This window comes from Paenibacillus sp. JNUCC 34 (assembly GCF_058269055.1).
The window spans coordinates 4,565,187-4,622,857 of sequence record NZ_CM177770.1 but is presented as its reverse complement, the minus strand read 5'-3'; the positions used below and the strand labels follow the sequence as shown (position 1 = coordinate 4,622,857).

Annotated in this window: 58 protein-coding genes (2 of these 58 cut by a window edge); 33 read left to right on the top strand and 25 right to left on the bottom strand. The window is 45.5% G+C overall.

What is annotated here, in order from left to right; translation table 11 throughout:
- Positions 1-705, bottom strand: the 5' portion of a protein-coding gene (locus tag AC2TF5_RS21715; RefSeq protein WP_491299200.1) for an ABC transporter permease. It extends 201 nt beyond the left edge of the window; the window shows 705 of its 906 coding nt (coding positions 1-705); the start codon lies at positions 703-705; its stop codon lies beyond the left edge, outside the window.
- Between the two features lie 78 nt (positions 706-783).
- Positions 784-2,460 carry an extracellular solute-binding protein gene (locus AC2TF5_RS21710; RefSeq protein ID WP_491299199.1) on the bottom strand — a complete coding sequence of 559 codons (1,677 nt, stop codon included), beginning with the start codon at positions 2,458-2,460 and terminating at the stop codon, positions 784-786.
- 442 nt (positions 2,461-2,902) lie between these two features.
- Here AC2TF5_RS21710 and AC2TF5_RS21705 point away from each other — a divergent pair, with 442 nt between their 5' ends.
- The 6 genes from AC2TF5_RS21705 to AC2TF5_RS21680 all read left to right on the top strand — a co-directional run bounded on the left by AC2TF5_RS21705 (position 2,903) and on the right by AC2TF5_RS21680 (position 9,810).
- Complete coding sequence (locus AC2TF5_RS21705) at positions 2,903-4,636, top strand: sensor histidine kinase (RefSeq protein ID WP_491299198.1); 1,734 nt, start codon at positions 2,903-2,905, stop codon at positions 4,634-4,636.
- A gap of 13 nt (positions 4,637-4,649) precedes the next feature.
- Positions 4,650-6,353, top strand: coding sequence for a response regulator transcription factor (locus AC2TF5_RS21700; RefSeq protein WP_491299197.1), 1,704 nt, complete (start codon positions 4,650-4,652; stop codon positions 6,351-6,353).
- Between the two features lie 69 nt (positions 6,354-6,422).
- Complete coding sequence (locus AC2TF5_RS21695; RefSeq protein ID WP_491299196.1) at positions 6,423-7,703, top strand: Gfo/Idh/MocA family protein; 1,281 nt, start codon at positions 6,423-6,425, stop codon at positions 7,701-7,703.
- 271 nt (positions 7,704-7,974) lie between these two features.
- Positions 7,975-8,475: an LURP-one-related family protein gene (locus AC2TF5_RS21690; RefSeq protein WP_491299195.1), complete on the top strand. Its 501-nt coding sequence runs from the start codon at positions 7,975-7,977 to the stop codon at positions 8,473-8,475.
- A gap of 21 nt (positions 8,476-8,496) precedes the next feature.
- A complete protein-coding gene (locus AC2TF5_RS21685) occupies positions 8,497-9,297 on the top strand; it encodes a nucleotidyltransferase domain-containing protein (protein ID WP_491299194.1) in 801 nt (266 codons plus the stop codon).
- 12 nt (positions 9,298-9,309) lie between these two features.
- Positions 9,310-9,810 (top strand): mismatch-specific DNA-glycosylase, encoded by a 501-nt coding sequence (locus AC2TF5_RS21680; RefSeq protein WP_491302962.1) that lies wholly within the window; start codon positions 9,310-9,312, stop codon positions 9,808-9,810.
- Between the two features lie 119 nt (positions 9,811-9,929).
- Here the strand turns inward: AC2TF5_RS21680 and AC2TF5_RS21675 are convergent, their stop codons facing one another.
- Both AC2TF5_RS21675 and AC2TF5_RS21670 read right to left on the bottom strand, forming a co-directional pair.
- Complete coding sequence (locus AC2TF5_RS21675) at positions 9,930-10,793, bottom strand: 1,4-dihydroxy-6-naphtoate synthase (protein ID WP_491299193.1); 864 nt, start codon at positions 10,791-10,793, stop codon at positions 9,930-9,932.
- Positions 10,790-11,446: a futalosine hydrolase gene (locus AC2TF5_RS21670; protein WP_491299192.1), complete on the bottom strand. Its 657-nt coding sequence runs from the start codon at positions 11,444-11,446 to the stop codon at positions 10,790-10,792. The genes AC2TF5_RS21675 and AC2TF5_RS21670 overlap by 4 nt, the downstream gene beginning before the upstream one ends.
- 193 nt (positions 11,447-11,639) lie before the next feature.
- Here AC2TF5_RS21670 and AC2TF5_RS21665 point away from each other — a divergent pair, with 193 nt between their 5' ends.
- From AC2TF5_RS21665 to mmsB, 8 genes are all read left to right on the top strand, one after another.
- Complete coding sequence (locus AC2TF5_RS21665) at positions 11,640-12,398, top strand: hypothetical protein (protein WP_491299191.1); 759 nt, start codon at positions 11,640-11,642, stop codon at positions 12,396-12,398.
- 115 nt (positions 12,399-12,513) lie between these two features.
- A complete protein-coding gene (locus AC2TF5_RS21660; protein ID WP_491299190.1) occupies positions 12,514-13,092 on the top strand; it encodes a TetR/AcrR family transcriptional regulator in 579 nt (192 codons plus the stop codon).
- Positions 13,093-13,285: 193 nt separating this feature from the next.
- Positions 13,286-14,293 (top strand): substrate-binding domain-containing protein, encoded by a 1,008-nt coding sequence (locus AC2TF5_RS21655; RefSeq protein ID WP_491299189.1) that lies wholly within the window; start codon positions 13,286-13,288, stop codon positions 14,291-14,293.
- Positions 14,283-16,199 (top strand): cache domain-containing sensor histidine kinase, encoded by a 1,917-nt coding sequence (locus tag AC2TF5_RS21650; protein ID WP_491299188.1) that lies wholly within the window; start codon positions 14,283-14,285, stop codon positions 16,197-16,199. The genes AC2TF5_RS21655 and AC2TF5_RS21650 overlap by 11 nt, the downstream gene beginning before the upstream one ends.
- Positions 16,196-17,422, top strand: coding sequence for a response regulator transcription factor (locus AC2TF5_RS21645; RefSeq protein WP_491299187.1), 1,227 nt, complete (start codon positions 16,196-16,198; stop codon positions 17,420-17,422). The genes AC2TF5_RS21650 and AC2TF5_RS21645 overlap by 4 nt, the downstream gene beginning before the upstream one ends.
- A gap of 237 nt (positions 17,423-17,659) precedes the next feature.
- A complete protein-coding gene (gene chvE, locus AC2TF5_RS21640; protein WP_491299186.1) occupies positions 17,660-18,745 on the top strand; it encodes a multiple monosaccharide ABC transporter substrate-binding protein in 1,086 nt (361 codons plus the stop codon).
- Positions 18,746-18,806: 61 nt separating this feature from the next.
- Positions 18,807-20,336, top strand: a complete 1,530-nt coding sequence (gene mmsA / locus AC2TF5_RS21635; RefSeq protein WP_491302961.1) for a multiple monosaccharide ABC transporter ATP-binding protein — start codon at positions 18,807-18,809, stop codon at positions 20,334-20,336.
- Positions 20,320-21,486 (top strand): multiple monosaccharide ABC transporter permease, encoded by a 1,167-nt coding sequence (gene mmsB / locus AC2TF5_RS21630; protein ID WP_491299185.1) that lies wholly within the window; start codon positions 20,320-20,322, stop codon positions 21,484-21,486. Before mmsA ends, mmsB begins: the two co-directional genes overlap by 17 nt.
- Positions 21,487-21,552: 66 nt before the next feature.
- On the opposite strand, the gene AC2TF5_RS21625 is transcribed toward mmsB, so the two are convergent.
- Positions 21,553-22,143, bottom strand: coding sequence for a M15 family metallopeptidase (locus AC2TF5_RS21625; protein ID WP_491299184.1), 591 nt, complete (start codon positions 22,141-22,143; stop codon positions 21,553-21,555).
- A gap of 553 nt (positions 22,144-22,696) precedes the next feature.
- Here AC2TF5_RS21625 and AC2TF5_RS21620 point away from each other — a divergent pair.
- The gene (locus AC2TF5_RS21620) at positions 22,697-23,221 is read left to right on the top strand and encodes a hypothetical protein (RefSeq protein ID WP_491299183.1); all 525 of its coding nucleotides are present in this window, start codon (positions 22,697-22,699) and stop codon (positions 23,219-23,221) included.
- A gap of 126 nt (positions 23,222-23,347) precedes the next feature.
- On the opposite strand, the gene AC2TF5_RS21615 is transcribed toward AC2TF5_RS21620, so the two are convergent.
- The 9 genes from AC2TF5_RS21615 to AC2TF5_RS21575 all read right to left on the bottom strand — a co-directional run bounded on the left by AC2TF5_RS21615 (position 23,348) and on the right by AC2TF5_RS21575 (position 31,988).
- Positions 23,348-24,535, bottom strand: a complete 1,188-nt coding sequence (locus tag AC2TF5_RS21615) for a MalY/PatB family protein (protein WP_491299182.1) — start codon at positions 24,533-24,535, stop codon at positions 23,348-23,350.
- Between the two features lie 23 nt (positions 24,536-24,558).
- Positions 24,559-25,482, bottom strand: a complete 924-nt coding sequence (locus tag AC2TF5_RS21610; RefSeq protein ID WP_491299181.1) for an AEC family transporter — start codon at positions 25,480-25,482, stop codon at positions 24,559-24,561.
- A gap of 154 nt (positions 25,483-25,636) precedes the next feature.
- Entirely contained in the window at positions 25,637-26,356 is a 720-nt protein-coding gene (locus AC2TF5_RS21605) for a 3-ketoacyl-ACP reductase (protein ID WP_491299180.1), read from the bottom strand.
- Positions 26,357-26,491: 135 nt separating this feature from the next.
- The gene (locus tag AC2TF5_RS21600; RefSeq protein ID WP_491299179.1) at positions 26,492-27,190 is read right to left on the bottom strand and encodes a peptidylprolyl isomerase; all 699 of its coding nucleotides are present in this window, start codon (positions 27,188-27,190) and stop codon (positions 26,492-26,494) included.
- A 166-nt stretch (positions 27,191-27,356) separates the two neighbouring features.
- Positions 27,357-27,749, bottom strand: coding sequence for a hypothetical protein (locus tag AC2TF5_RS21595; protein ID WP_491299178.1), 393 nt, complete (start codon positions 27,747-27,749; stop codon positions 27,357-27,359).
- A 314-nt stretch (positions 27,750-28,063) separates the two neighbouring features.
- Positions 28,064-28,402, bottom strand: coding sequence for a hypothetical protein (locus AC2TF5_RS21590; RefSeq protein ID WP_491299177.1), 339 nt, complete (start codon positions 28,400-28,402; stop codon positions 28,064-28,066).
- A 184-nt stretch (positions 28,403-28,586) separates the two neighbouring features.
- Complete coding sequence (locus tag AC2TF5_RS21585; protein WP_491299176.1) at positions 28,587-29,306, bottom strand: aspartate/glutamate racemase family protein; 720 nt, start codon at positions 29,304-29,306, stop codon at positions 28,587-28,589.
- Positions 29,296-30,780, bottom strand: a complete 1,485-nt coding sequence (locus tag AC2TF5_RS21580) for a UDP-N-acetylmuramoyl-L-alanyl-D-glutamate--2,6-diaminopimelate ligase (RefSeq protein ID WP_491299175.1) — start codon at positions 30,778-30,780, stop codon at positions 29,296-29,298. Before AC2TF5_RS21580 ends, AC2TF5_RS21585 begins: the two co-directional genes overlap by 11 nt.
- 23 nt (positions 30,781-30,803) lie before the next feature.
- Positions 30,804-31,988 carry a carboxylate--amine ligase gene (locus AC2TF5_RS21575; protein ID WP_491299174.1) on the bottom strand — a complete coding sequence of 395 codons (1,185 nt, stop codon included), beginning with the start codon at positions 31,986-31,988 and terminating at the stop codon, positions 30,804-30,806.
- 251 nt (positions 31,989-32,239) lie between these two features.
- Here AC2TF5_RS21575 and AC2TF5_RS21570 point away from each other — a divergent pair, with 251 nt between their 5' ends.
- A complete protein-coding gene (locus AC2TF5_RS21570; RefSeq protein WP_491299173.1) occupies positions 32,240-34,180 on the top strand; it encodes an ATP-binding protein in 1,941 nt (646 codons plus the stop codon).
- 183 nt (positions 34,181-34,363) lie between these two features.
- Complete coding sequence (locus tag AC2TF5_RS21565; RefSeq protein ID WP_491299172.1) at positions 34,364-36,253, top strand: ATP-binding protein; 1,890 nt, start codon at positions 34,364-34,366, stop codon at positions 36,251-36,253.
- 95 nt (positions 36,254-36,348) lie between these two features.
- On the opposite strand, the gene AC2TF5_RS21560 is transcribed toward AC2TF5_RS21565, so the two are convergent.
- From AC2TF5_RS21560 to AC2TF5_RS21545, 4 genes are all read right to left on the bottom strand, one after another.
- Positions 36,349-36,588 carry an NHLP leader peptide family RiPP precursor gene (locus AC2TF5_RS21560; protein ID WP_491299171.1) on the bottom strand — a complete coding sequence of 80 codons (240 nt, stop codon included), beginning with the start codon at positions 36,586-36,588 and terminating at the stop codon, positions 36,349-36,351.
- A gap of 68 nt (positions 36,589-36,656) precedes the next feature.
- Positions 36,657-37,610, bottom strand: a complete 954-nt coding sequence (locus tag AC2TF5_RS21555) for a hypothetical protein (RefSeq protein ID WP_491299170.1) — start codon at positions 37,608-37,610, stop codon at positions 36,657-36,659.
- Positions 37,611-37,759: 149 nt separating this feature from the next.
- A complete protein-coding gene (locus tag AC2TF5_RS21550; RefSeq protein WP_491299169.1) occupies positions 37,760-38,134 on the bottom strand; it encodes a PilZ domain-containing protein in 375 nt (124 codons plus the stop codon).
- 103 nt (positions 38,135-38,237) lie between these two features.
- Positions 38,238-39,386 (bottom strand): GNAT family N-acetyltransferase, encoded by a 1,149-nt coding sequence (locus AC2TF5_RS21545; RefSeq protein WP_491299168.1) that lies wholly within the window; start codon positions 39,384-39,386, stop codon positions 38,238-38,240.
- Positions 39,387-39,541: 155 nt separating this feature from the next.
- On the opposite strand from AC2TF5_RS21545, the gene AC2TF5_RS21540 reads away from it, so the two are divergent.
- Together AC2TF5_RS21540 and AC2TF5_RS21535 are read left to right on the top strand one after the other, a co-directional pair.
- Positions 39,542-41,011 (top strand): potassium/proton antiporter, encoded by a 1,470-nt coding sequence (locus tag AC2TF5_RS21540; protein ID WP_491299167.1) that lies wholly within the window; start codon positions 39,542-39,544, stop codon positions 41,009-41,011.
- Positions 41,012-41,211: 200 nt separating this feature from the next.
- Positions 41,212-41,679: a Dps family protein gene (locus AC2TF5_RS21535; RefSeq protein WP_491299166.1), complete on the top strand. Its 468-nt coding sequence runs from the start codon at positions 41,212-41,214 to the stop codon at positions 41,677-41,679.
- Between the two features lie 98 nt (positions 41,680-41,777).
- Here the strand turns inward: AC2TF5_RS21535 and queF are convergent, their stop codons facing one another.
- The 6 genes from queF to AC2TF5_RS21505 form a co-directional block, all read right to left on the bottom strand.
- Positions 41,778-42,275: a preQ(1) synthase gene (queF, locus tag AC2TF5_RS21530; protein WP_208915407.1), complete on the bottom strand. Its 498-nt coding sequence runs from the start codon at positions 42,273-42,275 to the stop codon at positions 41,778-41,780.
- A 46-nt stretch (positions 42,276-42,321) separates the two neighbouring features.
- On the bottom strand, positions 42,322-43,035 hold the full coding sequence (gene queE / locus AC2TF5_RS21525; protein ID WP_491302960.1) for a 7-carboxy-7-deazaguanine synthase QueE: 714 nt from the start codon (positions 43,033-43,035) through the stop codon (positions 42,322-42,324).
- A 79-nt stretch (positions 43,036-43,114) separates the two neighbouring features.
- Positions 43,115-43,606, bottom strand: coding sequence for a 6-carboxytetrahydropterin synthase QueD (gene queD, locus AC2TF5_RS21520; RefSeq protein WP_491299165.1), 492 nt, complete (start codon positions 43,604-43,606; stop codon positions 43,115-43,117).
- On the bottom strand, positions 43,606-44,283 hold the full coding sequence (gene queC, locus AC2TF5_RS21515) for a 7-cyano-7-deazaguanine synthase QueC (RefSeq protein WP_491299164.1): 678 nt from the start codon (positions 44,281-44,283) through the stop codon (positions 43,606-43,608). The genes queD and queC overlap by 1 nt, the downstream gene beginning before the upstream one ends.
- Positions 44,284-44,526: 243 nt before the next feature.
- A complete protein-coding gene (locus AC2TF5_RS21510; RefSeq protein WP_491299163.1) occupies positions 44,527-45,231 on the bottom strand; it encodes an AIM24 family protein in 705 nt (234 codons plus the stop codon).
- 39 nt (positions 45,232-45,270) lie between these two features.
- A complete protein-coding gene (locus tag AC2TF5_RS21505; protein ID WP_491299162.1) occupies positions 45,271-45,699 on the bottom strand; it encodes a hypothetical protein in 429 nt (142 codons plus the stop codon).
- Positions 45,700-45,979: 280 nt separating this feature from the next.
- Between AC2TF5_RS21505 and AC2TF5_RS21500 the strand changes: the two genes are divergently transcribed.
- Both AC2TF5_RS21500 and AC2TF5_RS21495 read left to right on the top strand, forming a co-directional pair.
- A complete protein-coding gene (locus tag AC2TF5_RS21500) occupies positions 45,980-46,660 on the top strand; it encodes a hypothetical protein (protein ID WP_491299161.1) in 681 nt (226 codons plus the stop codon).
- A gap of 186 nt (positions 46,661-46,846) precedes the next feature.
- The gene (locus AC2TF5_RS21495; RefSeq protein WP_491299160.1) at positions 46,847-47,242 is read left to right on the top strand and encodes a helix-turn-helix transcriptional regulator; all 396 of its coding nucleotides are present in this window, start codon (positions 46,847-46,849) and stop codon (positions 47,240-47,242) included.
- Positions 47,243-47,344: 102 nt separating this feature from the next.
- On the opposite strand, the gene AC2TF5_RS21490 is transcribed toward AC2TF5_RS21495, so the two are convergent.
- Positions 47,345-48,448 carry a YheC/YheD family endospore coat-associated protein gene (locus tag AC2TF5_RS21490; protein ID WP_491299159.1) on the bottom strand — a complete coding sequence of 368 codons (1,104 nt, stop codon included), beginning with the start codon at positions 48,446-48,448 and terminating at the stop codon, positions 47,345-47,347.
- Positions 48,449-48,635: 187 nt separating this feature from the next.
- Here AC2TF5_RS21490 and AC2TF5_RS21485 point away from each other — a divergent pair, with 187 nt between their 5' ends.
- The 12 genes from AC2TF5_RS21485 to AC2TF5_RS21430 form a co-directional block, all read left to right on the top strand.
- Entirely contained in the window at positions 48,636-49,781 is a 1,146-nt protein-coding gene (locus AC2TF5_RS21485; protein WP_491299158.1) for a glycosyltransferase family 4 protein, read from the top strand.
- A 69-nt stretch (positions 49,782-49,850) separates the two neighbouring features.
- On the top strand, positions 49,851-50,432 hold the full coding sequence (locus AC2TF5_RS21480) for a WIAG-tail domain (RefSeq protein ID WP_491299157.1): 582 nt from the start codon (positions 49,851-49,853) through the stop codon (positions 50,430-50,432).
- Between the two features lie 180 nt (positions 50,433-50,612).
- Positions 50,613-51,287 (top strand): glycosyltransferase family 2 protein, encoded by a 675-nt coding sequence (locus AC2TF5_RS21475; RefSeq protein ID WP_491299156.1) that lies wholly within the window; start codon positions 50,613-50,615, stop codon positions 51,285-51,287.
- Positions 51,288-51,390: 103 nt separating this feature from the next.
- Positions 51,391-51,726 (top strand): nucleoside-diphosphate sugar epimerase, encoded by a 336-nt coding sequence (locus tag AC2TF5_RS21470; RefSeq protein ID WP_491299155.1) that lies wholly within the window; start codon positions 51,391-51,393, stop codon positions 51,724-51,726.
- A 35-nt stretch (positions 51,727-51,761) separates the two neighbouring features.
- Entirely contained in the window at positions 51,762-52,076 is a 315-nt protein-coding gene (locus tag AC2TF5_RS21465; protein WP_491299154.1) for an alpha-helical endospore appendage domain-containing protein, read from the top strand.
- Complete coding sequence (locus AC2TF5_RS21460) at positions 52,076-52,402, top strand: hypothetical protein (protein WP_491299153.1); 327 nt, start codon at positions 52,076-52,078, stop codon at positions 52,400-52,402. Before AC2TF5_RS21465 ends, AC2TF5_RS21460 begins: the two co-directional genes overlap by 1 nt.
- Positions 52,399-52,740 carry a hypothetical protein gene (locus AC2TF5_RS21455; RefSeq protein WP_491299152.1) on the top strand — a complete coding sequence of 114 codons (342 nt, stop codon included), beginning with the start codon at positions 52,399-52,401 and terminating at the stop codon, positions 52,738-52,740. The genes AC2TF5_RS21460 and AC2TF5_RS21455 overlap by 4 nt, the downstream gene beginning before the upstream one ends.
- A 138-nt stretch (positions 52,741-52,878) precedes the next feature.
- The gene (locus AC2TF5_RS21450) at positions 52,879-53,967 is read left to right on the top strand and encodes an aminoglycoside phosphotransferase family protein (protein WP_491299151.1); all 1,089 of its coding nucleotides are present in this window, start codon (positions 52,879-52,881) and stop codon (positions 53,965-53,967) included.
- 165 nt (positions 53,968-54,132) lie between these two features.
- A complete protein-coding gene (locus tag AC2TF5_RS21445; protein ID WP_491299150.1) occupies positions 54,133-55,314 on the top strand; it encodes a phosphotransferase in 1,182 nt (393 codons plus the stop codon).
- A 34-nt stretch (positions 55,315-55,348) separates the two neighbouring features.
- Complete coding sequence (locus AC2TF5_RS21440) at positions 55,349-57,058, top strand: HAD-IIIC family phosphatase (RefSeq protein WP_491299149.1); 1,710 nt, start codon at positions 55,349-55,351, stop codon at positions 57,056-57,058.
- Positions 57,058-57,291, top strand: a complete 234-nt coding sequence (locus AC2TF5_RS21435) for an acyl carrier protein (RefSeq protein ID WP_491299148.1) — start codon at positions 57,058-57,060, stop codon at positions 57,289-57,291. The genes AC2TF5_RS21440 and AC2TF5_RS21435 overlap by 1 nt, the downstream gene beginning before the upstream one ends.
- A protein-coding gene (locus AC2TF5_RS21430; protein WP_491299147.1) for a GNAT family N-acetyltransferase crosses the window boundary here: on the top strand, positions 57,288-57,671 show its 5' portion. 201 nt of this gene lie beyond the right edge of the window; only the first 384 of its 585 coding nucleotides appear in the window; its start codon is at positions 57,288-57,290; the stop codon falls past the right edge of the window. Before AC2TF5_RS21435 ends, AC2TF5_RS21430 begins: the two co-directional genes overlap by 4 nt.

Sequence of the window (57,671 nt, the reverse complement as noted above, 5' to 3'; positions counted from 1 at the left end):
AAACCCGGCATTGAGTACATTCCCAATATTCAGGGTCAGCATCAGAATGATAATCGGCAGCATGCCTGGAAGCGTAATATGAAAAGTCTGCTTGACGCGTCCTGCGCCATCGATATCCGCTGCCTCATAGAGCGACGGGTTAATATTCGTGAGTGCCGCCAGATAGACAATCGTACCGAAGCCGAATTCCTTCCATACGTCCGAGATAACCATCACATATGGGAACCAGCTGTTGCTGCCCAAGAAAAAGATTGGCTCAATCCCGAACAACCCTAGGACTTGATTTAAAATCCCGGAGGATGGTGACAAAATATCAATCAAAATACCGCTTAACAAAACCCAAGATAGAAAGTGAGGCAAATATACAAGCGTCTGAAAGGTTCTCTTAACCCATTCCTTACGCAGTTCATTCAATAGAATCGCGATCGTAATCGGAACGATCAGCCCTGCAATGATTTTCATGACTGCAATGAATATCGTATTAAAAAAAATACGGCCAATATCCGGATACTCCATCAACAATTGGAAGTTCTTAAAACCGATAAAAGGTGAACCAAACAACCCTTTATTCGGTATATATTTCTGAAATGCCATCATGATTCCTGCCATAGGGATGTAGCTGAAGATAAGAACAAGAATAATACCTGGCAGCAGCATTATATGAAGCGGCCATTCCTTTTTAAACATTCGCGTTAATCCACTCATGCCCTTCACCTCGCTGTGTTTCTCTGTATAGAAAGAGGGACTGACTTCGATCAATCCCTCCATCGGTCTTTCTAAACATTATTTACTCGCTGCGTACCATTCGTTAACTTCTTTCGTAATTTCGTCGCCACCAAGTTTTTTCCACTCGCCAACGAATTTGTCGAACTCATCAACAGACACTTGGTTCATGATGATTTTGAAGTACACTTCGTCACGCTTCTTCGTCAAGATTTCTTGACGCTCTGCCATTGTTTGCGTAGGAGCCCCGTAGAATTTGTTTTGCAGGTATTCTTCATTTTGCTGGATTTTAGGAACATTAGAAAAAGCGCCGTTCGGACCCGAAATCAGGTATTCCCACCACATGTTGATGTCACTGCCGTCAACATATTTCATTGCACGCTCATAACGCGTTTTTTGGTCTTTTGTTTCCAGAATGCTAGTATCTTTCGTTTCGATCGCTTTCGGCAAGATATCGCCGTTGTTATCGATTTGTTTGCCTACGCGAAGCGGGTTAAGCAACCAGTAGTTGCTGCCTTTTTCTTTCAGATCTTTACCGTATTCGTAAACTTTTTGTTCTTCAGTCGGATGAGTCTGCGTCACGATGTATTGGTTCAGCAATTTGATAACGCCTTCAGGATGCGCAGCATTTTTGTTAATCACATAGTACTCGTCAACACCTAAGCCGATTTGGTTGAGCGTTGGGTTGCTGTCCACGGAAGGAATCGGGTACACCCCCCATTCTTGAACAACTTTACCGTCTACAACTGCGCCTTTAGCCAGCTGTGCCGGTGTCCAGGAAGCGCCGAATACAAGACCTATATTGTTGTTGTAAAGAAGCTCAGCTTCTTTATCGGCATCTTTAACCGAGAACTCAGGATCAATCAGACCCTTTTTGAACATATCTTGAAGCGCTTTAAGTGCATCTTTCACTTGCGGTTGAATGTCACTGTTCATAAGTCCGCCGTTTCCATCTTCTATCCAGTGGTTTTCATAAGCATGGTAACCGTTAAGGAATGCACGTAATCCGGTTACCCCTGTGTCCACACTGAATGGGTTTTTACTTACCGCAATACCGTAAGCTTTACCTGAGCCGCCTGGATCTTTCGTCTTGAAAGTTTCAGCGATCGTCATCAGGTCAGCCATTGTCTTCGGTTCTGGCAGATTCAACTCTTTTAGCCAGTCTGTTCGTACGAACAAGTATTGATATTGGTAAGGATTATAAGAGCTCGGAATCCCCATTAATTTGCCGTCGAACGTGGCCGTTTTCATCTGCATGCCACCGTCCATCGTCAAAAATTTCTTCGTTTCATCCGTCGCGTATTGGTCATACACATCCGTGATGTCCATGATCATGTCCGCTTCCGTTAGTTCTTTCAATTGTGTTGCATTCACACGCGCGAAGTCCGGCAGGTCGTTGGATGCAATCGTCATTTTTAATTTTTCTTTGAACTGATTGTCATCTGCCGCAATCCATTTGTTCGTAATCTTTACGCCGATATCTTTCTCATAAGCGTCATACACGGCATTCTTATCGAAAGTTTCGCCCTCGTCGAATTTAAGATACGGGTCGCTTGGTGAAACCGTCGAAACTTCAACGACTTGATTCTCATCTTCTTTCTGTTCCTGCTGTTGCGTCGCCTCAGGCTGTTTCTCTGCCTCTTTCGTGCCTTCATTATTGTTGTTGGAGTTACCACATGCGGTCAGTGCCAAGCACAGAATCAGGGTAACGATCAACAAGATTTTATTGCTTTTCATACAAACCCTCCCCATTGTTCTCAATGTGTGCGCTGCAGTTGATTTCTCTTTATGATCCTTCCTGTTTTAAGTATAGAAAAGAGCCCATCTCCATTCTATATACTAGTCTTTACTTTCGTATACACCTCTTGATATTGAAATTGCCAAGAGCATCGATCCATTCCTGCAGCGATTTTTCATTAAGAGGTTGTTCAAAAAGTCCGCTTTTGATCACGAAGTGAATCAGGAAGTGGGCTCGTCATCGAATCTTGAATTCAGCCGGTCCTTCCGGTGCTCACGTACCCAAAACGTACGCTCCGCTCCTCAGTCCCTAGCTTCATCCAACCTTCTCGGTGCTGAAAACCGACCTTTTTGAACACGCACATTAAAGGAATTGTGATGGGGAGTGTCAAAGAATAATCATTCAGGATTCTTTACCAATACTTTTGCGGGAGAGTATACAATGAGGATTATGAAGAGACTGAAGGACTCCTCCATTTCCAAAAAAATTATGGCTGCCTTTATGGCAGCGCTGCTTCCACTGATGGCTATCACTTGGCTCATTAACGATAAGGGCGCTGACAGCATCAAAACGGAACGCTCACAGGCGATTCTGGGTACGGCCAAGTATTACTTAGACTCCCTGAATAAAGAAGCGGACCGGATTATTCAATATCTACCCAATTACATCACGGATCGTGACTTAATGGAGATTGCTGCGATAGGTGATGAGATGTCTTACTATGAAAGGGCTCAGAAGATAATCGAAATTCAGAAACGTCTTAACTTGATGAAAGATTCGAGCCCTTTTATAAAAGAAGCGAAAGCGTATGTGCCATTACTGGACAGAACACTACTCAGTGGCAATTATGAAACGTCTATCGACCGCCAGGAATATGAAGCGATTCAGCCAAACAACCGAGGCTATAATGAGCCTTTTATCTATTGGCAGGATCGGATTTTCCTCAGCATGCAATACCCAGCCAATTTGCTGCAGGAACCGATATTTGTTATCGGTGTGGAGCTTTCTCCCCACAAAATCAAAGAGTCTATGTCTCAAGTCAGTAACTCGTTTGGCGGGAACAATATGCTGCTTAATATCGATCGAGGTTGGCATATTCAGAGTCAGGAAGACCCGGATCTGGTGGAAACCGTCACAAATTTTATTACGGAAAAAAAAGAAGCAGGGGAAAAGGAAGGTTATGATACCATTCGTAGCGGGGATGAACGTTATCTGGCTGTCTATAACTACTCGGAGCTGTGGAATTCATATTCAGTAAGCTGCATTCCGGAAGAAAGCTTACTCGGACCGATCCAGAAATATCGGGTATGGTTTTGGTGGGCGTGCGTGCTTGCCATTTTTGTTGTCATCTTCTTCTCCTATTTTCTGTTCCGGTTGATTTATCGCCCACTCCTGAAACTCGTTAGTTCGTTTCGGCGAGTGCAGCAGAACCGGTTCGAACCGATAACGATTGACCGGGGACAGGATGAGTTCGGGTACTTGTATTTGGCTTTTAACAACACGATCCAATATTTGAAGACGTTGATCGAGGAAAATTATGAGCAGCAAATCCGCAATCAGCGCTCGGAACTTAAACGGCTGCAATCGCAAATCAATCCTCATTTTTTGTACAACTGTTTTTTTGTATTATGCAGGCTAATCAAATCTGAGGATAAGGATAAAGCGTATCAATTTTGTCTTTACATCGGTGAATATTTTCATTTTATAACCCGTAATGATGAAGATGAGATCCCGCTTTCGCTTGAGGTTAAACATTCCCGTACTTATGTTGATATGCAAACAGTATGTTATGGGGATCGCATCCGTGTCACATTTAAAGATGAAGCACCAGAAATTATGGTTCCAAGGCTTGTTCTTCAGCCGATTATTGAGAACGCCTACAAGCATGTATTTGGAAATATGCTGACGAACGGAGAACTTCTGATATACTGTGAACAGAACGAGGAGGAAGTTGTATTCTATGTGGAGGACAACGGCCAGGGTATTACGGATGAAGTCATTGATAACCTGAACATGAGGTTAAAGCGATCTGCGGATGATCGTATGGAAGAGACAACAGGTCTTGTCAACGTACATCGCAGAATTCAGCTTCGTTATGGCTCTCATTACGGGATCACGATTGAACGATCAGTGCTGGGAGGATTAAAAGTAGGGATTCATATGAATAGCACCTAGAGGAGGGATTGGAATGTACCGACTGCTCATTGTAGATGATCTCCCCATTATTGTGGATGGTCTGTTTGAGCTGTTCGAGCAGACAGAACATCTGAAGTTGGATATACTGAAAGCGTATTCAGGTGAGGGCGCACTTGAAGTGCTGGAAAAACATCAGATTGATATTGTCATTTCCGATATAAAAATGCCGGGACTTGAAGGTATTGGTCTTCTGCAGAGCATTAAAGCCCGCTGGCCGAAGTGCAAGGTCATATTTCTTACAGGTTATAACGATTTTCATTATGTACAGAGCGCGATCAAATATGGTGGGTTCGAATATATATTGAAGATTGAAAGCGACGATAAAATTATAGCTTCAGTAGAAAGAGCTATAGAGGAGCTGAACGAAGAGAACGAGCAAAGGGAGATGATTGAAAGGGCTAATGAACGCATGCGTCGGGCTATGCCATCACTTCAAAGGGAGTATATCGGGGCCATACTTCAGGGCAAGCAGGTGACAGACGCCCAATTAATTCGGCATTTCCAGGACATCAGCATATCGATGCAGGCTCATTTACCCGTCATGCTGCTTCTTGGCAGAGTGGATACATGGAAGGATGTGTTAACGCCACTGGATAAAGCCTTGTTCATTTACGCGTTGCAAAACATTGCCGATGAATTATTGGTTGACCATGTTCGCGTGTACTCTTATGTGTATGATCAGGGCAAAATCGTCTGGTTCATCCAGCCTGGGACAGACAGTCTGACACACACACCGCCAAACTCTCACGACTGGAGAAAAACCTATGTAGAAGTAAGCGGTAGACTGGAGAGAATTCAGCTAGCTTGCAGGAGGCTGCTTCATTTGTCTGTATCTTTCGTTCTCAGCAGCGAACCGGTAGCCTGGAACGACGTTTCGGACCGTTATCATATGCTGAAATATAATTTCATCCATGGTTTAGGTTTAACAAGCGAGGTGATATTGACAGATTCAGATTTCCGGAACAGTGAGACAGCTTGTAACCAACAGAATGACTATTTCTATCTAAACCGGATGCAGCTTCTTGGAAAATGTCTTGAAAACAATCACCGTGACGAATTTTTTAACATATACCACGATTTAACGAAATTGTGGAACGACGAGAGTTTTCCTAATGAAAGGAAAAAGGAACTGTACCACTCTCTATCGGCTGTATTTTTGGCTTATATTAATAAAAGCGCTGAACTGAAGGAATATTTGAATACCGAGCACGATTTGTCGCCGTTGTTTCAATATGGAGAACCAGATTCTTGGGTTATCTTGAAGGAATACTTTTGCGAAATCGCAGTTTCCCTGTTTGATTGGATCGCTGAGCAAGGGGAGCTTCTGCCAGCCGAACTCGTACAGAAGGCGCATCGTTATATTGAAACGCATATTTCCACAGACATATCACTTAACGCGATTGCGGATCATGTCGGCCTGAATCCGTCATATTTTTCAAGATTGTATAAACAAATGACGGGAACCGGGATATCCGATTATATCAATGACTACAGAAATCTAAAAGCGAAGGAGTTACTGCTGGGCAGCAGCATGAAGGTGAATGAGATTGCGCTGTCGCTTGGTTACAATTCCGCGCTTGCGTTTATCCGTTTTTTTAAAAAGCAGAACGAAACGACACCCCAGGAGTACCGAAGCAGGGGCAGGTCGGAAAAATCGAAAGCCCCAAAGTCAATAAATGTATACGAAAGTAAGTAATAATCTCTTTAAGCTCCTTGTCCGCCCAAGTACAATCAGGTCATAAGCTGGACATTAGGAGGGGTAACATTGAAGACTATAACAGCTGTTTTGTTAGGAGCCGGCAGTAGAGGACGTTACATATACGGGCCTTACGCCGAAAAATATCCCAATGAACTTAAAATCGTAGCTGTTGCAGAGCCTGATGATGGGCGCAGAAACCATTTTGCAGCAATTCATGGAATTTCGGAAGAATATGCATACGATTCGTGGGAGCAGGCTTTCGATCAAGGACGAATCGCCGATGTCATGATCATCAGTACACTTGACCGTTTGCATTACATCCCGGCATTAAAGGCGTTAAAGCTTGGATACCATGTTCTACTCGAAAAGCCGATGTCTCCCGACAGAGAAGAGTGTATTTCTCTTGTGAAAGCAGCAGAAGAGCATGGCAGACTGTTGATTGTAAGTCATGTATTGCGGTATTCGTTATTTTGGGACCGGATCAAAAACTGTATTGAAGCAGGTGAAGTCGGCAAAATCGCATCCATTCAGCTGTCAGAGAACGTCGGATACCGGCATATGACACATAGTTATGTGCGCGGCAATTGGCGGGATTCGAACGAGACCAGTCCGATGATTTTGGCGAAATCATGCCATGATCTTGATATCATCTCCTGGCTCATGGGAGAGAGATGCATGAGGGTAAGCTCTTTTGGATCACTGCTTCATTTTAAGGAAGAGAACGCGCCGGAGGGCTCAGCAGATCGCTGTATCAACGGTTGCGAGGTGGAGAAAACCTGTCCTTTCTCTGCACTAAAATTGTACATTCAGCCACCGGAACATCCGTGGGCTCGCTATATGACAGAGGATCTATCACACGAGGGAATACTAAGAGCGCTTAGAGAAGGACCGTTTGGGCGATGTGTGTACCGTTGCGATAATAATGTGGTTGACCATCAAGTTGTAAATATGGAGTTTGCAAGCGGAGCAAATGCGGCTTTTGTCATGTCAGGCTTTACGGATAAAGAAGGGCGAAAGGTACAGATCATGGGCACACACGGAGAAATTCGAGGTGACATGGAAACAGGCGCCTTCACTTTATACCGTTATTCAACAGGAGAAGAGATCGACTTTCACTGTAATACTGGAGGGGACGGTCATGGGGGCGGTGATGTACGTATGATCAGTTCTTTCTTGAAGGATGTTCGTCAATTTGGCAGCGAAAGTCAGGCAGCTGGGCTGACTTCGGCCGGCGCTTCCCTGCAAAGCCATCTGATGGCTTTCGCCGCGGAACAGTCTCGATTGGAACAAGGAAGACCGATAGCGATACCTGATGTGTTGAACATGAAATCTGAGATGAATGTATAGATTGTTATAAAAAAACGCTGATGTCCAAGTGGCACCAGCGTTTTTATTGTGTCAAATCATAGGATGGTAAAGTCATACAGATAAGGTGTGGATTGTTACTTTGCCTCAACGATTACACTTCCATACAGCTGCCCATCGATACTTGCCATCAATCTCCATAAGCCTGAAGAAGGCAGACTCATCCAACATGCGGGCTAAGGCACGCAGGATGGAAAGTTTTATACTGTAACGTATAATGAAGATAAAATTATAAGAAAGGAGAAAGATCAAGATGGGATTATTTTTTAAAGATAACTTTTTTAATTCAGGTGAAACGAGCGTGATGAATGAAGCGGGAGAGATCGTTGGAACTGTAGATTTGAAAAGCTCTTTCGGTTCCTCTCTGGATGTGTATGATGAGACCGGAATGAAGGTTTACAGCGGTTCGTTCCGTTTTTTCTCGAATAAATGGGAAGTGTGTGATCGTAATGAATATGAACTCGGTGTGCTGCGAATGCGGATGAGCTTTTTCTCCAAGAAATATGAGTACGATGCCGGTGAAAGAGGTATTTATGAAATTACGTCCCCGGCGTTCTCCAAGGAATACGAGATCCAGGGTGAGGGCGGACGCTGCGTTGCCATGTTTCATCGTATCAGTGGATGGCTGCAATCCGGAGCTTACCACCTGAAGAACGATAGTCATCACCTAGACGATTGGGAATTGATTGCCGTCGTTATGGGGGTACATGCGATTCAAAAAAGGGTTAACAGCAGTGGATCTGCTTCCACGTAGAACGTAAGGAGGGTTTAAAGGATGAACGACATGAATGCTGTCATCACAGAGCAGCTGCGGAATATAGAGCATGAGGAAGAGATAATCATCCTTTATGCCTGTGAGTCTGGAAGCCGATCATGGGGATTTTCTTCCCCCGATAGTGATTACGACGTACGGTTTCTATATGTAAGACCCGTTGATTGGTATTTATCTATATTTGAGAAGAGAGATGTAATCGAGCGGCCGATTAGTGACAGACTGGATATTAACGGGTGGGACCTGAAGAAGGCTCTAAATTTATTCCGTAAATCCAACCCGCCCCTGCTGGAATGGCTTGAGTCACCTATACAATACCTGGAACATACATCCGCCGCAGAGCAGATTCGAGGGTTGTCTCCGCTGACCTTTTCGCCAAAATCTTGTCTGTACCATTATCTTAACATGGCCAAGGGAAACTATCGCGATTATCTGCAAGGGGAACAGGTGAAGATTAAAAAATATTTCTACGTGCTTCGCCCGATTCTTGCCTGTCTCTGGATTGAGAAATACGATAGTATGCCGCCGATTCAATTCGAGAATCTGGTGGAGAGTTTAATACCGCGTGATAGTGAACTTTACAGTGAAATCTATCAGCTGATTCAGCGGAAGAAGTCAGGTGAAGAACTTACACTTGAGCCGCGTCTTCCGTTAATCAATAATTATTTGGAGAAGCAAATCAAGTATTATGAAGCTGTTGCTCAGCGTATGCAGAGCTCCAGCCTTGACCGTGTTTCAGATGAAGAATTGGATCGTTTGTTCCGCAGTATTCTGCAGGAAGCCTGGCATAAGGAGGTAGAGTGAGTGGACGAGGTTATGGATCATCTGGATTACGGACTATCGGTTCTCTTCATTGGCTTCAATCCAAGCCTGCGCTCTGGTGAAGTGGGTCATCATTATGCGAATCCACGTAACAATTTTTGGCGTATTTTGCACCGGTCGGGTCTTACCGCTCGTCTGTATGACGCCTCTGAGGATGGGGAACTGTTGAAGCTTGGATACGGTTTTACGAATATTGTAGCCAGGCCAACCCGGGGAGCTGAGGATATTACACGGGATGAATATGAGCAGGGACGTGAAATACTGCGGGCCAAGCTTGAGCAGTACCGACCGAGAATTGCGTGTTTTGTTGGTAAGGGGGTCTATACGGAATTTAGCCGGAGATCACAGGCCCATTGGGGCTTTCAGACTGAACCTGTTGTGAAAGAGGTGCATGAGTTTGTCGCTCCTTCATCCAGTGGCCTGGTCCGGATGCCCATGGATGATATTGTAGGGATATATCGGCAGCTTAGCGATTTTATAGAGAATGAAGGATGATCAGAGAACGGAGAAACAAATGGTGAGGAAAAGCCCTGAAACATCGGCTGCGCTGGGAACAACAAAGAGGAACGCAAGAGTTCATGATGAACTTCGGCGTTCCTCTTTGTATTATTGCTTTAGCGCAGCTTGGCAGGATCTATTCTTGGAACAAGCCCTTCGTCTGCCGCACGGCTTAACAGTGCGGATACAGCGGCATATCCATCTTCCCCGAGGTTCGCAGTAAATGGATTTACATACAATCCAATATGCGCCTCTGCCACTGCCGTCTCCATCTCTTGTGCATGATCCAGAACATAGTCACGGGAAGCTTCGGGATGGGCCCAGGCGTATTCCACCGAGGCACGTGTCCATGCCGCAATCTGATCAAGATCAAGCGAACGACGTGCAATGATGGCGCCGAGCGGAATGGGAAGACCGGTGTCAGACTCCCACCAGCTTCCGAGATCCGTCATCAGATTCAGACCATAAGAAGGATAGGTAAAGCGGGCTTCATGAATAACAAGCCCCGCATCAACTTCCCCATCGCGAACGGCAGGCATGATCCTGTCAAATGGCATGACGATAATTTCACCGATTCCGCCTGGAACGTTCTGTGCGGCCCACAGCCGGAACAACAAGTAAGCGGTGGAGCGTTCGCTTGGAACGGCAACTTTTCGTCCGGACAGGAATGCCGGATCAGCTGCTTCAGAGGCTGAGTCTGTGGCGTTCGCGGCTCCGCCTGTCAGCAGGAGCGGGCCGCAGCCGCGTCCAAGTGCGCCCCCGCAAGGGATCAGCGCATACTCATCGAGCACCCATGGCAGAGCAGCATACGATATTTTTAGGACGTCATGGTCATTGGAACCTGTATCCGCGGCCCAATGGTTCGTGATATGGATGTCTGCATAAGACACTTCCAGCTCAGGGGCGCCGGGAATCAGGTTATGTACCCAGGCGTGAAATACAAAAGTGTCATTTGGACACGGTGAAAACGCAATTTTCATGTCAGCACCTCCGATAGTTGTGAGATTGCAGCTTCCAGCGCCTGCAGCGCTTGAGGGATCTTCCAGGCATCCCGGTCACGCGGACCTACAGCGTTGGAGATTGCGCGGATCTCTAGTACAGGTAGTCCGAAATCCTGTGCGGCTTGAGCCACTCCGAATCCCTCCATAGCCTCGGCAACCGCACCAGGAACGCGGGTAGTTAGTGCTTCAGCCGTTGCTTTTGTACCGGTTGTGGTCGATACGCTGAGAATTGGACCGCATGCTGCTATCAGACCGGCTGCTTGCAGCGCTTCGGTCAGCTGAACCGCGAGTTTGGATGGCGCCTGAATATAAGCTGATCCGAAACCGAGTTTGTCCACGCTGAGAAATCCATCAGGTGTCTCGGAGCCGAGATCTGCGGCGATGATATCACTTGCGACCACCAGAGATCCGACAGGGGCCTGTCCAGGAAATCCGCCACCAATACCGGCACTGATCACTAATTTATAATGGCCTGTCGCCAGAGCTTTAGCTGTACTCGATGCTGCAGCCGCAGGACCGACTCCCGCCGCAATGACCTCATAACGGTCGTCGCCAGCCAGACCGCGGAGCACGGCCTCACTCTCTGCGGCAACGGCTGTGACGATCAGAATTTTTTGTGCAGATTCATTCATAAGCTTTCTCTCCCTCATAAAGCTGTTTGCATATTACGTATGAACTTAACGTTAAATGGTTCTGGTTCCATTGTAAAGCAGGGGATAAGAATTAAAGTTGTCGAAAAACTGGATATGAAATACTGTTCAAGACTTCAGGAATACATATAATGGTAATATAGGGAGTTACTTGTTCATAAGAAAGGATCAACAAATGATTAAAAAAGCTGGTGTGATAATTTTGTTTGTTCTGGTAGTTGGAATGGTAACAGTTTATTTTGATAATAGCTCAACCGCTAAACGGGTAATGGAGGCTGTAGAAGAGAACCTACCGGACGAAAATGTGAAAAAACAAGAAAGGTCGGCAAGACCCTGGCTAACGGAGGACGAGCGTATCAACTTTCTTGGAAAACCTACGTTAATCAGCATGAATGGGAGCGTATTGCTGAGTCATGGAGCGATCGAAACCGCCAGCAAGCGGATACTGAAGCAGCTTACCGACGTTAATCAGTTTGAAATATACGGTTCCAGTACGGACAGTTATCAGTTTTTGGCGGTTTATGATGTAACAGAGACACTTCCTGCAACGGTCAATCAGCATCTAGGAAATCATGTTGTACATAACATCATGGGACCTGACTTTGAAAATATACAATTGGATTTAAAAGGGTACTCTCTATTCTTATCCTACTTTAGGAGTACAGACGGCAGCTTTCAAAAAATTATGGAGGCCCGCTGGCTACCGACGGAATTAAGAGAGTCCGAGTTACAGTATGAGCGGTACGATAAGCAGATGAATCTTAGGATCAAGCCAGATGCTTCGGATGACAACGAATATTTGAACGATGCCCCCCGATCTGATATGGAGCAGCAGTTCAGGGAACAAAGACTTGAAAGAAGGTATATAGCCAGGGATCAGTACTTGCTTCAAGATTCTAATGGCAAAGCTGCGGTCATTCCTTTTATGGAATAGGTAATTGACGGATGCACGCTATATTTTGGCTGACTGCATTCTTTCATTCTAGCAAGCATATGGTGCATGGAGTATAATGAGTACACATCCAGATAGAGACGGAGGTTCGATAGCTTTGAGAAAAAAGGGTGCAAATGGACAAGAAAGTAGAGCAAGATTGCTTACGGTTGCCGCCAATGAGTTTGCGCGGTCTGGTTATCATAAGACAAAAATCAGCACCATTGTTTCCCAGGCAGGACTGACCCAGCCGTCATTCTACCTGTATTTCGATAGTAAAGAAGCTGTATTTAACGAACTGATGTTGAAATTCCGCTCTCAGTTGAAGGAACTTATTGCAGACGGCCGCTTGGAAGCCGGGATCAGCCGTGGAGATGTGCCGGGTCGGATTACAGCAGTCCTGAGTAGTCTGTTTGAATTTCTGGAGAGAGATCCGGACTTGACCCAGATCGGTTTTTTTATCGGACAGGAAGCCAGTGAGGTCAAGAAAGAACTTACAGCTATGATCGAACAGAACTTGAAGGCTGAGCAAAAGGACGGGTATTTTCAGCAAGAGGCCAATATGACCATCATAGCAGAATGCCTTGTAGGAACGATTGAGCGGTTGACCCTGCAACAGCTGTTGACTGGCATATGTACGCCTGTAGACCTGGCTCATCAGGTTGTGAATTTATATATGTTCGGAATTACGGCTTAAAGGTCCAAAAGGGCCAAAAGATAGAATCTTCAAGAGGAGGGGGCGATGTTCCCTTCTTTTTCAGTTGTTATTAGACGCAGTGTCATCACCTTGCCATCCGCCGGGTTGGATTGTTTGGACATGATGCGTTATATTACATAATGTGTTATGAATGCGATTACATTGTTGGATCGAAAACGAGGGGGCGCAAACGTTGAAGAAGATGATGCTTGTGTATGCTGCGCTGATCGTAGCTTTTTTAGTATATGTCTTCGGGTTCAGACCGCAAAATGATCAAGCTGCCAATTGGCAGGATGGTGGCCTCCGCGGCAGCATCGGTGAGAATTATGTGATGGTTACATTTGAATCTGGTATGGAATATTGGAGGAGTGTACTGAAAGGATATGAGGACGGGGGCGATGCCCTGGGGGTATCGGTAGATTACCGTGGAGCTACACGAAATGACATAGAGGAGCAAATCACTGTACTCGAGCAGGTTATCGCCAAAAAGCCTGCTGGCATCGCGCTGTCTGCCAAAGATCCGAAATCACTGACCCCGACGATCAATAAAGCGGTAGAGGCGGGTATTCCTGTCGTACTGTTCGATGCGGATGCACCCGGAAGCAAGGCATACTCTTTCTTAGGAACAGACAACTATAACGCAGGGGTTCTCGCTGCTGACAAGATGGCGCAAGTTATGGGCCGCACCGGCAAAGTGGGCATCATCACCGCACCTGGTCAGCAGAACCATGATGACCGTACCCGTGGATTCCGGGAGACCATCACTTCTCGATATCCGGCCATGTCAGTTGTGTCGCTGGAGGATGGCAAACAGGATGCTGTCGCATCACGGGATGCTGCTAATGAGATGCTGAAGCGGGTGCCTGATCTGGACGGTATTTTTGTCACTGATTCTGTTGGCGGCCCAGGTGCAGCAGAAGCCGTACAGAATCTAAATCGGGCAGGCGATATTCGAATCATAGCATTTGACACAAATAAGAGCACACTGGACCACATATCGGATGGTACGATTACAGCATCCGTTGCTCAGGGGACGTGGAATATGGGCTACTGGTCACTGCAGTATTTGTTCCATCTCCATCATGGTCTGACTGTACCGGCTCCCACTCTCGGAAATGATGTGTCACCGCTGCCAGCGAGAGTAGATACGGGGCTATCCATCGTTACGCAAGAGAATGTGAACAATTATTATGCGAAATAGCGACTCTAAGGGATGGCAGCTTCCATGGAATCGGCGGAAATTTTTCCGGCTTGGCGATCAGCCATTGCGGTATCAGCTTATTATTCTGTTTCTGCTGATCAGCATTTTGCCTTCTATCGGCCTTGGAATGCTAGTGAACTGGACGGTGAATTTGATTGTAGACCGGCAGGTGACGGCAAATACACTGCAGCTGATCGGGAAAGTGAACCAGACTCTCGATAACGACATGGAGAATTTGCAAAATATAACATATCTCATTGGATTTGATAATGGTGTTCAAAAATTTCTGGATGGCGATATTTCAAGCCGCGAGAATCGGGAGATCTCGCCTGGCCGAACTCACGTTAAAGATGGAAATGTTGGTGAGCTATATGATATCCGGCAGTTTTTACAAGGTTTTACGACTCTTTACCCGGAAATAGCCGCCATTTTGGTCGTCAACAATAATGGAGATTACATCAGCAATGAAATGTATGCAAGGTCCAAGAGAAGTTTGACGGAGGAAGTCTGGTACAAAGAAGCGGTAAAACGTGAGGGTTTATTTACAGTGCTCGGTCATCCGTCTGAGCGGAATGTGACGACACATGTTCATTTTACATCACAGGAACTGGTAACCGTTGTTCGATCCTTTGTGGACCCTAATACCCGGGAGACGATGGGGGTAGTTCTGATCGATTTAAAGCTCCGTACTGTATCCCAGGCTGTAAGAGATGTCTCGCTTGGCAAAAATGGCTACCTGATGGTGACGGAAGCGAACGGAGGCAATATATACAGGCCGAACAAGACCTATGTGGAGGAACTTCCGGTTTCCTGGTTCGGAGGGCAGGATAGCGGAAGCTTTACTCGGAAGGTGGAAGGCCAGGAACTTCAATTTATTCACAGTATCTCCCCCTTTACTGGTTGGAGAACGGTGGGCGTGTTCCCAACGAGTGAATCAGCTCTTGAGGTAAGAGAAATTCGCTTTTATGTTATCAGCTTTCTGTTTCTCGTCTGTCTGTTCGGTGTAACGGCTTCCTATACACTTTCTCAATCCATTTCAAGGCCGATCCGGCAGCTGACGTCCTTCATGCAGAAGGCCGAGTCCGGCGATTTGACGATTCGGTATTGGGGCAATCGGCAGGATGAGGTCGGGATGCTCGGACGTAGTTTTAATCGGATGCTGAGGCAGATCCGCAATCTGATGAGACTTACTGAGCTGAAGGAACGACAGAAGCGGGAGGCTGAACTGAGGAGCCTGCAGGCGCATATCAAACCGCATTTTCTGTACAACACGTTGGATACGATCCATTGGATGGCTAAGAAAAAAGGTGCTGAGGATGTGTCGGACATGGTGGAGGCGCTATCACGGCTGTTTCGAATCGGCCTTAGCAAGGGCGAGGATATCATTCCGATCAAGGATGAATTTGTTCATATATCAAGTTATATGCAAATCCAGAAGACAAGGTATCGCGACAGGTTGCAGTACTCTTTGGCAACGGTTCCTGAAGTTGAAGATCTCTATGTTTTGAAGTTGCTTCTGCAGCCTATCGTAGAGAATGCTATCTATCATGGCATTAAAGCTCGCAGAGGCCCGGGGAGCATTGAGATCAAGGCGGAGGTAGATAAAGGATGTCTACTGCTGATGGTAATAGACAATGGTGCCGGTATGCCGCCGGAAACCCTTGAGCAGTTGCGCCGCAAGCTGGAGGATCCTTTTGCCGCTATAGAAGAGAACTCTGCCGAGAACGAACGATCAGGGCGAAGTTATGGAATGTTGAATGTCCAGGCACGGATCAAGCTAACCTTTGGAGAGCAATACGGCATTACGTTAGAAAGCACAGAAGGAGAGGGAACGACAGTGTACATCAAGCATCCGCTGCTGCACACCTTGCCGCCGGCTCCTGTAAAGGAGGATCAATCATCATGAGAACAAAATATCGGGTCCTCATTGCGGACGACGAACCTATTATTCGCGAAGGAATACGTGATGTGGTTGATTGGGAAAGCCTTGGGATGGAAGTGGCCGGGGAAGCGGAGGATGGTGAGGAGGCACTGGAAATCGCTCTGCTAGAGCATATTGATATTTTGCTCGTCGATATGAATATGCCGATTATGAACGGCATCACTTTGATGAAGCAGCTTAGGGAGGAAGGTCTAGACTGTCGGTTTGTCATTATTACCGGACATGATGAGTTCGCTTATGCACAGGAAGCAATCCGGCTTGGTGTGAAAGATTATATCCTGAAGCCAGTGAATGCGGCACACTTGCATGAAGTGCTCCGGAATGTGCGTAACGAGCTGGATGCACTGCATATTCAGAGCGAATACTTGAAGCTTGCATCAGAACAAATCCAAAAAAATATCCCGTTGCTGAGGGAACGTTTCTGTCTGGAATGGATCGGCGGACAGTTTGAAGAGGACGAGATTATGGAGCAGCTTGAATTTCTGGACCTGCCGTCAAAGTCACCGGCCCATTTCGGTGTTGTACGCTGGCCTGAGACGACCGTAAATCAGCCGCTGATGAAAGAAAATGATAGACAGCTATATCTTTTTGCGATAGAAAATATTGTGTCCGAGCTGATTCGTCCGATACCTCATATTCAGTTCAGAGATTCGCTTGGATTAATTAGCGTATGCTTATGGGATGAGTTGCCTGTAGAAGCAGTTACCGGTATAGAGCGTGCGGTGCAGCAGTATTTGAAGCTTAGCGTGAATGTGCATTTCGAAGCGGTAGCAGAAGGGGTTTCCAGTATTCCTGTGGTGTACGAGTCATGCCGGGAGGCGGTGTTCCGGGAGGCGCAACTGTCTCCACTCGTACGGAGGGCAAGACAGCTTATTCATGATCAATACGCAGCTCCTGGTCTGACGCTGGATTCATTTGCGGCTTCACTTCAAGTGTCTCCAGTCTACTTAAGCCGAATGCTGAAGAAGGAGCTTGGCACTTCATTTGTTACCTTCATTACACAGACAAGGATCCGCAAAGCGATTCAGCTGCTGAATTCAACGGATCTGACCATCCACGAAATTGCAGAGAAGGTCGGTTATGACACTCAGCATTATTTCAGTACAGCCTTTAAAAAGGTCATGGGCGTTTCGCCTAACCGTTACCGAAAGGGAGCCGCGTTCCAAGAGGAGCAGGGCGACAGATAGACTTGGTTATAAGAGTAATATCGTTTCTAATATGACGTCCCGAATTTACCTCGGGGCGTCTTTTTGTATGAAATCATGTCGATTTATGAAGAATAGTCTGAATTTTATAAAAAAGGTTGTATACGTGAAAAGACCCATCCCTGACCTGAGTGATATCATTTTGTGTACAGAGAGGCTTACGCATCATTGACCTATTGAAAGCGCTCTCCACTTAAGAATCGGAAAGGGGAAGAACCGATGAAAAGAGGAATGTTAGGGTTTCTTATACTCACCATGATGATGGCCCTGACCGCCTGTAACCTGGCTGAAACCGGAACCGGCAATAAAGATAAAGGCTATGTAGGCCTCGCGATGCCGACCAAATCGTCGGAACGTTGGGTAGCTGACGGTCAGAACATGGCGCGTTTATTCGAACAAAAAGGATATAAAACGGATCTGCAGTTTGCAGAGGACGTTATTGAGAACCAGATTTCCCAAATCGAGAACATGATCACTAAGGGGGTAGACGTTATTGTCATCGCTCCGATCGACGGTAACACCCTGACCGATGTAATCAAGAAGGCTCACGATCAAGACATTGAGGTCATTGCTTATGACCGTCTGATCCGGAACACGGAATACTTAAGCTATTACGCAACCTTTGATAACTTCCAAGTTGGAGTACAGCAAGCTTCCTACATTGAAGAAAAGCTCGGACTTAAAGACGGAAAAGGGCCGTATAACATTGAGCTCTTCGGCGGTTCACCTGATGATAACAACGCATACTTTTTCTATGACGGAGCGATGTCCATCTTGAAGCCGTATATCGAATCCGGCAAGCTCGTTGTTCGAAGCGGGCAGACGACGATGGCTCAAATCGCGACCCTCCGCTGGGACGGAGCACTTGCCCAGGCACGGATGGATAACCTAATCAGTGCTAACTATTCCCGCGAACAGCTGGATGCGGTGCTGTCTCCATACGATGGAATAAGCATCGGGGTCATTTCATCACTCAAGGGTGTCGGTTATGGTTCTGCCAAAAAAGCAATGCCGATCATTACCGGACAGGATGCCGAGCTAGCGTCCATTAAATCGATTGTAGCCGGTGAACAGACACAGACCGTGTTCAAAGACACACGAAAACTTGCAGAGCAGGCCGTTAAGATGGCAGAGAGTATTTTGCAAGGGAAAGAGGCAGAGGTAAACGATACAGAGTCTTACGACAACGGACTTAAGGTCGTTCCCGCTTATCTGCTCGATCCGGTTTCTGTAGACGCTTCCAACGTCGAGGAAGAAATCGTGAAGGCGGATTACTATACGAAAGAAGAAATCGGAATAAAATAGCGCCACGCTTACTATCGAAACCAAAGGACGGTGAACCATCGTGTCAGAATACATTCTGGAAATGAAGAACATTACGAAAACGTTTCCCGGTGTTAAAGCGTTGGACAATGTCAATCTAAAAGTCCGGGAAGGCGAAATACATGCGCTGTGCGGAGAGAACGGTGCCGGTAAATCCACATTGATGAAGGTGCTTAGCGGCGTTTATACGCATGGAAGTTATGAGGGAGACATTCTTTTTAAAGGCAAGGTTTGTGAATTTAAAAATATTAAGCAGAGTGAAGAGCTCGGCATCGTTATTATTCACCAGGAGTTGGCTTTGATTCCATTCTTGTCGATTGCGGAAAATATTTTTCTTGGGAACGAACGGGCACATAAAGGAATCATAGATTGGAACGAGACGATTAACGGTACGAAGGAATTGCTTGAAAAAGTAGGACTTACAGAGAATCCGAATACGAAGGTTGAAAATATCGGTGTTGGTAAACAACAGCTGGTCGAAATTGCGAAAGCGCTATCAAAGAAAGTGAAACTTCTTATCCTGGACGAGCCGACTGCGGCGCTAAACGAAGATGATAGTGAGAATCTGCTGGACCTTATGCTTGAATTCAAAAAGCAGGGAATCTCCTGTATCCTTATCTCCCACAAACTGAACGAGGTATCAAAGGTATCGGATTCCATTACGATTTTGCGTGACGGTAAAACGATCGAGACCCTTGATATGAAGGGCGGACAAGTGAATGAGGACCGGATTATCAGCGGTATGGTTGGACGTGACCTGACGAACCGTTATCCGGAGCATGAGTCGAATATTGGGGAGACGATCCTGGAAGTCAAGGATTGGACGATTTATCATGAGCACCACGCTGACCGTAAGGTGCTTGATCATATCAACCTGAATATCCGGCGCGGCGAGATTGTAGGTATTGCAGGACTGATGGGAGCGGGCCGCACGGAGCTTGCGATGAGTATTTTCGGAAAATCATATGGCCGCAATATCACCGGTACACTTCGCAAGAACGGTAAGGAAATTCAGAATAACACAGTCACACAGGCGATTGACAACGGTTTTGCTTATGTGACGGAGGATCGGAAAGATTACGGACTCATCCTGATCGATGATATCAAACGCAACATTTCCCTGACAGGACTGCCGAAGCTGACCCGCAACACGGTCATTGACGATAAGCAGGAAATATTGGTGGCTGAGGATATGCGGAAGAAGCTGAAGATCAAGACACCGAACATTTTGCAAAAAACGGGTAATCTGAGCGGCGGTAACCAGCAGAAGGTTGTCCTGAGTAAATGGATTTTCTCCGAGCCGGATATATTGATTCTCGATGAACCTACACGGGGTATTGACGTCGGCGCTAAATACGAAATATATACGATCATCAACCAGTTGGCTGATGAGGGCAAGGGTGTGCTGGTTATCTCTTCGGAGCTTCCGGAAATTCTCGGAATTTGTGACCGGATCTACGTCATGAACGCAGGACGGATCACGGGAGAAGTAAACAAGGAAGATGCCTCACAGGAGACGCTCATGAGATACATGACCAAGACAGGAGGGGTTCAGCGTGGAAACGTTGGTTAAAATGTTTAAGAACAATATCCGTCAGTACGGAATGATTGTAGCCTTAGTATTTATTATGATTTTATTCGAGATCCTGACAGGCGGGCTTCTGCTGCAGCCGATCAACATTACGAACCTTATTTTGCAAAACAGCTACATTCTCGTGCTCGCGATCGGAATGGTGCTCGTTATAATCACCGGGCACATCGATTTGTCCGTCGGATCGGTAGCGGCGTTTGTCGGTGCAGTTTCCGCCATTATGATGGTGGACATGCAGCTTCATCCGGTCGTAGCTGTGATCGCTTCGTTGATTGTTGGAGGATTGATCGGTGCATGGCAGGGGTTCTGGGTGGCCTATGTTAGAATACCGGCCTTTATCGTAACGCTGGCAGGTATGCTACTGTTCCGCGGACTTACGATGATCGTGCTGGAAGGACAGTCGATTGCACCGTTCCCTGCAGGCTTCCAGAAGATCAGTTCCGGGTTTATTCCCGACTTCGGAAGTACTGGATTGAATCTGGTGGCTATATTGGCAGGTATTGTACTTACAGTAATCTACATCATGAATGAGCTTCGTGACCGTAAATCTCAAAAGAAATACAATTTTGATGTCATTTCGAACGGTTTGTTTACCTTGAAGGTTGTGCTTGTAGCGGCAGTGATTAACGCCTTCACTTTTATGCTCGCAAGTTATGAAGGGATTCCTAACATTCTGCTTCTGCTGTTCGTTCTGATCGTCGTTTACTCCTTCGTTATGAACAAAACGGTTATGGGACGCCATGTGTATGCACTCGGGGGCAATGAAAAAGCAGCAGCACTGTCCGGTGTCAAAACGAAAAAGGTGACGTTCTGGGTATTCGTTAACATGGGCGTGCTCGCAGCAATCTCTGGTCTGATCTTTGCAGCCCGCCTGAACGCAGCTACACCAAGAGCCGGTACGAACTTCGAGCTTGATGCAATCGCAGCTGCTTTCATCGGCGGTGCATCGGCAACCGGCGGTATCGGTACCGTATTCGGCGCCATCATCGGTGGTTTGGTCATGGGTGTTCTGAACAACGGTATGTCACTCGTGGGCCTTGGGATTGACTGGCAGCAGGGCATTAAAGGTCTGGTCCTTTTGGCAGCTGTAGCGTTCGATATTTACAACAAAAAGAAAACTAGAGCCGTGTAAGTAGGGGAAAGGAAGAAGCCGCAGATCAATAGTGATCTGCGGCTTTTGTTTATATGAAATTTATGATCACTTCGACGCCTCCAAATATTCATGTGCGTCCACCGGAGGGCGTTTTCCGCGCTTCAGGTCGCGTATGGTAAGGCCGAAATCCATCTGGAGATGAGGATAATCCGGGAAGTTGGTCCAATCGCCACCCCACTGGAAACCAAGATCTTTGGCAATCGCCACGACCTCCATCCAGTCGGATTTACCGTTTCCGTTACCGTCATACTCCATATCCCAGATGACACTCCCATCCTTCAATTGGAGGGCAAAATCGATAGCAAGGCCGTAATTATGCATAGACTCACCGGCCTGCGCGTTGGTAACGATGTCACCGTTCGTGCTTCGTCCTTGCTTGTATAAACGGTTCTGCTCTTCGTCACTTCGGTAACCATCTGTAATGATAATTTTTATTCCAATCTCCCTTGCCTTTGCGACAAGTTTATTCTTCTGCTCAAGCACAACAGGATGGAGATCGGTAACCGGAGGACCGTCTTCTTTATCCAAATCCGGCAAAATATCAGGAATGGACGTTGACAGCTGCATATATATAATGGCTAGCAATATCGTAATGATAATGATAGTTGTCGATTTTTTGCGTTTCACTTTTGCCATATCGTTTTCTGCCTACCTACTTTCAAGCATTTAATATCTAATAACGATTATATCGGTTATTTAGTCTTCATTCCAATAGATCCATTTTCCAAGTCTAACGAATCTATCGACATAAAGCCTTTTTTTTGATAGTGATGGTAATATATCCAGACCGTTTTTCTATGACGGCATAAGATAGATTATCAAGAAAAGGAGGTTGATAAATGAGGCTATGTGTATAGTATTCGACAGGGCCAGTAGAAAATGCGATCAAAGTTGCGACGCTGTCGAGTGAGTCCAGAATGTTTTTTGTAAAGGCGGTGAATAACGGTCAGTCCAGCGCTAGAATTGAAATCAAATTGTTCCGTTTGTAAAGTATATTAAATGCACGTAACCTCCACCGAACGTGCACCCATGTTGATCTCTTTAAATAAATACCCATGTCCTCTATTAGTGGGCATGGGTATTTTGCGTCGGTGAAACGGACAAGTGAACTTGATGTATAAGGATAGAACGATTTCTACATGCTAAAAACAAACAATATGTACATAGTTTGTTAAAGGGGAGACTTTATATGACGAGTGTTCAATCGATAGCAAGCCAATTGAGCCAGGTATCCAGGGTACTGACAGAAATGCAGCAGAGCGGAAATTGTGATCAGCTGGCCGTTGTATTAAACGATTTAGGTGAGATGGATGCAGCGCTAAAGAGCGCCCAGTCCCAAATTACACCTGAAACTTCGGATACCTTGAGGCAAGATTTAGTCAATTGTCGTATGGCGCTTTATGGAATGCAAAACATTGTCTCGGAAATTCGTTCTGATACTGCACAGCGGTACCGTCAGGTTCTTGGAGATCAGAAGGCCTCGTTTGAACAAATGAATGAGCCAGACCAGCAAAGTGCTTACCCTGAGGCATATCAGCACAGACAGGTGTTTAAACAGATGGATGAGGTAAGCGGACATCTCCATCAGCTGAACGGTGCGATTATGGATGTCGGTTATCAGGCGGGACGTGAGCAAAATGGGGCCGAGACGGTGTACGGAGACATCGAACAAAACGACTTGACATCAGGTACGGACACGACTAGTTGGTCTTGACTCAGCATTAAAAATATCACTCTTATTACTAAGAAATGTTTATCTGCAAGCCGATTATAGCGTCAGTGACACAATAAAGAGGGACCCTTAACGGAGTCCCTCTTTATTGTGGCTATAATATTCGTTTTATTCAGCTTCTTTACGCCACTGTGTAATCGCAGCGTTCAGACGTGACATGGCTTCTTCCGCTGTAGCGCGGGTACAGGCCATATTCATACGCATGAAGCCCTCGGCGTTTTTGCCAAAAGTAACACCTCTGTTCATGCCAATCTTGGCCTTCTGAACGAGGAAGCGGTTCAAATCTTCATCACTCATCCCGAGCCCTCGGAAATCAATCCAGAGGAGGTAAGTGGCTTGTGGTAGCTTTACCTTCACCTCAGGCATGTGTTCTTGAATAAAGTCTCTAATGTACTCCATATTCCCCCGGACATAGGACAGGAGAGCGTCCAGCCATTCTCCGCCTTCACGGTAAGCAGCTTCTGTAGCAGCGGCACCCATTGGAGTAATTGACCCGAGCGCGTAGCGCTGCAGCGCTTTGTCGAATCTACGGCGGAGTGTATCATTCGGAATGATGATGTTGGCCGTGTTCAATCCGGCAATATTAAATGTTTTGCTCGCAGCTGTACAGATGAAGGAGCGCATTGCTGCGTCTTCTGAAAGAGAGGCGAATGGCGTGTGTGATCCTGCCTGGTAGATCAGGTCGGCATGGATTTCATCTGATACGACAAGTACGTCATATTGTTCACACAAAGACGCTATACGGGACAGCTCTTCTCTGGTCCATACCCGGCCGACCGGATTATGGGGACTGCACAATATGATCATTTTCACCCGTCCGCCGGATAAACTCCGCTCGAGGTCCTCGAAATCCATCACGTAATCGCCTTGTTCAGTCAGAATTAGTGGATTCTGTACGAGCTCACGTCCATGATCTTTCACGACACTGTAGAAAGGAGGGTATACAGGTGTCTGGATGATAACCTGATCACCAGGCTCTGTGAATGCTTCTACGATCAGACTCAGTGCTGGAACTACACCGGGGCAGTACTGAATCCATTCCGGTTTAATGTTCCAGTTATGGCGCTTTTCCATCCAGCTGGTGATCGCTTCGTTGTAGGTTTCGGTTTGAAGTGTATAGCCGAATACACCATGCTCGACACGGGCATGCATAGCACGAACAACGGCTGGCGGTGCAGCGAAATCCATATCTGCGACCCACATCGGAAGGGCGTCATCCACTCCGAAAACGGTCGGTATGATATCCCATTTTAGGGAAGCGGTACGGGTGCGGTTAATAGTTAAGTCAAAATTCATGTGATCTCCTCCAACGAATATGATTAAGCTACAAGCTTGGCTAAGGAAATTAAGCCTGTGATGGTTATAACATTCAGTATGGTCGACAAGAGCACGGTTTGTGCAGCAAAATCGGGTTCATTCTGATATTCCTCCGCAAGGATGGATGTATTCACACCAACCGGCATCCCTGAGGCGATAATAAGGGCTTGGGCGGGAATTCCCTCAAGACCAAGAGTGAACACAATGAGAACTCCAATGGCTGGAGCTACAAGCAGCCGGAGTGCTACACTGAGATACACATCGAATCTGCGCAGCCGGAGCGGATACTTGATAATTTGAGCACCTAGCGTGAGCAGCGCGATAGCTACCAAGGATTGGTCTGCATACACCAGTGGCTGGGACACGAAGACAGGCAGCGGTACGGCTAAGGCATGCAGCAGCAGCCCCAGAATCAGCGCGTAGGGTACCGGCATTTTTAGAAAGCCGATGATTGCGTGTCGGTATAACCCTTCGGTTTTTGCACCCTGGATGGAAATGACGCCATAGGTGAAGGTAAGCAGACTTTGAAGGGACATAATCAAGGCTTGAACAGAGCCAGCCAAGGGGTCACCTTTAAACACAAGGTCATTGATCGGAAGTCCGTAGTTTCCCGAATTGTCCAAGATAAGGCTATTAGAAAACGCAGCCCTCATTCCGCGGCTAAATTTGCGGCGTGTGGCGGTGATACGTCCAATGATATAAAGAGCGGTTACATATATTGCATAGAACAGTGTGACGGTTCCCAGCAATTTGGGTGACATTTCAGATTCATACATGCTCATGAATACAGCAGCTGGTGTAATGTAGTAAAAGTTGATCTTGGCCAGCGTATACAGGTCAAGCTGAAATGCCCGTTGCATCAGAATTCCGATTCCGATCAGGACAAAAATGGGTAGGACTACTTCCAGAATAATGTCAGTAATCATAGATGTTGTTCATCTTCTTTCTTACTATAAACACTATGTGGGTAAGCACCCAGCACCCAGTCATTATATCATGTCGCTGTTGTTTTCACACGGATGAAAACGATAAATAAAAGCCGTCTTATACCTTTGCGGGATAGACGGCTTAAATAATTTGTTATTGGGGGTTGGTTGTCCAGATGCCTGCGGTTTTAACAAATACTCGAGGGGGCAGCTTAAGTGCGGCAAGTGCCAGTTCCGCAACATCTTCCGGTTGCATCATCCGGTCTTCTTCACCAATTTTTAGACCTGCGTTAACGGCTAAATCTGTATTAACGGTGCTTGGCGTAAGTGCGGTGACGCGAATGTTGTGCTTCCGAACCTCTTGCAGTACAGCTTCGGTCAGTCCCATGACGGCGAATTTGGAAGCATTATATGCTGAACCTGTGGCAAAGCCGCGTTCTCCGGCGGTGGAGGAGATGTTGATCACATCGCCTTTACTTCGCTCGATCATGCCCGGAAGCACGGTACGCAGCATGTGATATGTACCCATGAGATTGACGTCTACGATACGTTTCCACTGCTCCGGCTCCATATCGAGCAGATTTCCGAACTGGGCAATGCCTGCATTGTTAATGAGAATATCGATTGCGCCCAGTTCCTGGTTAATGGCGGCAAAAGCAGCTTCCACTTCGCTTTGAACAGAAATATCGGCAATCGCCACAATCGCTTTGACCCCGTATTGTTCTGTGATGAATTGTCCCAGCGGCTCAAGATCAGCAGCGGTTCGGGCAACGAGGCCGACGTGCACGCCTTCCTTAGCGAGGGAGATTGCTATGGCCCGCCCGATGCCTTTGCCTGCACCAGTTATGATAGCCGTTTTATTTTTTAAGCTCATGCTATTCACTCCTTAGCAATAATAGTATGGTTTTCGTCTACCAGTATACCCTGTGCTGTGCCCCGTTACCAGTTAGATGAACTTTATAAAAGAGGACAAGACTGCATCAGGGTGCATTCTTGTCCTCTTGAACTGTTATTTCTTCTCAGGCTCGGGATAATCTTTGCCAAGTGTGTCGACGGTTACCTTTTTCATCGTTGGAAGTGGATCAGCAGGGCGGTCGTTTTCACCTGTTGGCAGCCCGGCAATTTCATCAACAACCTCCAAGCCCTCGGTTACTTTACCAAAAGCGGCATATTGGTTATCTAGATGAGGAGAGTCGGCGTGCATGATGAAGAACTGAGAACCAGCGGAATCCGGATCTCCGGATCTGGCCATAGAGAGGACCCCACGGGTATGCTCTAGATCGTTCGGGAAGCCGTTAGCGTTGAACTCTCCGGCAATGCTGTAATCCGGACCTCCCATACCGGTTCCATCCGGATCGCCGCCTTGAATCATGAAGCCGGGAATAACACGGTGGAAGCCTGTCCCATCATAAAAGCCTTGCTTGACCAGAGAGATAAAATTGTTAACCGTATTAGGAGCAACTTCTGGGTATAGCTCAAGTGTGATTTTTTTACCGCTGTCCATTTCAATGGTGACGATAGGGTGGCTTGCATTAGGATCGGGAACTACTTTTTTCTCGGCGGCTGGTTCCTCAGCCGGTGCAGGAGAGCCTGCATTGCCGCTGTTGTTGTTTGTTTCCTTCTTTTCGTCCGCGCCGCAGCCGGTTACGATCACCAGTAGGGTCATCAGGGACAGAAGGACAGTCAGTAATTTGTTTCTTTGTTTCATCGTAACGTTTCCCCCTAAGTATAGATGATGGTAGTATTTTATCACATGTTCTGCCCCACGGACAAAACGACCGAACCTTGTTCAGTTGCAAAAAAAAGAAAATCCCCAAACTTGTACAAGTCTTGAGGATTATGATCGTGCCTGATGAACGTATTAGGGCTGTCCTCTATAGTGCCCGGTAGATTCCCTCCACTTTATTCAGCGGAAACAGAATTCGGGAAGGGTTCTTGCCTTTTCCCTGCAGCTCGATAAAATCGGAACCGATACGTACCAGACGGATTCGGTTGAACGCACTGCCGCTTGGGAACGTGGTTCGAACACCCACTAACATGCTCCGACGGGGTGGTTTAATATCAAAGATGCGGATAGAATTTAAACTGGCCGGAACAAATAGTTCGCCTTGTACTCGAATAAAATTCCTTTTGTATACAAATTCCAGCCGACCTGGTTCAAGTCCCGTATGGGGTGCGTTAACTTCGACGAGATGTCCCTTCAATGCAGCAAGCCGCTGCTGAAGTGTGATGTGGCGGTCTCCGTGTAATGACAGGATTCCCTTCATTCATACCATCCCTCCATGGTCATATGCATTATAATATGACGAAAGGGTAGAGGCGGGTGACTAGGATATATTTAAATTAGTATAGATTTTGAATGGATGACTATACTGGTTACTAACGAAATTTGTAACCAGGGGGAACATCCGTTGGAAAAGCAGGGGAACCTATGGATCGGATTGATGTGGGGAGCCGCAATCGGTGTTGTATTATGGGTGGCTATACTTGGACTACTCGATATATTGTTCTGAAACAGAAATACATGTTTAGAACCGCCATCCCTATTAGGACAGCGGTTCTTTGTTTTGATGTCTCATATTTAAAAATACTTAGGCAGCTTGCGTCCGGTCTCATCGTCCACACCACCAACACCGTTTAACAGATCGGTACCATGTTGAACAGGATCTTGAAGGGCAGCAGGATCGACAGGACTGCCAGCTTGGATCTCATCCGCATCCGGTACATCTTCAAGTGAGTCATCATCTTGGTCTGGCGATTCCAATTGGCGTATATGACGCGGATAGGTTTCATTGGCATCTGTTCCGAGTGAAAAGGCTGCATCTGCCGGAACATGATCCAGAGGGAGCTTGCCTGTCGTTTCAGCCGCGAGACCGTTTTTTCCCTCATATTCTCTGCTTATCCGTCTGTCCTCACGCATTGTACACATCCCCTTTCAAATTTAGATCCACATTCTTATCCTTGGATTTTACCCACTGTACGGGGAATGAATCCCACGATTGTACGTATAACCCATTACTATCGTTCTATGATGTCCCTCTTACAGCCGCTTTATGAGCAAAAAGCCCTCTTTTCAGATGCTGCCTGAAGAGAGGGCTTTTCGTTCAATTGTATTTCGATGCTACCTGCTTACCCGATAACGTGATCGAGCGATTGACGAGCACTTCCATCGCATCAATGGAGCATTCCTTATAGAAATCACTTAATTCAATGCAGGACAACTCAGTGCATGCGAGAATGACGCATTGGCAGTGCTCCTCATACACCAGCTGATGGATAAGGGATTCCAGCTTGCTTGGATCTACGTTTTTGCTGCCTTTTACATCGTTATAAATAATGTCCATGACCTCACTTTGAAGTGAAGGAGCTGGTTCGTATAGCTTCATGCCGTATCTTTCACAGCTGGCACGGTAGATTCCACTGCTGACCGTACCATTTGTCGCCAGAATACCAATCTTGCTGCCGTCACCGAAACGCCCGTGAATTTCCTTTACCGTCTCGTCCACCATATTAATGATGTTGACGGAGGTCATCTGCTGCATGTCGTCATAGAAATAATGGGATGTATTGCACGGAATAGCGATATTTGCGACACCAGCCAGTTCCAGCAGTTTGAAATCATTCGCCACAGCGTCCAAGAACAGCTCGTGACGTCCCTCTAAGATGACTTTGGTTCGATCGGGCAGGGTGGCGTGATTCAGAATAAGCATATCAATATGATCCTGGTCGCACTCGGCTGTTGTATTCTCAATGACCTTTTCAAAAAATACCGAGGTAGCCTGTGGGCCCATACCGCCAATGACGCCTAATTTTTTAGTATCCATTATTCAACAACTGCCTCTTTATAAATTCGTTCACAATTTCAGCTTCATTAAAAGGAATCTCAGTTTTTCCGATGATCTGTGAAGTTTCATGACCTTTTCCCGTGATCAGAATGATATCGTCCTTCTGTCTGATCGTGAGAGCATGCTCAATAGCTTCCTTACGGTCCACAATGGCTTTGTAAGAGCCTCCTGCGGCTTCCACAGAAGCCACAATCTCAGAAATAATCGCATCGGGATCCTGATCTTTGGGATTATCTGAGGTGACAATAGACAGATCGGAGTGTTTAGCCGCTACTTTACCCATTGAACTGCGCTTATCACTTCCAAGCTCACCAGCTGCGGCGTAAACGCCGAATACTAGAATAATACGGCCTTTAGTGTAAGGCCGGAGCGTTAACAATGCTTTTTCCAGACTGTCCTCTGTATGTGCAAAGTCAACAATGACCAGATTGTTGCTGTCTTTGTAGACAACCTCCATGCGGCCTTTAATGCCTTCCACCGCTTGTATACCGTCCTTGATGATTTCCAGGTCAATGCCGCTACAGTATGCGCAAGCGATGGCAGCAAGGCTGTTCAACACATAGATATCGCCCGGGAGGTTAACCTTGATCTCAATACTTCCAGCCGGGGTGTGCACATTATAAATGGTAGAATCTATGAAATAACGGATATCGGAGGCGTACACATCTGCCTTACTGTCAATTCCGTATGTAACAAGTTTCGTTTTATAATGCTTAACTTTTTCAATCAATCTTCTCCCATATGGGTCATCTGCATTTATGATGTTGTACTCAGATGTCTGATCGAACAGCAGAGATTTGGCTTCAAAATATTCTTCCATGCTGTTATGCAGTTCCAGATGGTCCGGGGTAAGATTTGTGAAAATTCCTGTGTGGAAACGGCTGTATGCCACTCGTTTGAGACTCAATGCATGGGAAGAGACCTCCATGACACAATGACTGATATCCGAACTCACCATATCGGCAAAAATCTGTTGTAAATACAACGATTCCGGCGTCGTGTTCTTGTTCTTCTTCAGCTGATCCCCGATCATTGTTCCGATCGTACCAATAACACCTACATGTTTGCCTGCCTGCTCCAGAATGGATTTCATAAAATAACTGATCGAGGTTTTACCGTTTGTACCCGTTATGCCGATCATGTTCAGTTGATTCGTAGGTTTCCCGTAGAAGTTAGACGATAGGAGCGCAAGCGCGTCGCGAGTGTCCCGAACCTTAAGTACCGTAATGGATTCGTCCACCTGAACGTCTTTTTCCACGATGATGGCTGCAGCGCCCAGACTGATAGCTTTGGGAATAAAACTGTGGCCGTCTACCGTGAAGCCGGATACGGCGACAAAGACGCCGTTTTGTATCACTTCCCGGGAATCGAAGGCGACTGCGTCCACATCAATATTCAGATCGCCCTTCACGAGATCATACTCGAGGCCTTGCACTATGGAAGCTAATCGCAATGGGAACAGCTCCTTTCCATATCTTATCTTCTAAATATCTTTTTGAATATTTTACCACCGATGATAGACGCATAGGCAAAGGCCGGTTTCGGATCTTTCCAATCCCATATGGCGTATGCTTTCGGTTTGAACAGTGATTTGAACACCTGACCTACAGTTAATTGCTTGGTTTTGATATAGTCACGTACAGCAAGCATATCTTCATATCCATACCAGAACACACGGTTTGTAGTCTCTTTCAGCGCACTAGGAGGCTGAGGTGAGCCTGTCAGCTCCATATAGGTGATGTAAGGAATGTTCATTCCGACCTTATACAGCAGGTTGTTCAGGTTCGTGATACGGCAGTTAACCTCGATCAAGTAAAATTTACCCGTTTCGGCGTCCTTTTTGAATTCAATTTCAGCAAAGCCCTTCCAGCCCATTTTCTCAAGGAACGGTGCACCGATGTCGTACAGTTCTTGAACGTACTTTTGTCCGGTATAGACTGAAGCGCCGAAGTTGATAGGGTATTGACGGAACTTTTGGCATGTAACCCAATTTGTAACCTTGGAGTCCTGATTCAGATAGGCATCAAACGTATGCATATGATCGTCGAAGCCTGGGATGATTCGTTGTACGATGACTTCCAGCCCGGCATCCGCTGCCTTATTGAGTGCTTCAACAAGTTCCTGCTTGTTGTGTACTTTAAACAGCTTGCGGCGAAACTTGGCTACAAAAGAAGGGGAATCCGTTGGCTTGACGATACAAGGAAACTTGATTGTCGATTCAACCTTCTCGAAGAAGTTATCTTCGTTTACACGAACCGTCTCCGGCACGTTCACTCCGTTTTCTTCAGCGAGCCGGTGCAGAACCTCTTTGTTCATCATTCTCGTATAGAGACCTTTTTCTGAGTTCGGAATAAGATAGTATTCTCTCAATTCATCCAAATGCTCGTCAATAATCTCAACATAGGAATCATGACATGGAATAAGAACCGGAGGAGAGCTTTGTTTACGGGCATAATCGATTAGAAATTGGATGAAAGATTGTGTTTCTTCCTTATAATGTGGAGCGATCAATCTTTCCGAAGTATACTTCGACTCCGCACCGTAAGCATGTTTATTTGAATAGTCGACAGCGACCGTATGAATGCCATGAATGCCTAAGCAGCGAATCGTGCTCAGACCAATATAATAGTTACAACCTAAAATTACCGCTTTGTTGTTCATGAATGCACATCCCGATACAGAATTTTTAAGAGCATATCAAATAATAATAATACTTCTTCATTACATAGATTACAAATAGATTTGATTCATTGGGAGATTTTGTTTTGGATAGAGGTTCATAGTTTTTCGGTCAAAAATAAATAACAGTATTCCGAATTCATGATATATTGATAGGAGCTACGATGTATGCTGAATAGGATGCGAGACGGTAAATTGCTTTAATTACGAACAGGGGTAGAGGTGCTAACCGAATGAAGGCTGTGCCTAAATATTTCGTCGTATGGATCAAAATTGTACTACTGGTGGTACTTCTTCTATTGTCGATTCCGCTGAACGTTGAAGGACGAGAAGCACAGACGTTTGTCCCTGATTGGCAAGTAATATGGGATGTACAAGAACCGGCAGTGGTATCCCCAGCTCAAGTGAAAAATTCTCTGGACTGGGTCAATATTAAACACCAAGAAAGACTTTCCAGACCTGAAAATGCTTTATCCGCCTGGTTTCGGGTGGCCCTTCCCGAAAATGAATGGAATTATCCAGCTCTTCTGCTCGATGAAGTGGAGGGTCAGGACGTCCGGGTTTTCGTGGAGGAGGAACCTATTTTTGAATCCTACCGCAAATATATGTATACCAACCATCGTTTGCTGCTTCCGGTTCAGCGGGGGGATATGGGAAAGACACTATACATATGGGTTGAGACACCGATGGATTCGAACGGTATTAAAGGTAGCATGAGCATCGGAGAATATGAGGATCTGCGAGGAAACTTCATCCGGAGGGATCTGGGTGACTTTGTCATGGGCAGCACTTTTCTCTTTATTGCCATAGTCATGTTTTTCAGCTGCTTCTTTTTGCCGAGACAGACAAGGACAACATGGTTGTCTCTTAGTCTGGTCATTTGCTCTTGCGGAATTCTTCTTATTACGTATTCACCGTTTCTGTATACTTTTTATGAAGAATACGGCAGGGTATGGGTCACATTGTTTGATATGTCTCTGTTTATCCTGGTTCCTTCCTTAACATTTTATTTTGAGAAAATATACGGACCAGGTCCGTTCGGCTTGATTCGTTATATGAAAAACTTCCAATTGATCTACTCTGCATTTTGTTTTGTATTTCTTATCGTCAATCAGCTGAGCGGTAACCAATTCTATAATGCTTACTACCTGGTTTCGGCTCGCATACTGGGGCTTATTATGATCCTGCAGATATTGCTTCTGGTAGGAACTACAATCACTTATGCGGCTAAACGGAACAAGGACGCATATATTTTTTCTGTAGGGTTCAGTTTACTGGCCGCTGCAGCTTTGGGGGACCTGCTGACTTTTTACGTGAATAACGGCAACTACCATTTCTTTCTTTGGAAGTGGGGCGTGTTAGGATTTATAATATCCCTGATCGTCATGTTGGGTCAGAAATTTGTTCGCAGTCATGAAAAAGTAGTTAAATATTCGAAGAAACTGGAATTGTTTAATAACGAGCTGCAGCGCTCTGAGAAAATGGAGATCATCAGTGAGCTTGCAGCTTCCGTTGCTCATGAGGTCCGCAATCCCTTGCAGGTGACAAGAGGGTTTATGCAGCTACTTGGAGAAAGGTCGAGCCAGGATCAGCAGGAATATTTAGATCTGGCTCTTCAGGAGCTAGATCGCGCTTCAGGGATTATTACCGATTTTCTTACCTTTGCCAAGCCTGAGCTGGAGCAGGTAGCGAAATTAAATTTGTCTGATGAGCTGCGGCATGTTAGTGGGATTTTATTACCTCTGGCCAACATTGGCGGCGGTACGATCCATCTGGAAGCACCCAAAACGATACACATTCTGGGCAACTCATCAAAACTCAAGCAAGCGATGATTAATCTCGTCAAAAATAGTATTGAAGCTCTGGATGGAGAAGGAACGGTCAAGATATGGGCTTATACAGACAAGGGAGAGGCTGTTATTCATGTTCGGGATAACGGAATCGGGATGGACATGCATGAGCTTTCCCGCCTCGGAGAACCCTATTTCTCTAACAAAACTAAAGGAACAGGGCTCGGATTAATGGTTACTTTTCGAATTATTGAAGCAATGAAAGGAAGCATCTATTTTACAAGCCATAAGGGCATTGGTACGGAGGTTGTTATCAGTTTACCTGTGGCACCGTCTGAAGAAGAGATGCTTTTACTAGATAAAAACGATGGGGATACGGAATAAAAAAGACACCATGAGGTGTCTTTTTTTATGTTATTGCGTACATATCAGGAATAATTTTTCAAATTTCCGGAATTTTGCAGGTGATTTTAATACTTTTATCGAATCTATTTCAGAAATAATTCAGAAACACATATTCGCAGTTAATCATATAAGGTCGCCTATAATCTACGGTTGAGGTGTACGATGAAGTTTACGTTGAAATCTAGGGTGCTTATACTGTTTATTTTTACAGCAGCTCTATTATATTGCGTTTCGGGCACTGCACATGGGAAATCGACAGATGCCTTGAACATTACGGACTGGTCTATACTATGGAGCGATTCCGCAGGAGATTCATCAGAGTCGGTGCCTTTGAATGTCCCGACTGATGAGTGGCAGCCTGCTGCTTCCAAAATTTTAAAACCACTCTCGGCAAAAGCGGTATGGATCAAGATGAAGCTTCCTGCTGTGGATACCTCAACCCCGAGCATTTTGATTGATAAAATTTATGGTAAAGAGATCTCGATTTTTGCTGATCAAGTGAAACTGTATGAATCCAGCCGTGCTTATAACTATAAGAGGAACCAAATTTTTCTGCCCTTGCACGAAGAATTGACAGCTGAAAATTTGTATATACGGGTTGTAATGTCAAAAGATTATGTAAACATGCAGGATAGAGCATACGTAGGAGATTTTCATACGCTGCTTACCCGTTTTGTTAAAATCAATCTGGTGGATATTGTTCTTGGCTGTACGTTTATATTTATCGCATGTGTAATGCTGGTCTGGTCGATATTTTTAAATAGACGCTACATGGTAAGTGTGTTGTCCTTATCGCTAGTCATATTGTCTGTTGGGATACTTGTATTTACTTATTCCCCCTTCCTTTATACGTTATTTGAGAATTACGGCAGGCTGTTTACACAGCTTTATGACATATCTTTACTAATTCTGCTGCCTTCCTTCAGTCTGTTTTTCGAAAAAATGTTCGGTCCGGGACAAAATGGACTGCTTCGAAAGCTACGTAAGTTCCAAATGGGGTATTCAGCCTTTTGCCTTCTGTTCCTGTTGTTAAACTACCTGTCATCCGATCGTTTCAACGAAATGTATTACTTTTTTTCCGTTAAGGTGCTTGGATTTATGATGATCATCCAATTTATGCTTCTATTCGTAAGCTCGATGGTATATGCGGTTAAAGGGAACAAGGACGCTGTGATTTTTAACATCGGCTTTGCTATATTTGCCGGCATCAGCCTGGGCGAGTTGATCCGTTTCTTTGTAAGCGGAGGTGATTATCATCTTTTTCTGTGGAAATGGGGCGTAGCTGGATTCATAGGGGCTTTGATTATTATTTTGGGACGAGTCTTTGCACGAAATCATGAACAAATTATAAAGTACTCCAAAGAGCTAAAAATGTTTAACAATGAGCTGCAGCGCTCAGAAAAGATGGATATCATTAGCGAATTGGCTGCATCAGTAGCGCATGAAGTGCGCAATCCACTTCAGGTGACTAGGGGATTTCTACAACTATTGAGCGGAAAATCCAAAGCTGCAGAGCGTGAGTATCTGGATATGGCAATGATAGAGTTGGACAGGGCATCAGGCATTATTACGGATTTTCTTACCTTTGCCAAACCTGAATACGGTAGAGTTGCAGTATTGCAGGTGTCAGACGAGTTCAAGCATATTGAAGGGATACTGGCTCCACTGGCTCATTTGCAGGGAGGCACAATTACGGTAGATATCCCGGACGATATTTGTATCCAGGGGAATTCATCCAAGTTCAAGCAAGCACTTATTAACATTATCAAGAACAGCATTGAAGCATTGGATGGAGAGGGTCAAATACATATTCGGGCATATGTCGTGCAGGAACAAGTGTTTATACATGTAGAGGATGACGGGGAAGGGATGGACGCCGATGTTCTTACCAGACTCGGTGAGCCATATTTCTCTAATAAAACCAAAGGCACTGGCCTGGGGTTGATGGTTACTTTCCGGATTATTGAGGCTATGGAAGGAAGCATTCATTACAGCAGCAAAAAAGGAGTGGGGACGGAAGCCGTTATTACGCTTCCCGCAGCTGGCAGTTAATGCCTGGTGCTGCGGTGGCGGACGGCTCGTCCCCACTTCTTTGTGTACAGAATTATAATGTGAACATGTATTCTTTAGGATACATTATGTAGTCATTACCAGATGGCTTTTTCCTTGGCCTCGGATTTGATCACTCCGGATGGGTTCGGTGGGATGACGAGATACAATTCGTTCGATTGCTCCTCAACAGTTCTAATCTGGATGTGGTCGGGAATCCATACGCCAAGAACCTCTTTAATGGCGGATTTCGGATCACTAAGCAATTTTGCCTTAAAGCTTGGATCCTCCCATGCTTTTTGAATCAACTGTGTTTGAAAGATGGCTTCTGTCGTCATTAGAATCACCCTTTCGAAATGGTTATTATTTACTTCTAAAGAATACCATGGAATAAATATAAAATCTATTATATTTTGTTTAATATAGACAAATAATAGTTCAATCCACCATGCTCTAGCATTTTACGACCGTTTTCGATGTCACCCGCTTCTATGATAAGTTCGTCTACGAGCATTTCATGAAAAGATATGACGTGAGGGGCATCCAAGTTTATGCTAAGGAGTTTTAGATGAGTAGCGGACGCGATACTTACATAATGGCCTAGTGATTCGTGAAGGTATACAGCACGATGTACTTCTTCGATGGATAGCGTATGGCTGCGGGGCAGGTTATATTCCGACTTGATGAGAGATAGCAGACAGTTGTAGCTTCCGTCAGATAAGTCCTGTTCCCAGTCAGCCCAATCGTCCATCATTTGTAGGGTGAGAAGGACGTTGTTCATGAGATCGGTTGCTGCAGGGACGAGGTCGTAGCGGTCTGCAAGCAGCAGTGCGGCTGTGCTTCCAAGCTTAACAGGTGCGGCTTTTTTGGCAATCTGGATGGGGTCATGTTGAAAGTAATCATGCTGACTCTCGTAAATGACACCTTTGGACCATTCTTGAATGTAGGTTCTATAGTAGGTCCAGAACGATGCCTCGGCAGGGAAAAACTGCAGGTATATACTTATGAATTCCGCGTGAAGAAGGTTGGCCAGCGCCAATTGATTTGTCCACATACCCGGGGTGTAATGGTCTGGCAGGGTATCCATAATATCATCTTGAATGAAGAAGTAGAGCATTCCGAAGATGTTGGCGGTCGAAAGACTGTGATACACGTTTGAAGGAAGGATGGTTAGGTCCTTCATCCAGAAGGGGAGAAGATAACAAATGTAGTTTTTGGCACTGCCTTGCTGAAATACATCAAATTTTTGCATATACTGGAGTCCGATTTGGTTCAGAGGGGGAGGGAAATTAGCGATTCTGGCGCCGCATTCCGCAAAAACGTCGGCTAAATCTTCCTCATACGGTTTAAACCAATCCATAGCATCACCAGCCTATTAAAATTTTTAACGTCTACCCGATGTGAATATGCCAGCTTGCTATCTTATACTATCACAAATCCCTATTAAGTTAAATATTTACAGATGGTATGGATAAAAAAGAGACCCGCCAAAATGGCAAGGTCTATGTGTCATTCCACTACGATTTTGCGTTCCGCGGCGAGCGTTCTAAGGTCTACTAAAATACGTTCTTTCTCTGATGGAGGAAGCTGGAGTTGCAATCCATATTCAAACCGGGTGGAATCTTGAGCCCGCTGCCATTGAATGGTCGCTAGACACAGAATCGGTGTTTCAGTAAGAGGAAGATGAAGTTTCACCACCACTTGGTTGGTATCAGCATGAAGATTTAAGTCGGAAACAATTTTGCAGCCGCCTTTACTCAGATTAATGAGTACTGCTTCGGTGGGCTTACTGCTCACAGGAGTTCCATTAAATTCTGTCAATTCGAGCAGACAAGAAAGGGGCTCAGTAAATAAGTAACGAAATGGTTCTTTTCGAAGATTCAATGATCTTCCTCCTAAAGTGTTCTCATCAATGACTGACTCGATTATATCGGAATCGGCATGGTAAATCTATCCTACTGAAGCATGATCTCTAAGCCCCCTCTGCTTAAATATATTGCAATCCTTCCGTATACGGCAGCGGGATTGGGCGAAGTGTAAAGCCATGAGCTGCTGTATCGTCGGCTTCTGCTATTGTCGTTCGGTAAGGAGATTCCGGATCAAATAGAAGTGACAAAAGCCCCTCATCATCTAATGTGACGGTCTCCTTGCCTTGCTTATACAAATATGGCCCGTGATCGCCTTCAGCCTGCAGAATGCCTGCTGCTTCCTCAGGAAGCAATGGGGCGATCTGACGCAAAAGCTCGCGGCCGTTTACGAGATATAGCGTTCCAGAATTGCGCATGTGTTGGATTTCAGAGCCTGCTGCTTCCAATAAGCCTGACAGTTCTCGGTCTTGCCATGGGAGCGCCACGATTAGCTCTTGCAGGCCGTAGCGGTCAAAAGCTTCAGATAACAAGTATGCGGCAGCCTCGTCATGTCCGGCCCATTCGATTAGCGTTGCTGGTCTGGAAGGTGTCATCGTAGTTCCTGGTATACCGATTATGGCGAAGGCAACAAGAGTACCGTTCTGCTCAGCTACGAGAACTTTCTGCTCTAGCCGGATCACATTCGAAAAGGCGCTCGCCCCAAGAAGCTTATCCAGCTCATTTGCAGAGCTAACATAAGCGGCTGTACGTTTCTCGATCAATCCATGAATTTTGAAAATATCCTCTGGTGTCATCTCGCGAACCTGATATGGACTCTGCAGCTTACCTTTTAGCAGGAGGGCATCCTGAGGTGTCAGGCGATACTGCATGGCACGACCGAAATGCCGGCAAGCTGCACGAGTATAAAGAGACCGGGCTCCGGAAATGAAAATAAGGGATGCGCCTGAACGCTCGGCATGGGCCTTGCATTGATTCAGCAGTTCTCCAGCTAACCCTTTTCCGCGGCTGTTGGGGTCCGTACAGACAGAACCAATAGAAAAGGTCTTCAACATAGCAGCCTCAGCACGGACCGTAAACGGGACAAAGCCCATAAATGCAGTTACCTTGCCTTCAGCATCAAAAGCTCCATATGAATGACTGATGCCGGGTTCAAAAATCATAGGAAAAGATGTTCCCATGGACGGCTGTTCCGGTTGCTTTAGAAAGATACGGTCTGACAATTCCACGGCTTGGTTTAAGGATTGGGATTCCATTAATTTAATGTTCATGGTAGCTTGATGCCTCCCTTGTCTTTCTTTTTAGAAATACAGATATCTCCAGTATAATATCCGCAGCGGCCAGCGCCAACAAACGTTTTCAAAGAATTGATCGACTTGTCCTGTCTTTTTTAGGGTAATATATAGCAAGTCTTCAAGTCGGAGGGATGAACTTGTTAAGCTTTGTTGATACGGTCATATTGGTGTCTGCGCTGCTCTTGTTAACGGGTGTGCTGACGACCAAGTTCTCAGCCCGGTTTGGAATGCCGGCACTGGTTCTGTTTATTGCTCTGGGAATGATATTAAGCCGTTTCGTTTATTATGATGATGCGGAGATCACGCAACTGGTCGGGATTTTTGCTCTGATTGTCATCCTATTTCAAGGGGGAATGCAGACCGAGTTCAAGGAAATCAGGTCGGTTCTGGGGCCTGCTTTATCACTAGCTACGGTGGGCGTCCTGCTGACAACGACAGTTATCGGGCTCTGCGCTACCTACATACTGAATATATCTCTCGAAAAGGGCTTACTGATCGGTGCCATTGTTGGCTCGACTGATGCGGCAGCCGTTTTTTCTGTCCTTGGAGGACTGAATATTAAGGAAAGAATCACTTCAACACTTGAGGCGGAGTCCGGGAGCAACGATCCTATGGCTGTTTTTCTGACGGTTTCCTTAATCGAATGGATTAAGGCACCGGATATCAGCATTGGTAGCATGATCCTGTCGTTCTTCATGGAGATGGGTCTTGGCCTTGTTGTCGGAATTCTGGTCGGATTTCTGGCCGTATATATTATCAATCGGATTAATTTTGATTCTTCCGGACTTTATCCCGTCATGGCGCTTGGTTTTGCAATATTGACGTATGGCGCTGCCGAGCTGATTCATAGCAGTGGACTCCTGGCTGTTTATGTTATGGCATTGGTACTTGGAAATACAGAACTGACATATCGGCGGACGATTCTTGCCTTTAATCAGGGATTTGCTTGGATGATGCAGATTGCGATGTTTGTGCTGCTAGGTCTGCTCGTATTCCCAAATCAACTGACAAGCATTGCTTGGCAGGGCTTGCTGCTGTCTTTGTTGCTTATGTTTGTAGCTCGTCCTATCGGTGTGTTACTTAGCTTGTTGTTCACGAAGTTTGCATTCCGTGAAAAGATGATGATCGCCTGGGCTGGGCTTCGGGGGGCGGTGCCAATTGTACTAGCAACTTATCCGCTTATCGCTGGGATCGAGGGAGGACAGATGTTTTTTAATGTCGTGTTTTTTGTCGTTCTGACCTCAGCGATTATTCAAGGGACTACGATTTCGCCATTGGCAGTAAAGCTGAAGCTGATCGAGAATGATAAACCGCAGGCACCGTCCTTGTTGGAGCTATTTGCATTGGGGAAGGCCAACACCGAAATTAACCATGTTCAAGTTCAGAACAATATGCCGGTGATCGGGCAGGAGATTCAGAACTTGAATCTTCCCGATGATATTTTGTTTACGGCGATCATCCGTGATGACCGGATCATTACGCCGAAAGGCAACACGATCATTGAACAAGGTGATACCCTATATGTGATGAGCCCTAAAACAAAGCGAAAACAAATGAAGTCGATTCTCGGGCTAACCGTGTCTGGATCGGAAAATTCATAGTTTAAACGTTATGATGTATTTCACAGCGCGTTCCTGTGTGCCAACATAACATTTGGGTATAAATAGGACTCCAAATCTTCATCCTAACTTCATCTGAATAATGCCAAACTCTTTTGCTAATGCAGATATAGTATGATATACTCAATACATGGAATTAGAATAAGTCTAAATACAATACATTGGAAAAGGGGTATGTTGAAATGAGTAACTTGACTAAAGATGTACACACAACAAACGATCTGAATGCTGTATTGAATACACAGCTTGCAAACTGGAGTCTGCTTGGAGTAAAGCTGCACAACTATCACTGGTTTGTTAAAGGTCCTCAATTCTTCACCTTGCATGCAAAATTTGAGGAGCTATATAATACCGCTGCCGGTTATGTAGATGAGATTGCAGAGCGATTGCTCGCCATTGGCGGTAAACCTGCGGCAACGATGGCTGAATATTTGAAGCTTGCCACTATTCAAGAGGCATCCGGAGAGCTTAGCGCGGAGCAGATGGTTGAAGCTTTGATCGCTGACTTCCAAGTGATTGTAGGGGGACTGAAAGCTGGTATTGAATCTGCGGGTGAACAGGGTGATGATCCAACGGCAGACCTGCTGACAGGTATGATGACCGATGTGGAGAAGCAGAACTGGATGCTCAGCGCGTTTCTGGGAAAATAATAGTTTTTTCGGTATGAAAAAGCTGTTTCAGTTAATACCGATTGCTTTAGAAGAATAAAGACCGGAGCTGCTTATTTAGCGTGCTCCGGTTTTTGGTGCTAGCGGTTATCTACTTTTTCTGGGTACATATCATGGTTCATGAGACGATGCGCAGCCACTTCCTCGTACTTCGTACCTGGGCGGCCATAGTTGCAGTATGGATCAATGGAGATTCCACCGCGTGGAGTGAACTTGCCCCAGACTTCAATATATCGAGGATCCATCAACTTAATCAGATCGTTCATAATAATATTAACGCAGTCCTCGTGGAAATCGCCGTGGTTTCTAAAGCTGAACAGGTACAGTTTCAGTGCCTTGCTCTCAACCATTTTGATATCCGGAATGTAGCTGATATAGATCGTTGCGTAGTCCGGTTGGCCTGTAATCGGGCATAGGCTCGTAAACTCAGGGCAGTTGAATTTTACGAAATAGTCACGGTACGGATGTTTGTTATCAAAGCTTTCAAGTATGCTTGGGTCGTATTCAAATTGATATTTGGTACCTTGATTACCGAGCAGAGTAATGTCTTCCATTTCATCGCGCTGTCTTCCAGCCATATTTTAAAACTCCTTTATTCGCATGTTATCGTTGTTCAGAATAGATTTATACGCCCCGTTTGTTGCTCCACACCAAGGTATGAAGCTGAGGCAGTACCCGAACGTCGTTCAGACGATCGGATTGCATCACGGCATCAACGAGACGCTCATAGCGCTGAAGTAATCTCGAGATGTGTGAAGACGCTTCGGATGTTGTACTTACGTCCGGGTTCCCCGTCTGCACAAAGAAAGGAACATTTGGGTACCGTTCGTGAACGGTCTCGGCGTAAGCAAGATCGAGATCATCAAAGATGACGACTTTAAGACTGAAGGAGCGTCCAGGCGCACGTGCTGACAGCCGAGAGATCATATCGTCAAGCTTGGCCCAGTCGGTATTCATTCCTGAGCTTGGCGGCTTCGGCGAAATGGTCACTTCGTCAATGTCAATCAGCCAATCTTGCCAACGTGAGCCTTGCGTCTCTATCGCTACGGTTATCCCATGGCAGTGCAGAACATCCACCAAGCTGCCGAGCTGGGATAGTAATGCCGGATTTCCTCCGGAAAGTGTAACATGATCGAAGCGGTCGCCTCCCAAGCGGAGTAATTCTTGCCAGATCTCTTCGGGATTCATGCGGGAAATAGAATCGGTTCCGCTACCGTCCCACGTAAACGCCGAGTCGCACCAGGAACAGCGGTAGTCACAGCCAGCGGTCCGGACGAACATCGTCTTGCGCCCAATGACCATTCCTTCGCCCTGAACGGTTGGTCCGAAAATTTCCATGACGGGGATCGGCCGGTCAAGAACGCCTGCAGACGCTGAGCTTCCGGAAGAAAGCTTAGCCGGAGAATATGCTTCACTGTTACTCATGTTCCATCCACTCCCGTCTAACTTCAGCATAACTGGTTGGTGTTTCGTACAACCGTACGAATTCGGTTCGTGTTTCCTGCTGTGCAGAGGATTCTTGCTGTGTTAAGGCCAGTTCCATTTGTTCATAAAGCCAAACGACCATGTTTTCGGCCGTTGTATTCATCGGGGGCAGTGTTTCATTCAAATAACGGTGATCTAGAAAGGGCTCAATTGCGGTTTTCCAGATCTCCTTGATTTGTCCGAAATCAACGGTAATTCCGACCTCGTCCGGTTTTCCACTGATTCCGAATACAACTTTATACGTATGTCCATGCAGATTTTTGCATTTACCCTCATATGCGTGCAGGTGATGGGCTGCGTCAAAAGTGAATTCTTTGGAGACGAGCACACGCTTACGGTGGTAGCGAAGGCTTCCGGCATCGATATCCTCACCCAGTTTCTGTAGTTGTTCCACAATGCGAAAAGCTCCGGGTTGACGGGTCATTACCGATCCCCTCCTTTAATCTGTAACGTCCGGCGGCTCAAATAATTGTCCAGTCCGGCCTTTCTGAGCTGGCAGGCAGGGCATTCGCCACAGCCGTCACCTTTAATCCCGTTGTAGCAGGTCAATGTATTTTGACGCACATAATCCAGTGCATTCATCTGATCGGCTAGCTCCCATGTATCGGCTTTATCGAGCCACATGAGCGGCGTATGGATAACAAATGGATAATCCATTGCTAAGTTAAGTGTTACATTCAGTGATTTAATGAAATTGTCCCGGCAGTCGGGATATCCGCTAAAGTCGGTTTCACATACGCCGGTAACCAAATGTCTGGCACCGACCTGCTTGGCGAGCACAGCCGCGAAACTGAGAAACAGAAGATTGCGTCCGTCAACAAATGTGTTCGGCACACCATCATCACCTTCTGCAATTTCCATATCACTGCGCGTTAACGCATTTGGCGCAAGCTGATTCAAGAGGCTCATATCAAGCACAGTTTGCTTGACGCCTTGTTCTTCGGCAATTTGTGCCGCACATTGTATTTCATATTTGTGTCGCTGTCCATAGTCAAAGGTCACGGTTTCAACCTCGGCAAACTGTTCTTTTGCCCAAAACAGGCAAGTGGTGCTATCCTGGCCGCCGCTGAATACGACAACCGCTTTTTCATTTTTAAGCATAAAAAAACCTCTCATTCTTCATATATTAGCAGGCAGCAAAAAGCTGGCCCGAAGAAGAAAGAGAAGTTCTTGAACTAAGTCCGTAAAAAAACAAGCCTTATCATAAAAATAAGACAGTATAGTTTTTTATAGAGGGAGTTCACGAACCTCTCCCACGCGGCAGGCGCATGGATTGTCTTCTATTGTCAGCACAGTTAACAACCGTAGTTGTAACCACATGAGTCTCATTATAACATGATGTTTCTATTTGATAAATACACCGCCGAACGGGATTACTTCCCTTAAAAACCGTTTTACGATGCCCTCATCATTCATCTCCCGCTCTAACTGTTGGTTCTGCCGTCCTGCTTGAAACAAGACAGAGCCTTCGCCCGTCAGCTTCCAATGATAATTCATATGTTGGCTTGCCAAATGATTGCCGTATACCGTCAAGTCCAGCTTGGCATTCTCTGGATAGGCGATAATGCTGCCGGCGTCCACATACAATGGTTCAGTCGGATGTAGTTTGGCTTCACAGACCGGGCCTTGGGTAAGAATGCCGATGCTTCCGATCCCACTGAATTTCATTTTAACGGCGTCACGCGTGATGAACATATTTTTGATTTTCAAAATTCGGGTCTGCATGTTAATGCCTTTGGTATAGAAAAATACATGGCGGAAATCATACAGCATGTCCTGATTGTCCGTCAGTTGAATCTCCCGCATGTTAAAGCCGCGAGGGAGAGCAGCGGTAAACTGGCTTGGTCCACTGATGTCCGCCCGGATCAGTTTTTGCTTGCGGTACATTCCCTTTACATCCATAAGACGGTCGCTGCGACCATGAGACGGACCTCGGTAAGCGACGATCTGGTCTGGGTGCAGAATATGGGCAACATCACCCTCCTGAAGTGAAAAGGTGACCGCTTGGCCTGCGCCGTTACTGGAGGCGTCTTCCATCCGGATAATCATAAGTGTAGTTCCCCCTTTATAAACAGCAGTCAAACAATATCAGAACCGGTTGGTACGCCGCATTCCGAAGCGGAGAACCCGTGTCAGTATGAAATAACCGGCTAGAAGGGCAGTGACTGTAATCGCAATCGTCTTCAAGCGGTCGGAGTATCGTGCTCTTGCTGTCTCGGCCTCCTGAAGCTGCTCTACCATTTCAGTGAGCTGGCGGTTTTGTTCGGCTAAATCGGCATTTTGCTTCTGATAGACTTCGGTGTCGATCCGGGCTTGATTCAGGTCCTGAAGCGCGTTTCGGTAACGATCTTTTAATTCGGTTATCTCATCAGGCAATTCCGAAAATTGCTGAAAATTGTTATATACATCATTAAAGTATCCCGCATGTGCGGTACGCCCATTATCGAGGAGTGTAGTACCAGCTGCCCAAAGGACCGGAAGAAGAGTTATTATTTTTAAAATTCTAAGCTTGTCCACCTGGATCACCGCCTAAATTTAATAGAATCATCATGGAAATATTATACGAAACAGCTGCCTTTAAGTTCCTATAATACCATTTACCCAATATTATTTTGTCATATCGAGTAAAAAAAAGTCGATGTTTATCAATAGGTTGGACCGATTAAAGAATGAAAAAGATGACAATCAAGAATAAAAGTGCTATTTTTGTCGAAATTATGATGGGAACATACGTTCCATGACAGGAAGCTGTCCATCCGAATTGGTACATTAATAGAAGAATAAGAAAGAGGTGGGTGTGTTGCAGTCGGGCTTGAATACGGAATTTACATGGAGCAGAAATCATGTAGCCGCAAGCGGCGCCGATCACGTTTATTTACTAGTGGAGTGGCGAGGAACCGCGGCACGGCCGAGAAAACAAAGAACATTTTTTAATCGTGTTGCTGAAGAAGTTCAGCTTCATCTTCAGTTAGGGGCTGGCGTTTGGATTAAGGCTTTATATGGATGTAAAGCTGAGGTGTTAAACGATCGGAGTTTTATATTGCACCTGGGCTGTTTATTGGAAGGAATGACGAAACAAATCGTATTGGAATTTGAATTTGCTCCGCGCTCATCAGGGATTCATACTGTTGTTACAGCTCTATGGACTTATATGGATGAAATGCACAGACATGTCATATTGCCTTCACGCACAATTTCGCTGCAGTTCAGCAATCACACAGCCATTTTTCATAAGACGATTGACCTTCGTGTAGAGAAATACACAAAGTTGCTTCAAAATCCTTCTATCGTTGAAAACGCTCTTAAAGCATATGAACGAGGCTATTTGGAAGAAGGGGAAGAAATCATTCGCCGTCGGGCAGATGAAATGCTTATATATGCCCTTCGTTTAGGTGACATTGATTATTTAACGGAAGCAGAAATTTTATATAACCTGGGTTATGCGTTTGTGGACTCTTATGCAGCTTCGGTAGTTTGATGTTTAATGCAAGTTGTTTACTATCCGAAGGGACTTTAGGCTTATTATCAAGTAGTTATAAGCATAATCCGAATAGTTCTAATTAAATAGTCGGTAAAGAAGGAATATAGATATAAGGGTCGAATGTACTAGTATTAAGTCTTATTATATAAGTCTAATTTACTAGATAGGGTAGGGAGAATGCAGATGACAGACCGACTGATCCGACTGATGAGAATCATTACGCTCGTTCAGGCAAGACCGGGTATATTAGCCAGGGAGCTTGCGGAACGGTGCGGAACTAGCGAGAGAACCATATATCGGGATATGGACGCACTGAGCGCGATGCACATTCCTATTACCCATAAAGGCCGTGGCCGTGGGTATAAGTTTATCGGTCATTTTGCAATGTACCCATTGGGATTGACGGAGGAAGAGGTTCAGGCGCTGTACAAGCTTTGGCCTGTATTGGATGAAATGAAACCGATTTTACCCGAATGTTTCGAGGGTGCTTATGAGAAAGTGTTGGCTGCCGTTTATAAACAAAGTGCCGAAAAGGCGGAGATTCAGAGTGGAGACCGTGAAGACTACACGGAATCCTGACATATAACAAGCAGAAAACAGCGGTTCCCATGAGGGAATCGCTGTTTTCATAAAATCTAAGAAAGTATAAGTTTGGCACTATACTTGAATGCTTGCGAAATTTTAATACGCTGGCCAGTTCCCCGAATCTAGCAGGTACCGTGCAAATCCCATCGGTTTGCGGTACGTATCTTTCCACACCTCTTCCATTCCGGCCTCCCGGAATCCGTAACGTTGATCTCGCCCGTTGGCTTCAATAAAGTATAGCAGTCCTTCCGAAGTGATAGCGACATCCATGCCGAAGTCAGCCGCATAGGGCATTCGCTTGGAGAGTGAGCGGGCGGTTTGGATCGCAAAATGAGCCGTTCGTTCGATTAACAGGTCCGGCGGTATTCGAGGGAAAGAATGACAGAAAATTTCACGCACAGGATAAGCTGATCCTCCTTGAGCGATATTCGAGACGAAGGTTCGTGGTGGTGATGTCTTGGCGAACATTCCGCTTACTTCCCAAACTCCGCTCAGACCCCGTTGTACCGTGACACGAATGTCATAAGGCCTGCCCGCATACTCAGCCAGTGGAATTCGTTGCTGGACTAGAAAAGGGAGAGCACGTATTCTTTTCCGCAGTAGTAGCGGCAGATTTCCTCTGGATAAACGCACTGTTCTCCAACCCTTAGCCGAAGGGGAAGAGCGGGAGTACGTAAAATGGTCATGATATTTGCCCCGGCGTAGCCGCATGATACCGAGCCCAACGCTCCCGCGGCACGGTTTCAGGATAAGATCTCCGTGTTGCTCAAGCATGGAACGGATCGATGCAGCGTTTGCACGAACCGTTTGCGGAAGAGCAGGGCGGATCACCGGATCTTCTGCCAGCATAAGATGAACGGAATCCTTACCATACCGAGTACTGGAATTATAGATGAAAATTCCCCACGAGAGGAGCCGGTTGATCAATTGATGAGCCCGCTTATCACGATAAATGGCTCGGTTGTGTATTACACGCGGGATTGGGAGCTTGGTTAGCGAATAGCCGGACGTTGTTCGGATATAACCGGCAGCTGTGCAGGTTTCCAAAGATAGATCCTGTATTCTGAAGAAACAAGGAATCAGTCCGTACATCTCGGCCGCTTCTTGATAATTCTCCATAGACTCTGTACCGGTCTTCCCGTTCGGAATACCGCGATACGTGCTGTCATTGAGCAGGATTCCGACATATTGCGGCTGCATGGTCATCCTCCTTGTCACAACTTTTTAACAATAGCTTATTCTCTGTCATTCTATGCGGCTTGCAACCTGTCCCGGATGGACGGGTGTCGGGAGGTTACCGCCTATTCTGTTCGAACACTTCCTATTTGTCACCAATAGACCCTCTTCCGGTATATGCTGAAGTATGATGTGAGAAGGATGTGGAGTTATGAGCTTGCGGAAGGTTGCGGTAGTGACACCGGGGTCTTTTGTTATTCCGTCGGGAAGAAGCAGCTCCGTTGAACGGGTCGTGGAACAGACGGTGCCCTTGGTTCAAGAGGCAATGGAGATTCGGATATATGGAGTTGTGGGAAAAGGCCTCCCGCCAAAAGGGAAAATTAATGGGGTTCCATGTTATCGATTGCCATCCGGGGCATCTTACTATCGATCCTTGCTGCGTAGACTTTACCAGTGGAAACCGGATGTCGCTGAAATTCACAACAGACCGTTCTTGGCACATCGGCTCAAAATGCAACTTCCAGGTGTGAAGGTTGTGCTAACTTTACATTCGAATACGTTTATCAGCCCTCCATATATGAACAGACAAAGCTTTGGTAAAATAGCCAGCTTGATGGACGGAATCGTAGTTAACAGCCGTTTTCTATTGGAGGATATTGTCTCATACCATCCTTGGTTAAAAGATAAAATAACGATTAATCATCTCGGGGTTAACCTAGAGCAATTTCCCCCTCCATTCAGCCCGGTAGCAAAGGCTCTCAGAGAGGCAAAGCTCGCTCACTATGGATGGAAAGGACGGCGTATTATTCTGTTTGCCGGCCGTCTAATTCCAGACAAGGGGGTTCATCATCTGATTGAAGCTCTACCACAAATCATTAACAAACACCCTGAGGTACTATTACTGATCATTGGCAGTGCCTCTTATGGATCGGATAGAGAAACATCTTATATCCGGCAGTTGAAAAATGCTGCGAAACCATATCAGTCTTGGGTAACATTCCTACCGTTTGTACCTTATCCTGGTATTGCAGATTGGTATGCGCTTGCTGATATTGTGGTTGTGCCTTCTTCACCCAGAGAAGCTTTTGGACTGGTAAATGTGGAAGCGATGGCAGCAGGGGCCCCTGTTATTGCTTCAAGTGCGGGAGGTATTCCCGAAATTGTGGAAAATGGAGTGAACGGATTTTTGATTCCATCCGATCATCTAACAACCGGATTGACTGAAAGGATAAACGGACTGCTCGAAGATGAGGTTCTCCGAAAACAAATCGGGTTGGCAGGGCGGGAGTCAGTACGCCAGCGTTTCAGATGGGACCATACGGCAGAGCGATGGGTTCGGCTGATGCAAAATATATAAGGTTGTGACAACAGCAGGTACTACGGAATAGGATGACGTAACGAATGATAACAGAGGAGAGAGCCGCCTGTGAATAAAGTCAGAAGGATCGCCCGAGGGAGAGGGAGAAGACCTTTCCGGCGGTACGGTGACCATCATAAGACATTGGTAGTGAGGGGAACGTCAGACAGTTGGTCTGATTCAAATGGTGATGCACCCGAACATACATTGGCGGATGACAGTATAAGTGCCTCCCATCTTCGGCATCGCAGTGTAAGAAGCGAGGCTCTTGAGGACTATACTGTGCACAGTATTCACCTGGCACCGGAATCGGTAATATCCTCCAAACTGGCTCTTGATTCGGTCCATCCTGATCATCTTACATTTAATCCAGTACAAGCGATTTCTGGACTGAATGTGCTTGAGCAATTCGGAAATATGCCCTTTTCCTTTTCTGAGAAGCAGGATGTTATCCATGTTACAGTACCGCTACCGTCATCCTATCGAGATGAGCACTACGTGATGATTGCATCGTGCAACCACCCGGCATTTCATGCTGGTATTCAAACCCGGCGGCAGCAGGAAGCAGTAATCGGAATTACACGGACTAAGGACTCTTTGATTTCAGAGGGGTGGCTATCCTGGATTGCCATTGGCGGTACAGCTCCGTAAACAAGAAAAGGGTGGAGGAAGCAGAATTCCCCCATCCTTTCGTGCTACGTAAGCCCTGCCCGAATGAGCTTATACATAAGACTGATATTGATATCAGACCGTACAGATGCCGTCACAGAGTGGAGTTGGGGACATACAATAGGAATAGATTTTTGGGGCATCTTGCAGGAGGCTGATCATATGAAAAGACGGAGCATGAAATTGCGAAGTTCTTTATCTGCTGCTCTTCCTGAAGTGGAGACGGAAAAGTTGCATAAATCCGGGTTTCAGGCTGGTTATGCCTTAGGATTTCAGATCGGAAAAGAAGACAGCCGTCGTTCTTTTGAAGGGACTAGTATCATTATACCGACCCACCTTCCTGGTGAAGATGTAATGGGTACAATCCAAAAAATCGAAAACTTAACTCCACATCCGTATGAACTGATTGTTGCAAATGCCGGATCTTCAGAGACAACCATTCAATATTTACAGAAGCGAACCGGGGCTGTAAGGCATATTGTGGCTAGGAACGGTGAAGGCATTGCCGGTGTTCTAAACAAGGCAGTGTTCGCTGCACATGGTCAGATATTAGTCGTTTTGATAGGTGTCTCGCCTAACATCGATAATTGGATGATCAATCTAATGCTGGAACTCGAGAGAGATTCATCGGTACAAACAATATATGTTCGTTCTGGGGATGAGGATATCCTTTCTCGAAAGAATGTTTGCTGTCTTCTGTTCCGACGGGAGCTGTTATCCGATATTGGCTGGTGGGACGAAGGTCTTGCAACTTTGAAAGAAAGTGTAAGTGAATGGTTAGGTCGTATCCCCAATCAGAATCGAATCATGGTGGAGGCTTCGGGTAGATTCATCTGATCGGAAGTGTTTAAGTGTTGATAGGTTCATATGTATAGATGTTTGCACCGGTAAGCTTGTCCACGCATATGCTGAAAAAAAGAAATTGAAGGAGAGTCCCAAGTTGGAGAACAAAATTAATGATTTGGTGGAGCATCTTTCGCATTCCCAGCAGCAGATGGCGCGAATCCTTGAAGCTCAGCGGCATGCAGCAGTTCGCATGGCCAAGATCATACATTCGTTGCCCAATCATCAACGTAAACCCACTGATATACATTTGTTATCCAATCATCAGCTTCAATCCCCTGATAATACGAAATCGAGTGGAGGTCAGGTGGAGCAAGTAAACGGTAGTATTGTAGCTTACTTGAACGCGATGGCCGATCTGCAGCAAACGGTGGCAGACACTTTGGAAATTGCTATGAAAGAGCTAAGGGCAAATGAGCAGGCTGAAGAATAGAAGAAACAACCTCGGTTGGCATAGGGGGAACGTACATGAGCAAAGAGGAATCTTTCATGCGAATTTTGGATGCATCTGTTGTGATTCAGCGAAACACCTATCTTATTTTGCAAGGGAAGGCTGTTGAAGCGGAGAAGGTCTGCCAATGGGTTTTGACTCAATATTCGGATGCAGATGGCGAATTGAAGGATTCGTTGTCTATTCATGAGCAGATTGTAGAGCAAATCGAGGGATTGACAAGAATCGGATCAGGTTTGTGCCGTAATCTACGTATTGCTATGGGAACCTCTGAGGATGAGAATGCTGACAGTATGGGGTTTGATGCGTTTGATTTCGGAGATCAGGATTGATGAAAGCACGATTATACCGGGAGCGTGAGGCTAAAGTTGATATGATCTCATCCATCGCAAGAAGTCAGGATGCATTGGCTGGCATATTGGAAAATATCGCGGAAATAACAGCCCACTCCGATGTTACTGCACGCAAACTCGCCGAGAATATCCGGCTGCTTAACGGCTATCAGTCTGTAATGGCCGAGATGCTGACAGGCATACGGCTTAACCGCTCTAAGTTAGGCAAACCAGCATCACCCTGGTTAAAACCCGAATGTTCGGCGTACCGAAATAAGGATATATTGGAAGAGAGGAACCTGGGGGTACAGGAGGATTCGCTATGAAGGCATCGACGGGGCAAGACAACAGATTAACACTTCATTCCAGGGGAAGTAAATCGTCGTCAGGGGTAAGGCGTGGCCTTACGTTCAAAGGAACAAAGCGACGTTACGGCATGAAATTTGGGCAGCGCAAACAGCGCGGTGCCAAAGGGCGTTACAGAATCAGGCAGGAAACCCGGCGAAGACAGTCACTCTCTCCGGAACGTACCCTAGTTTTTAATCAAGGATATGATCAGGCATACAATGATGATTTTAAAGCTGGATTTGCCCAAGGCTACGAGGATGGGCATTTTACAGCATCAACTTCATCATTGCCGTACAGGCGGTCAAATGTGGAGTAGCTTTTTTCACATAGGACCGCCTTTTCTTTTTTTAGGTAAGACAATTACGAATACTTCCACTAGTTAGTAGGCAAATGAATAATCCACATATCTTTTGTCGACATAAAATGTTTAAAAGCGAGAATGGAGTGAGGGCTAGTGAATCGGACCAGCAAAATAGACAAGCGATTGATTCGAAGAACATGGCGTAAGATGAAATTTTCTGAATCATTCCAGTTTCTTTCGGCAAAGGAAGTAACACTAAATCATCGAAAAATGGAATGTTTAAAAGACTCATACAAGAGCAGTATCTGGAAGCTAGTGATTGATGCTGACACCAAGAGCCTTCCCGTCATACTTAAAATTTCTAAACAGCTGAAAGAAGAGCGGCCGGAAAGTATTGTTGAAAAAAAAATATATCGTAAAGCCAGAAAAGTCCTACAGCCGTTCATGCCAAAAGTGTTTTTGGCCAAAAAAAATGTGAGCCATCGCGACTTTTGGGTGTTCATGGAATATATAGAACCTATCAAAGGGAGGGTAGAGTATAACCCTGATCACTTTGACAAGATCATTCCGACATTGGCTAAGCTCCATGCGGCAACGATGGATAAACGATTTTTAGAGCAGGAACAATTATTCGCAGGTTGGCTGCCTCGATTTGACTCCAAGGAAGCAGATGAGGAAAGATTACGTCTAAATGAATCAACGTTTTATTATCTCAATGAGGCGATGAAGGTGAATGATCTCAATATTATAATCAAGCCATACTACTCCCTATTGCAGACTCTACTGAAGCAAGGTCCCGGATATTTTCCAGAGGTGAGAAAAGCAGGTTGCTGCATTATCCATGGGGATTTGCACACAGCCAATATCGTCTGTCGTAATGTGAATGAGAATAAATGGGATATCAAATTTATCGATTGGGAAGGTGCGAAGTATGCCCCTTGCTGGTATGATCTCGTCAATTTGATTGGCGTTTTTTTGGCGTATCGAACAGAGTGGAAAGATCAAGAAGAGGAGATTACCCATCGCTGTGTTCATTTGTATGCGAATGAGATGGGAAAGAATGGCGTTGTTTTTAATATGGACCCCATGAAATTATATGAGATGGCTTATTTGAAAAAAATACTTGAGAAAAGCTTGTACCTTCAGCTGAACTGGGCGGTAACCGGCAAAAAAGAGGCGAAGCTCTTGCTGGTTTATTTAGAGAAGATTAAAGTGCTCGGAAAAAAATTAGAATTGTATTAACTAGCATGATGCCGCCGATTCATTGAATAAATTTGCAATTAAAGAGTTCAAGTAGACCCTTCAAAATTTAGAAGATTGACATATTGTATATCAAATTTTTTTACTGTCACGATGGCGGTTTTCAACATAGGATATAGAAGGAATATGGAGTGGAGGACTACGCATATGGCAAATGTACATGATTCAAGTGGATACGAGCAGGGCAGAAGTGATGGATTTAATAAGGGTAAACAAGACGGATATGTAAAAGGACTTGAAGATGCTAAAGCATTGTTGGATAACCCGCCTCTTAATGATATAAGTCTGAAATGGAGAGAGCTTCATTGCGCCAAGCAGTTTGCATCCCATTTTGGCTCATCTGTCGTATTAAATGACCGAAAAATGGAATGTTTGAAAGAAACATTTAAAAGTGCGATTTGGAAGCTGGAAGTATCAGCGAACAAACAAGCGTATCCAATTATTCTGAAAATTTTTAAAGCGCCTATAGCTGATGAACCGCTCACGGAACTAAATATGTATCGTAAGGTCAGCTCAATATTACCGGATTTAATGCCCACGATCTATTTAATTTTAGAGGGAATGAACGGTGATAATGTATGGGTATTTATGGAGTATGTCCCTCAAATAAAAGGTCAAGTTATTTTTACGCCGGATCATTTTGATCGGATTATTCCTTCCTTAGCCAAGCTTCATGCTCTAACCTTTAATGATAACTTTTACAACAAGTGGGATGTATATGAGGATTGGCTTCCTCGATATGAATCGGACGCTTTATCTGCAGAACGTATGAAGTACCATGAGAAGACATTGGAGTATCTGGATAAAGCCATGGACCATCCTGAATTTAAGCAGAGACTGAGTTCCAGTTATAACGATTTGAAGCGCATTTTGAAAAAAGGACCGATTTATTTCCCTGAGCTTATCCAGGCAGGTAAAAGTATTACCCATAATGATCTGCAGACTCCAAACATGGGCTGCCACAATGTGGATGAACAGAACTGGAATATTAAGTTTATCGATTGGGAAGGCGCACGTTTCACACCTTGCTGGTTCGACATGTTCAATTTGATCGGTGTATTTTTTGCGTACAGGAAAGATTGGAGAGCCGACGAAGATGTGGTGATCGAGCGATGTGCACCTTTATATGCTGCAGAAATGCTTAAGTACGGTATCACATTCGACGTAAATCCGATTCATTTGTATAAAATGGCTTATTTACAGCGTGTGCTGGAACGAAGTTTGTATAATCAGCTTCAATGGGGAATCGATGGCTTGAAGCCTGCCCATTTGCTGGATGTTTTCTTAGAGAAAATCAAAGTTTGGGGTAAGGAATTGGGTCTGTATTAAGGTTTACCTAATAACACAAAAAGGAGGTATGCGCATGAATCATGTTTTAACCTATCTTGATTTGGCAGATTCTTTGTTGTGTTCCATTCCCACTCGAGCTCAAATTACCGGAAGCCCGAAGCTTTCTTCCCGTCAAATCTTCCTGATCAGAGTGGATAGAACGATGCCCTTTGAGTTTATTGCGAACTTGATGCCTCCTTTTTGCAGGTTATGGGAAGCTGACGTCCACTTTAATTACTCGGATTATGATGCTGCTCTAACAGGGCTTGGTGGAGATCTGTTGGCTGATGTATTCATCATTTGGATCGATTGGCGAATCTATCTAAAATCGATGACAGCACAAGAAGCCGTTCATTGGTTACATGAGAGGATTGAAAAATTACGGGCTGTAACCAATAAATCAATATGGGTAAATAACTGGCCTGAGTCCCTCGGAGTAAAAGATACCTTATTCAGTTTTTCTGCAAGCGATAAAGGATGGTTCCGCAATTTAAACGCGCATATATCGGAATTGATCGAACAAAATACCGACTGCGTCCTGATTGATCTGGCTGCGCTGGTCCAAGAAGGTTCTGACTCCTTCTACGATTACCGAAATGAAGAAATAAGCAACTATCCGTTTTCTAACGAGGCAACGATTATCATTTCCCGTCACTTGGGTGTTCATCTCCTTCCAGCTACATTTGTACCCCGGCTTAAAGCGATTGCTCTGGACCTTGACGATACACTTTACAACGGGGTTTTAGGTGAAGAGGGAGCCGAAAGGGTATCACTAACCGAAGGTCATCATCTATTGCAGAGGCTGCTGCTTCGGCTTAAACAGTCGGGTGTACTGCTAACGTTGTGCAGTCGTAACGAGGAACAAGACGTAAAAGTGTTGTTTGAGAAGCGGGATGATTTTCCGTTAAAGTGGGACGATTTTGCAGCTGTTTGTGCCAACTGGCGGACGAAAGCAGAAAATCTGGATCAGTTGGCGCAAATATTGAATATCGATTCTTCCGCTTTTTTATTTGTAGATGATAATCCTGCTGAATTGATCAAGATGGCAGCCACACGGCCTGAAGTACATCTGCTCCGGGCAAAAAGAGACGGTCAAGAGACAATGAACGGGTTGTGTCATTATCCGCGACTGTATCAACTTCATCCCGATGATGCAGCCTTTTCAAGAACAGCGGATATTCAAGCGAATCAAAGGCGGGAGAGAATTAAGCACGAGGCGTCTGATTATAATGCATATCTGGATAGCTTGGAAATGCATATAACAGTTTATGAGAATGATCCTTCCCATGTTAAGCGGTTGTATGAACTAAGCCGAAAAACGAATCAGTTTAACTTGGCTTTAAGGCGGATGACCGAAAGCGAAGTTCATGAAGTCATGGATATCAACAACTATTTAAGTGTCACAATTTCTCTCTCTGATGTATTGTCTGACAGTGGTGTAATTGGTGCCTTTATATGTAGGATCAAAGGTGAGAAGGCGCAATTGATTGAAACGCTTTTTAGCTGCAGAGCGCTTGGCCGGGAGATTGAAACGGTGACATTCGCTTGGGTTTTGGAACAATTAATAACTCGTGGAGTTCAGCATTTGAACATCGATCGCCTCCAAGGATCGCGGAATGCTCCGGCGCTCGATTGGTTGAAGCGTTTTGTAGGAGACTCACCTGAACCACAATCTCTTAAAGATCTGTTGATGCGTGTGAAAGCTGCGTGCAGCAATCATCCTGCCCAGTTGGAGGTGAACTAATGAATAATGAGTTACGCGAACAAATCGGGTCAATTCTGTCTGAGGTGCTGAACACAACGCTGCCACCGGATGAAAATCCAAAACGTGAGGAAGTGCCAAACTGGGATTCATTGAAGCATATGGAACTCATTCTCCGTCTTGAAGAGCAATTTAATGTTCGTTTCTCGATTAGGGAGGTTGCAGGAATAACGAGTTTGGATGATTTAGCTGAGATTATAGAGGTGAAATCGTGAAGCATAACATCATGGTAGAACGCTTCGGGGTCCGATTAAGGCCGATAACGATGGATGATGCCGAGTTTATTTTCAAACTTAGAAGAACACCTGAATTGTCCAAGTATATCGGGGAAATCGATTCCCGTTTCTCCATCCATGAATCATGGCTGGAGAAGTACTTTCATCGAGAGGGCGATTATTACTTCTGTATCGAACTTTTATCAGGAAAAGCTGTCGGCACAATTGCGATTTATGATATCGCAGATCAATCCGGTAATTGGGGCAGGTGGATTATCTCCCCTTTGATTCCGGCCGCGCCAGCCAGTGTGTGGCTTATTCTTCATGTCGCATTTGATATTTTAGGTTTGTCCAGTGTTTATTCCAACACGGTAATTGAC

Excerpts from the sequence above, each read along its gene's own strand:
- AC2TF5_RS21710 (WP_491299199.1), bottom strand. The coding sequence starts at position 2,460 with ATGAAAAGCAATAAAATCTTGTTGATCGTTACCCTGATTCTGTGCTTG.
- AC2TF5_RS21705 (WP_491299198.1), top strand. The coding sequence starts at position 2,903 with ATGAGGATTATGAAGAGACTGAAGGACTCCTCCATTTCCAAAAAAATT.
- AC2TF5_RS21700 (WP_491299197.1), top strand. The coding sequence starts at position 4,650 with ATGTACCGACTGCTCATTGTAGATGATCTCCCCATTATTGTGGATGGT.
- AC2TF5_RS21690 (WP_491299195.1), top strand. The coding sequence starts at position 7,975 with ATGGGATTATTTTTTAAAGATAACTTTTTTAATTCAGGTGAAACGAGC.
- AC2TF5_RS21685 (WP_491299194.1), top strand. The coding sequence starts at position 8,497 with ATGAACGACATGAATGCTGTCATCACAGAGCAGCTGCGGAATATAGAG.
- AC2TF5_RS21680 (WP_491302962.1), top strand. The coding sequence starts at position 9,310 with ATGGATCATCTGGATTACGGACTATCGGTTCTCTTCATTGGCTTCAAT.
- AC2TF5_RS21675 (WP_491299193.1), bottom strand. The coding sequence starts at position 10,793 with ATGAAAATTGCGTTTTCACCGTGTCCAAATGACACTTTTGTATTTCAC.
- AC2TF5_RS21670 (WP_491299192.1), bottom strand. The coding sequence starts at position 11,446 with ATGAATGAATCTGCACAAAAAATTCTGATCGTCACAGCCGTTGCCGCA.
- AC2TF5_RS21665 (WP_491299191.1), top strand. The coding sequence starts at position 11,640 with ATGATTAAAAAAGCTGGTGTGATAATTTTGTTTGTTCTGGTAGTTGGA.
- AC2TF5_RS21650 (WP_491299188.1), top strand. The coding sequence starts at position 14,283 with ATGCGAAATAGCGACTCTAAGGGATGGCAGCTTCCATGGAATCGGCGG.
- AC2TF5_RS21645 (WP_491299187.1), top strand. The coding sequence starts at position 16,196 with ATGAGAACAAAATATCGGGTCCTCATTGCGGACGACGAACCTATTATT.
- chvE (WP_491299186.1), top strand. The coding sequence starts at position 17,660 with ATGAAAAGAGGAATGTTAGGGTTTCTTATACTCACCATGATGATGGCC.
- mmsA (WP_491302961.1), top strand. The coding sequence starts at position 18,807 with ATGAAGAACATTACGAAAACGTTTCCCGGTGTTAAAGCGTTGGACAAT.
- AC2TF5_RS21625 (WP_491299184.1), bottom strand. The coding sequence starts at position 22,143 with ATGGCAAAAGTGAAACGCAAAAAATCGACAACTATCATTATCATTACG.
- AC2TF5_RS21620 (WP_491299183.1), top strand. The coding sequence starts at position 22,697 with ATGACGAGTGTTCAATCGATAGCAAGCCAATTGAGCCAGGTATCCAGG.
- AC2TF5_RS21615 (WP_491299182.1), bottom strand. The coding sequence starts at position 24,535 with ATGAATTTTGACTTAACTATTAACCGCACCCGTACCGCTTCCCTAAAA.
- AC2TF5_RS21610 (WP_491299181.1), bottom strand. The coding sequence starts at position 25,482 with ATGATTACTGACATTATTCTGGAAGTAGTCCTACCCATTTTTGTCCTG.
- AC2TF5_RS21605 (WP_491299180.1), bottom strand. The coding sequence starts at position 26,356 with ATGAGCTTAAAAAATAAAACGGCTATCATAACTGGTGCAGGCAAAGGC.
- AC2TF5_RS21600 (WP_491299179.1), bottom strand. The coding sequence starts at position 27,190 with ATGAAACAAAGAAACAAATTACTGACTGTCCTTCTGTCCCTGATGACC.
- AC2TF5_RS21595 (WP_491299178.1), bottom strand. The coding sequence starts at position 27,749 with ATGAAGGGAATCCTGTCATTACACGGAGACCGCCACATCACACTTCAG.
- AC2TF5_RS21590 (WP_491299177.1), bottom strand. The coding sequence starts at position 28,402 with ATGCGTGAGGACAGACGGATAAGCAGAGAATATGAGGGAAAAAACGGT.
- AC2TF5_RS21585 (WP_491299176.1), bottom strand. The coding sequence starts at position 29,306 with ATGGATACTAAAAAATTAGGCGTCATTGGCGGTATGGGCCCACAGGCT.
- AC2TF5_RS21575 (WP_491299174.1), bottom strand. The coding sequence starts at position 31,988 with ATGAACAACAAAGCGGTAATTTTAGGTTGTAACTATTATATTGGTCTG.
- AC2TF5_RS21570 (WP_491299173.1), top strand. The coding sequence starts at position 32,240 with ATGAAGGCTGTGCCTAAATATTTCGTCGTATGGATCAAAATTGTACTA.
- AC2TF5_RS21565 (WP_491299172.1), top strand. The coding sequence starts at position 34,364 with ATGAAGTTTACGTTGAAATCTAGGGTGCTTATACTGTTTATTTTTACA.
- AC2TF5_RS21560 (WP_491299171.1), bottom strand. The coding sequence starts at position 36,588 with ATGACGACAGAAGCCATCTTTCAAACACAGTTGATTCAAAAAGCATGG.
- AC2TF5_RS21555 (WP_491299170.1), bottom strand. The coding sequence starts at position 37,610 with ATGGATTGGTTTAAACCGTATGAGGAAGATTTAGCCGACGTTTTTGCG.
- AC2TF5_RS21545 (WP_491299168.1), bottom strand. The coding sequence starts at position 39,386 with ATGAACATTAAATTAATGGAATCCCAATCCTTAAACCAAGCCGTGGAA.
- AC2TF5_RS21540 (WP_491299167.1), top strand. The coding sequence starts at position 39,542 with ATGAACTTGTTAAGCTTTGTTGATACGGTCATATTGGTGTCTGCGCTG.
- AC2TF5_RS21535 (WP_491299166.1), top strand. The coding sequence starts at position 41,212 with ATGAGTAACTTGACTAAAGATGTACACACAACAAACGATCTGAATGCT.
- queF (WP_208915407.1), bottom strand. The coding sequence starts at position 42,275 with ATGGCTGGAAGACAGCGCGATGAAATGGAAGACATTACTCTGCTCGGT.
- queE (WP_491302960.1), bottom strand. The coding sequence starts at position 43,035 with ATGGAAATTTTCGGACCAACCGTTCAGGGCGAAGGAATGGTCATTGGG.
- queD (WP_491299165.1), bottom strand. The coding sequence starts at position 43,606 with ATGACCCGTCAACCCGGAGCTTTTCGCATTGTGGAACAACTACAGAAA.
- queC (WP_491299164.1), bottom strand. The coding sequence starts at position 44,283 with ATGCTTAAAAATGAAAAAGCGGTTGTCGTATTCAGCGGCGGCCAGGAT.
- AC2TF5_RS21510 (WP_491299163.1), bottom strand. The coding sequence starts at position 45,231 with ATGATTATCCGGATGGAAGACGCCTCCAGTAACGGCGCAGGCCAAGCG.
- AC2TF5_RS21495 (WP_491299160.1), top strand. The coding sequence starts at position 46,847 with ATGACAGACCGACTGATCCGACTGATGAGAATCATTACGCTCGTTCAG.
- AC2TF5_RS21490 (WP_491299159.1), bottom strand. The coding sequence starts at position 48,448 with ATGCAGCCGCAATATGTCGGAATCCTGCTCAATGACAGCACGTATCGC.
- AC2TF5_RS21485 (WP_491299158.1), top strand. The coding sequence starts at position 48,636 with ATGAGCTTGCGGAAGGTTGCGGTAGTGACACCGGGGTCTTTTGTTATT.
- AC2TF5_RS21475 (WP_491299156.1), top strand. The coding sequence starts at position 50,613 with ATGAAAAGACGGAGCATGAAATTGCGAAGTTCTTTATCTGCTGCTCTT.
- AC2TF5_RS21465 (WP_491299154.1), top strand. The coding sequence starts at position 51,762 with ATGAGCAAAGAGGAATCTTTCATGCGAATTTTGGATGCATCTGTTGTG.
- AC2TF5_RS21460 (WP_491299153.1), top strand. The coding sequence starts at position 52,076 with ATGAAAGCACGATTATACCGGGAGCGTGAGGCTAAAGTTGATATGATC.
- AC2TF5_RS21455 (WP_491299152.1), top strand. The coding sequence starts at position 52,399 with ATGAAGGCATCGACGGGGCAAGACAACAGATTAACACTTCATTCCAGG.
- AC2TF5_RS21445 (WP_491299150.1), top strand. The coding sequence starts at position 54,133 with ATGGCAAATGTACATGATTCAAGTGGATACGAGCAGGGCAGAAGTGAT.
- AC2TF5_RS21440 (WP_491299149.1), top strand. The coding sequence starts at position 55,349 with ATGAATCATGTTTTAACCTATCTTGATTTGGCAGATTCTTTGTTGTGT.
- AC2TF5_RS21435 (WP_491299148.1), top strand. The coding sequence starts at position 57,058 with ATGAATAATGAGTTACGCGAACAAATCGGGTCAATTCTGTCTGAGGTG.